Consider the following 57,419-nt stretch of genomic DNA (forward strand, 5'->3'; position numbering starts at 1 on the left):
AACATCTGTTGAGCCAGTACCCGCAGAGCGAAAAAGCAGCGGATGCCACACTCAAGCTTGGCTACAGCCAGCTGGAAATGAAGCAGACCGAAGAAGGGGTCGCCACGCTGAAGTCGGTGGTGAGCAAATATCCCAACTCCAATGCGGCCAAGCTGGCCCAGGAGCGCCTGCACCGTCTCTCTCCACAGACGGCTCGGTGAGGGTAGGGCGGTGAGCGGCAGTCCGATGAACGTGGAAACCGCCACGTCGGCCCAGCCTGCGGCCGAGCGCCTGCGCATCACCGAGATCTTTCATTCGATCCAGGGCGAAGCCGATGCGATCGGCTGGCGCACTGTCTTCGTGCGCCTCACCGGCTGCCCGCTGCGCTGCGTGTGGTGCGATACCGAGTATTCGTTCTATGGCGGCAACTGGCGTGATATGGACAGCATACTCGCCGAGGTCGCTTCGCATGGCGCCTCCCACGTATGCGTGACGGGCGGTGAGCCGCTGGCGCAGAAGCGTTGCCTGATCTTGCTGCGCAGGCTCTGCGATGCCGGTTACGAAGTCTCGTTGGAAACATCCGGCGCGCTGGATGTTGCCGCTGTCGATCCGCGCGTGCGCAAGGTGATGGATCTGAAGGCGCCGGATTCCGGTGAGGCGCAGCGCAATCTTTGGTCCAACCTCGATCATCTGCTGCCGCATGACCAGCTGAAGATCGTGATCGCCAGCCGTGCCGATTACGAATGGGCGCGCGACGTGGTGGCTAAACATAGCCTCGATGCGCGCTGCATGGTGTTGTTCTCGCCCGTGCATGGGGCCGTCGAGCCGCGCGTGCTGGCGGAATGGATCATCGAAGACAAATTGCCGGTGCGTTTTCAGCTGCAGTTGCACAAGCTGCTGTGGAATGACGCGCCGGGGCATTAGCGCCCCTGCTTACGGGGTGTGTTCACTTGCCCAGTCGTCATTCCGGCGCAGGCCGGAATCCAGTTGAATACGTTGTGCGCAGCACGCAAAGCCTTTAAATCGTGTGCTTCGCACGTCATATTTGACTGGATTCCGGCCTGCGCCGGAATGACGGTGTGAAGCTTCCTCGAGCCTGGGGAAAGATAAACCTGCGCCCCGGCCTGTGTTGCCGGCAGCGTTCCCGGCCGGTGACCGGCCGTTCTTCTGCATTGGGATTGCCCTATGTCATCCACCACCCGCAAGGCCGTCATCCTCGTTTCCGGAGGCATGGATTCGGCTGTCACCATCGCCCTCGCGCGCGAACAGGGTTATGAGGTTCACGCACTGAGCGTTGCCTATGGCCAGCGCCACAGTTCCGAGCTGGACGCGGCTGCGCGTGTCGCGCGCATGCTCGGCGCGGTCGAACACAAGACCGTGCACGTGGATCTGCGCAGCATCGGCGGCTCCGCGCTCACGGCGGACATCGAGGTGCCCGAGCAGGGCGGTGACGGCATTCCCGTTACCTATGTGCCGGCGCGCAACACCATCATGCTTTCAGTGGCGCTGGGCTGGGCCGAAGTGCTGGGTTCCACCGACATCTGGTGCGGCGTCAATGCCGTGGATTATTCCGGTTACCCGGACTGTCGCCCGGCCTTCGTCGAGGCCTTCGAGCGGCTTGCCAATGTAGCCACCAAGGCCGGCGTGGAAGGCGCTGGCATCCGCGTCCACGCGCCGCTGATGGCAATGAGCAAGGCCGACATCGCCCGCGAGGGCCAGCGCCTGGGGGTGGACTTCTCCGCCACGGTGAGCTGCTACCAGGCCGATGCCGAAGGGCGCGCTTGCGGTCGCTGCGATGCCTGCCGCTTGCGTGCGCAGGGCTTCCGTGAGGCTGGCCTGCCCGATCCCACCCGCTACATCTGAGCTGTCGCTGCCGGCATCGCTTGTGCCCGGGAGCTTCAGCCCATAAAATTACCAACTCACTTTTTTACGGGCCGTTAGCTCAGCCGGTAGAGCAGCGGACTTTTAATCCGTTGGTCGACAGTTCGAATCTGTCACGGCCCACCAACTGCAAACCCGCAAGGCGAAACGCCTTTGCGGGTTTCTTTTTGCCCTGAAAACGGGCGCTCGGCCTGCGTGGAAGGCGGTTGCGTAGGCTGGGTTGCGAAACCCAGCATCGCCATGCTGCAGCGCACGCGATGCTGGGATTGTCATCCCAGCCTACCCGTCGCCTACGCCATCGCCGTGCAAGTCATTCATGCTCAGGCAGCGCTAGCGTGTAGCCGTAAACCAAGTGCTCGAACCACTTTGAGCAAGGTGGCGAAATCAGGATTGCCTTCTCCCGATAGCGCCTTGCAACGGCTCTTGCGAGACAAACCAGCATCACGCGCAACCCTGGACATGCCTTGGGCGCGGGCAATGTCGCCTAGTGCTTTCGCAATGAAGGCCGCATCGCCATTGCTTGCAGCGATACAGACATCGAGATAGAGCGCCATTTCCTCTGGTGTCTGCAGGTGGTCCGCGAGATCGAAAGGAACGGCCCCGAGGTTCTGGTTGCTCATGGCGTTACCCGTAGTCGTCAGGGAATGGCAGTCTGGCGGCGTATCCGGCGCACGGGCATCAGGCGGAGGATCGCCGCGCTGTAGTGAGAACTTGCAAAAGACGGGAGACGGAGGCTTACAACAACCCGCCTCAGGAGCGGTTCCCCGCGTCATCCGTATGTGACGCCGACGGATGCCAGCGCGACTTGAGCCGCTCCATGGCCAGCGGCACCAGCGAAAGCAGTGCCAACACACAAAGTGGCGCAATCACGCTAGGATCGAAGATCAGGCCAAGACCCAGCTTCTGTCCGTGGGCCAGCGCACGCCCGAGGCCGGCACCCACCGAGGTCTCGAAGACCAGCATGACGGTGCCGCCGAACCAGGTGGCGCCCAGGAACAACCACAGCGGGCAACGCAGCCAGGCAAGCGCCATGGTGATCAGGCCGAACGGTGCCACCGGCACGAGACGCAGGAACAGCGTGTAGACCTTAGGGTGGCGTTCGAAGCCGTGATGCAGCTTCTCCACTATGGCAGGCGGATGCTTGCTGCCGGTACCAAACGCGTAGCGGCTGGCGAGGAACAGGATGAGCGAGCCCAAGGTGAGCCCGATCGAAGAATAAGTAGTGCCTTCAAGGATGCCGAACGCGAATCCGCCGGCCAGGATCAGCACGATGGTCACCGGTACACCCGTGCACGTCGCCAGCACCAGCAAGCCGACATAAACGAGCCGGCTCATCCAGGGATGCTCGGCAATGCTCGCGCGCATTTCGTGCTGGTGCGCGACCAACTGCTCGGGATGGACGCGATCGAACACCCCTGAAGTGAGCAACACCATCCCCGCCGCTATCAGCAGCAATAGTGGCAGGGTCGCGCGCAGCCGGTTCAATAGCTCTCTCCCCTGGCACCGTATTCAGCCAGTACCGCGCGCGCCTGGTCGCGCAGGATGTCGCGCCGAACCGTGATGCCACGACGTTCCAGTTCACCTGCCCAGTCGGCCGGCAGCGGGCCCTCGTCGAAGCTGGTGAGTGCTTCCACATCCTCTCCGCGTGCGCCGATCAGCAGGGTGTCGACGCCGGCCCAGAAGGTGGCACCGTAGCACTGGCAGCAGGGCTGCGCGCTGGTGGCGAGCGTGTAGTGGCCGCCCTGTTCGTTCAGGCGGTAGCTGGCCAGGCGCTGCTGGGCGGCCATGTAGGCCAGCATTTCGGCGTGGGCTACCGAGCAGCTCTGTGGAATGACGCGGTTGACCGCTGCCGCGATCAGGCGCCCATGCTCATCGAACACGGCGGCGCCAAATGGGCCGCCCTGGCCGTGTTCGATATTGCGACGCGACAGCTCGATCGCCAGCCTCACGCGCTCCTCGTCTGTCAGATAGCGCCGGCTGGTGTCGGCGGCTTCTTCGATCCAGGGCGGCAGGGTGAGGTGGATCTGCAGCGGCAACATCATGCGCTTTGCTTGGCCCAGGTGTCGCGCAGGGTCACCGCGCGGTTGAACACCGGCACCTCCGCGCGATGATCCAGGCGATCCGCCACGAAGTAGCCCAGGCGCTCGAACTGATAGCGCTGCTCGGGCGCCGCCGCGGCCGCGGCAGGCTCCAGCCAGCCGCGCACGATGCGCTTGGCGTCCGGGTTGATGTGCTCGATCCAGCTCTTGCCGTCGCTTTCGTCGTCTGGCGTCGGTACGTTGAACTGGCGATCGTACAGGCGGATCTCGGCCGCAACGCCATGCCTGGCGCTGACCCAGTGGATGGTGCCCTTGACCTTGCGGTCCGCGCCGGGCATGCCGGAGCGCGATTCGGGATCAAGCGTGCAACGCACTTCGCTCACGCTGCCGTCGGCGGCTTTGATGACCTCAACGCACTTCACGATGCCCACCCCGCGTAGGCGAACCTCGCCTTCGGGTTTCAGGCGATGGAAGCCTTTCGGCGGCACCTCGGCGAAATCCTCGCGCTCGATCCACAGCTCGCGTGAAAACGGTACCTGGCGCGAGCCGAAGCTCTCATCCTTGGGGTGGTTGGAGAAGCTCAGCGATTCCTCGTGAGCGTCCGGCAGGTTGGTGATCACCAGCCTGAGCGGATCGATCACGGCCATCCGGCGTGGCGCGCTGGCGTCCAGGTCTTCACGCACGCAGTTCTCAAGGATGGCGTAATCGATCACGCTGTTCTGCTTGCTTACGCCCAGGCGCTCGATCAGGAGGCGAATGCCACCCGGCGTGAAACCACGGCGGCGCAGGCCGCGCAGGGTGTTCATGCGCGGGTCGTCCCAGCCGTCGACCAGGCCCTCGTTCACCAACTGGGCCAGCTTGCGCTTGCTGGTGATGCAGTAGCTGAGGTTGAGGCGCGAGAACTCGATTTGGCGTGGCTTGGCCGGTTCGGTGTGGAAGCCGGCCTGGCGCATGTGTTCCCACAGTTCCGGGTGGCTAGGCAGGTCGACTTTGTCCACGAACCAGTCGTAGAGCGGGCGGTGATCCTCGAACTCCAGCGTGCACAGCGAGTGGGTAATGCCTTCCAGAACGTCGGAGAGGCAGTGCGCGTAGTCGTACATCGGATAGATCGGCCACTCGTCGCCGGTGTTCTGATGAGTGACGGTGCGGATGCGGTAGATCGCCGGATCGCGCATGTTCATGTTGCCGGAAGCCATGTCGATCCTGGCGCGCAGCGTCTTGCTGCCGTCCGGGAATTCACCCGCTCGCATGCGCCGGAACAGGCTCAGGCTTTCTTCCACGCTGCGGTCGCGGTACGGCGAATTGCGGCCCGGCTCGGTCAGAGTGCCACGGTACTCACGCATTTCCTCCGGGCTGAGGTCGTCCACGTACGCCTGGCCGTCCTGGATGAGCTTGAGGGCGGCGCGGTAGAACACCTCGAAGTAGTCGGAGGCATGGCGCAGGTCGTGCCACTCGTAGCCCAGCCAGCGCACGTCGTCCTTGATGCCCTCGACGAATTCCGGGTCTTCCTTGCCGGGGTTGGTGTCGTCCAGGCGCAGATTGCACCAGCCGGCAAATTCGCGGGCGATGCCGAAATCCAGGCAGATCGCCTTGGCGTGGCCGACGTGCAGGTAGCCGTTGGGTTCCGGCGGGAAGCGCGTGCGGATGGCCGTGTGCTTGCCGCTGGACAGGTCCTCGCGAATGATCTGGCGGATGAAATCGCGTGGCGCGTCGTTTTCGGGTGTGGCGGCAGGCTTGGCGACAGCGGTCGGAGTGGACATCGGGTCAGACTTCGCAGAAGTAGCGGAAACACCCAAGTTTAACCGCTGGAAGAATTTACGGAACTGCAGGCGTTCAGCGCCTAGGCTGGGATGACAATCCCAGCTTTCCATGCGGCATCCCGATGCCGGGATGCCCATCCCAGCCTACACAGCCACAAGGCGCGGCCTCTCAGCAGCGGGCGGCTGCCATCGCCAGGTAACGCTGATGCAGGGCGGCCACCTGGGACTCCAGGGCGGATTCGGGGCCACTGTTGTCGATCACGTCGTCCGCCAGCCCCAGGCGAGCGGTGCGGGAGGCTTGGGTGGCGAGGATGCGCAGGCCCAAGTCTTCGTCCATGCCATCGCGCAGCACCAGGCGTTGCAGTTGGACAGTCTCCGGCACGTCCACCACCACGATACGGTCTACCCAGCGATAGTGCCCGATGTTTTCGGCCAGCAGCGGAATGGCCAGCATCACGTACGGCCCTTCGTCCACCTGCACTTGTTCCAGCATCCATTGGCGTACTCGCGGATGCACGATGGCTTCGAGCGTCTTGCGCGCTTCAGGATCGGAAAACACGCGCGCGCGCATCCGCGGCCGGTCGAGCCGTCCATGCGAATCAAGCACCTCGCGGCCGAATGCATCCACGATCGCCTGCAGACCATCGCTGCCCGGCTGCACCACCACCCGTGACGCTTGGTCGGCGTCATACACATGCACGCCATGTGCCTTGAAGCGTTGCTCCACCGCACTCTTGCCAGCGGCGATACCGCCGGTGAGCGCTACCGCAAACGGCACGCCCTTGCTCATCGCATTCCGGTGAAGCCCATATAGGCGTGCCAGAGTTGCTCGCCGGCGACGAACCAGACCCAGCCCGCAATGGCGATGAACGGCCCGAAGGGCATCGGTACCTCGCGCCCATGCTTGCGCAGCGCGATCAACGCACCGCCTATCAGCGCCCCGACGAGCGAAGAAAGCAGGATCACCGGCAACAGTGACATCGGCCCCATCCAGGCCCCCAGTGCCGCGAGCAATTTGAAATCGCCAAAGCCCATGCCCTCCTTGCCGGTGAGTAGCTTGAACAGCCAATAGACGCTCCAGAGGCTGAGATAGCCGATGGCGGCGCCAAGGATGGAGGCTGGCGGCTCGATAAAAAGATGGACCAGGCTCAGCAGCAAACCGGCCCACAACAGGGGCAGGGTGATCTGGTCTGGCAGCAACTGCGTGCGGAAGTCGATGCCCGATAGCGAAATCAACGCCCAGGTGAGAAACAGCCCGGCGAGCCCGGCCCAGTTAGGGCCGAATTTCCAGATGACGACCGCGCTGAGGACCCCCGTCAGTAGCTCGATCAGCGGGTATTGGATGGAAATGGGGGCATGGCAATAACGGCAGCGGCCGCGTAGCAGAAGCCAGCCGAACAAGGGGATGTTGTCGCGCGCAGCCAGCGGGTGCTTGCAATGAGGACAATGCGAACCTTCGCGCACGATGCCGGGCGGCAGCGTTTGCGCTGGAGCTTCCAGGCCCAGGACGTCATGGGCTTCCTGCCGCCAGTAGGCATCCAGCCGGGCCGGCAGCCGCAGAATCACGACGTTGAGAAAGCTGCCGACGATCAGGCCCAGTATGCCTGCGATAACGATCCAGACTGTCAGCGGAAAATCGGGCATGCGTGAACCGTGGTCATGAAAACGCGCCACATTATCGCCGACAGGCGGCAACCATGTGGCGCGTGATTGGTTTTGGTTAGACGGTGGCGGCGAGCTTGAAGATCGGCAGGTACAACGCAATGACCATGCCACCTACCAGGATGCCCAGAATCACCATCATCAGCGGTTCGAGCAGGGAGGCCAGCGTGTCGACCGCGTTGTTGACTTCTTCTTCGTAGAACTCGGCGCATTTGAACAGCATATGGTCCAGGGCGCCGGATTCTTCGCCGATGGCGACCATCTGCACGACCATGTTGGGAAACAGGCCGGTCTGCCGCATGGCCAATTGCAATTGATGGCCTACCGCGACGTCTTCGCGCATCTGGCGCACGGCTTGCCCATAGACCACGCTGCCCGTAGCTCCCGCCACGGCATCCATTGCCTCGACCAGCGGAACGCCGGCCTTGAAGGTAACGCCCAGCGTGCGCGAGAAACGTGCGATGGCAGATTGACGGAGGATGTTTCCCATCACCGGAAGCCGGAGCGTGACCCGCTCAAGGAAGTGAGCAAATTTCACCGAGCGCTTCTTGGCCATCACGATGGCGAAAATGCCTCCGGCTATGCCGAACACTACGACCCACCAGTAGCTCTGCATGAACTGCGATGCCGAGACGATGACCTGGGTCGGCGCGGGCAATTGGGCGCCGGCGTCCTGGAAGGTTTTGGCAAAGACCGGCACCACGAACAGCAGCATGATCATGCACACGACGAAGGCAACCACCAGTACCATGATCGGATAGAACAGTGCCTTCTTGATCTTGGCCTTGATCGCCTCGGTCTTTTCCTTGTAGGTAGCGACGGTGTCAAGGATGGTATCGAGCACACCGGCTGCTTCGCCGGCACGTACCAAGTTCCGGTACAGCTCGTCGAACTGCACTGGGTATTGACCCAGCGCCTCGTTCAGGGATGCACCGCCTTCGATGTTCTGCTTGACGTCGGTGAGCATCGTCTTGAAGCGCGCGTTCTTCTGGCCGTCCGCGATGATCTCGAAGGACTGCACCATCGGTACGCCGGAGGCCATCATGGTGGCGATCTGGCGGCTGAAGATCGCGACGTCACGCGGCGTCACCGAGCCGCCGGAGCCGCCAAACAGGGGTTTACTACGCTCCTTGACGGTCTGCGGATTCATGCCCTGGCGCCGCAGCTCCGCCTTGACCAGGGTGCCATTCTTGGCAGCCATCGAGCCCGTCATGCGTTTGCCGCGCTTGTCCAGCGCCACCCATTCGAAGGTAGGCATCTGGGTGATCTGCGCGCGCTGGGCAGCCTGTTGTCGGGTGTTCTTGGTGGCAGCGGTAGCCGTGGCCATGGTGTCTAATCCCCCAATGATCGGACCCGGCGCCACGATGTCGAGGCGGCAGGCGAGACAATCCCCAGCTTACGGTACTTGGTGGGCCAATTTCGTGGCCTCCCGCGCAAGTCTGGTATGAAAACGGTCGCGATCTTCCTCAATCCTTGGTCACGCGATCGATTTCCGCAAGGCTGGTCACCCCGGCCTTCACTTTCAGCAAGGCCGACTGGCGCAGATCGTTGACGCCTATCCTCTGCGCCACTTCGGCAATCTGCAAGGCATTGCCGCCCTCCAGCACGATTTTCTGGATCTCCTCCACCATCGGCATGACCTGGTAGATACCCACACGTCCCTTGTAGCCCTCGTTGCAGTCGGGACAGCCTACGGCATCGTAAAGCTCCATGCCCGCATCGATGTCCTGCTGGGTAAAGCCTGCAGACAACAGAACCTGCGGCGGCCATTCGATCCGCTTCTTGCAGCTATGCAGGCGTCGTGCCAGGCGCTGGGCGATCACCAGGCTGACGGACGAGGTGATGCTATAAGGCGGGATGCCCATGTTCATCAGGCGGGAGATGGTCTGCGGCGCATCGTTGGTATGTAGGGTAGACAGCACCATGTGGCCGGTCTGGGCGGCCTTGATGGCGATTTCCGCCGTCTCCAGGTCGCGGATTTCGCCCACCATGATCACGTCCGGGTCCTGACGCAGGAACGAGCGCAGGGCCGCCGCAAAGGTCATGCCGCGCTTGACGTTCTGCTGGACCTGGTTGATGCCCTCCACGCGGATTTCCACCGGGTCTTCCACGGTGGAAATGTTGCGTTCCGCCGTGTTGAGAATATTCAGCGCGGTATACAGCGAAACCGTCTTGCCCGAACCGGTAGGGCCGGTCACCAGCACCATGCCGTAGGGTTTGTGAATGGCCTCCAGATAGAGCTTCTTTTGCCAGTCTTCGTAACCCAGCTTGTCGATGCCCAGCTTGGCTGAGGAACTATCCAGGATACGCAGCACGATCTTCTCGCCAAACAGGGTCGGCAGCGTGCTCATACGGAAGTCCATGGCATGGCTCTTGGACAGGTTGAGCTTGATACGGCCGTCCTGCGGTACGCGGCGCTCGGCGATATCCAGGCCCGCCATCACTTTCAAGCGCGAGGAGATGCGGTTGGCCAGCTTTGTCGGCGGACTCGCGACGGCGCGCAGCATGCCATCCATACGCAGGCGGACGCGATACTGGTTTTCATAGGGCTCGAAGTGGATGTCCGAAGCGCCACGGCGAATGGCGTCCACCAGGATCTTGTTGACGAATTTCACCACCGGGGCATCGTCGCCGGCGGTGGCGTCGTAACCACCCACACTCGACTCGCCGTCTTCGTCCACCGTTTCCAGCGCTAGATCGTCGAGGTCGCCACCACCCAAATCCGGCGTTACGTTGTTGAGCGTGCTAATGGTGGTTTCGATGGCACGACTGAGCTGCGCCCGCTCAACCAGGACCGGTTCCACCATGCAATTGGAGTGGAATTTGATCTCGTCCAGGGCGTGAAGCTGCATGGGGTCGGCAATGCCCACGAACAGGCGCTTGCCGCGCTTCATCATGGGCAGGGCCTGGTGCTTGGTCATCAGCTCCTGGCTGATCAGATTGGTCGGCATGCTGGACGGGGCCAGGGCCGAAACGTCGAAAATCGGCATGCCGAATTCCGCCGAGGCGATCTGGGTCAGTCGGTTGTTGTCGACCAGGCCCTGGTCCAATAGCCATCCCGTCAGCGTTTTCTTCTGCTGACCTGACTCGACGACGGCCTTGCGGACATCGGCTTCTGGCAACAGGCCCTCGGACACGAGCCGGCGGGCCAGTCCGGACAGGCCAAGTGCGGTGGGCTGCGGCTGCGATGACATGACAAAACCTACCTAAGTCCCCTGATCGGTCTCGAATTTAGCGCACATCGGAACCACAGGCTATCGACTTGGGCCGGTTTTTCAACCCTTGCGGTTCGTCAATTAAGGTCAGGCACATCGCTCGGCCGGCCCTGGCCGGGGGCCAGACAAGGCCGCCCTGAACGCTGGAGCTGGCTTTTTGGGTGAGCGGCGGCTGGCAAGCAGGTTTTCCGCGTGCTTCCTCGGGGAATGTCCCCTCCGGAGACTCTTTCATCAACTCGTAGAGTGAACTGGTTCATCCAAGGATGGGCCTTGGCACAGCAGCATGCATCGATGAGTTACAGCGGCAGGTTATGATCAGCCGCCTCCAAGGGAAGCTCACGATTTGAATAGCCTAAGCATCATTCTGCCGGCAAAGAACGAAGCGGCCGCGCTGACCGGTCTGTTGCCACGCCTGCGTACTGCGCAACCGGCCGCCGAAATCGTCGTGGTCGACGATGGCTCCACCGACGACACCAGGCGAATTTGCGCCGAAGCAGGGGTGGTGTGCCTGTCCTCGCCCTATTCGATGGGTAACGGCGCCGCCATAAAGCGAGGTGCTCGTGCGGCCCAGGGCGAAGTACTCGTCTTCATGGACGGTGACGGGCAGCATGACCCGGCCGATGTGGCACGGCTGTTGGCCAGTCTGGGGGAGGGCTATGACATGGCTGTAGGCGCCCGGGATTGGGGCAGTCAGGCCGGAGTTGGACGTGGTATCGCAAACACCTTGTACAACTGGTTGGCTAGTCGCATGACCGGTCATCAAGTCGATGATCTGACCTCTGGCTTCCGCGCTGTCCGGGCGAACAAATTTCGCGAATTCCTGCACTTGCTGCCCAACGGCTTCAGCTATCCCACGACCACTACCATGGCGTTTTTCCGTAGCGCCTATCCGATTGCTTATGTGCCCATCAAGGCTGCGCGACGGGTGGGCAAAAGCCATATCAGGCCGTTGCGAGACGGTGTGCGCTTTCTGCTGATCATCTTCAAGATTGCCACGCTGTACTCGCCGTTGAAGCTCTTTGTACCAACCAGTGCACTGTTTTTTTTGCTCGGCTGCATCAACTACGCCTGGACTTTTTGGCACGAAGGTCGCCTGACCAACGGCAGTGCGCTGATGTGGAGCGCGGCGGTGATCGTGTTTTTGATCGGTTTGGTGTCAGAACAGATTACGGCACTCCTTTATACGCGTCTTGAGCGCTGATGGCATCGATTGAAAAGAGCTGGGCAAATGTCTTTGCCCGCACTCCGCTCCATCCACAATGGCTGTTGGGCCGAAGGCGGGTGCCTTCGGGCATTGCCCATGCATCCGGGCGAATACTGGACATAGGCGCTGCGGATCGCTGGATTGAACCTCATCTGCCACGCGGCATAGAGTACGTGGCCCTGGACTATCCCTCCACAGGCCGTGACATGTATGGAGCCATGCCGCACGTTTTTGCCGATGGGGCTCGGTTGCCCTTTCCTGATGGGTGCTTTGACGGCGTCGTATGCTTGGAAGTACTTGAGCACGTGCCTGATCCAGCTATCGTCGTGACGCAGATTGGGCGTGTGCTCAAGCGAGGAGGGCGGGCGTGGCTATCCATGCCATTTCTTTACCCGTTGCACGACGCGCCCTTTGACTTCCAGCGCTACACGGAATATGGCTTGGCCCGTGATATCGCCCGTGCCGGATTGCATGTTGTCTCCTTGCAAAAGAGTAACCATGCGGTGCACGCGGCAGGTTTGCTTGCTTGTCTAGCCATTGCAGGCGGGGCATATGCCAAGCCGGGTGCTAGACGAATATGCCTGCTGCCCGTGGCTGCAGTTGCCATTCTTCTTATAAATCTGATCGCATGGCTGCTTGGCAAGGCGTGGCCCGACTGGGGCCATATGGCGACGGGTCACGTGCTGGAGGTGCGTAAACCGTGAATGACACCGCAAATCATGCTTTGCGGCCGACGCTCGTGGTCCTTGCCTCGACTTACCCACGCTGGAGCGGAGATCCGGAGCCGGCCTTCGTCCATGAATTGTCACGACGGCTTGTCCAGCGCTTTCACGTGATTGCTATCGTCCCGGATGCCCTTGGCGCGGATCAAAGCGGGCTGCACGACGGTGTCGAGGTCATCCGTTACCGCTATGCGCCACGCCTTCTTCAAACGCTGGTAAACGATGGCGGCATCGTTTCCAATCTGCGTCGTAGTCGCTGGAAGCTATTGTTACTTCCCTCGTTTGTCCTGGCTCAGGCGTGGTGCCTATGGAGACTACTGCACAAAACCAGGGTTGATGCGATTCATGCCCATTGGCTGCTTCCGCAAGGACTAATCGCGGTTCTCTTGCGCAAATTGTCAAATCGTCGTCCCGCGCTGCTGGTGACGTCACATGGGGCGGACCTATACGCGCTACGCGGATATTGGATGAATGTGCTCAAGCGCTTTGTCATTCGCAACGCCGATGCAGTCTCGGTGGTCAGTGCCGCCATGTGCTCCGAACTAAAGCGAATCGGCGCATTCGTAGAAAGCAAGGTAGCCGTGAGACCCATGGGGGTCGACCTGCTAGAGGCTTTCAAGCCCGATCCACGGGTGTCCCGCTCAGACTTCGAGCTTTTGTTTGTCGGGCGACTGGTTGAAAAAAAAGGATTGCGCTATCTGATTGACGTGATGCCGAACGTGCTCGAATCAGTTCCCGACGCACGGCTTACCATCGTCGGCTTTGGCCCTGAGCTCCCTTGCCTGAAAAAACGGGTGGACGACCATGGGTTAGGGCACAAGATTCAATTCGTCGGGGCCGAGCCGCAATCGCGGCTGCCGGCCTACTATCAGCGTGCGACAGTATTCGTCGCACCGTTTGTCGAGGCTGAATCCGGCGATCAAGAAGGGTTGGGACTGGTCGCCATTGAGGCGGCTGGATGCGGTTGCCCTGTCGTCCTGGGAGACGTGCCAGGCGCGCACGGACTATTGGATGCCTCATGCGCAAAATTCGTACGACCAAAGGATGCGAGTGAGCTCGCGGCCGCCATTGTTGAGCTATTGACGGACAGGGCAGGGCGTGAATGCTTGGCGGCCCGGGCGCGCGAGCGAGTCGCCAAGGCTGTCGATTGGGGTGTGGTGTCTGGAGAATATGCCGACCTCATTGATGGCGTGGTGAATGCCAGGTCTTGATGCTGCCCAGGCAAAATGCCGAGGCCAGAAAGCAGCGCGTGAGAACAACGCGCGCGCGTAGAGGCAGTGCTTTGCATTGAACGAGGCGTTCACCGATCCCTGCTGCCGGCAACAGGAGAAGGCCTACGGCCGCCCCAAGACAGGTCAGTACCGGATGTATAGCGATGTCCATGTGAGACTGGCCCAGTCGCCCGTAGGCTTGCGGGTGTCGCGTACGGAATCGGGGAGCGGTGCGCCACGCCGCTTCCTTGTTCTTGGCCATTAGCAGGGAAAGATGAGTGGGGTCTGAATGAATGACGCTTGCGTCGCTCACCAAATGGGTTGAGATGCCAGCAGCATGCAAGCGAAGCAGCAGATCTCGATCTTCGAATCCGTAGTACCTGTAGCCTTCGTCGTAGCCGCCAAGTTGAAGTAGCGTGTCGCGTTCCAGCAGCATATTGGCGGTGCTAAGCGCTCCTGGTTCGCCAGCTTTATGCTCGCGGAGGCGGCGGCTTGCTCCCAATCGCTGATAGATTGGCCAAAAACCGTTGCCCTTGTAGCGCACTTCACCAATATGCACGCGATTGCGAGCTATGTCGCGTAGGAGCTTTTTCAAATAGTCCGTGGAGCCGGGTGTGCAATCGCAGTCAAGTACTAGCAATATGCGGCCGCTGGCCTCTCGCGCACCGGTATTGCGCGCCGCAGATCGTCCGGCATTGCGTGCGTGGCGAATGAGCTTGATGCGGGTCCCGAATTCGGATCCAAGGCGCTCAGCGGCTCCGTCCGTAGAGCCATCATCGACTACAATGATTTCAAGTGCGAAGCCAGCGGGAAGTACCTGGTTGAGAAGGGCATGGACGGTGCGGGCCGTCTGGGCAGACGCATTGCGGGATGGAATGACGACGGACACGGTGTCGTTCGGGAGGCTATTCATTTGGATTGTCGATCGCCGACTGCTGTCTGGGGCTGCATGATGGCAACTCTATGCAAGAGAAATGCGCTGGCGGATGATATGGATACCAATCGAGTAAAGACTAAAGTCCATTGAGGCCTGTATGGGAAGTGTTCCGGCCGTATCGGTTATTACCGTCGTTTACAACGCCGCATCGTGCATAGAGAAATGCCTGCGTAGTGTAGCGGAGCAGCAGGGAGTGGCCTACGAGCACATCGTAATCGACGGTGGTTCGACCGATGGCACGGTGGATATCCTCAGGCGGCATGCGGAAAAGCTAGCGTTTTGGTGTTCGGAACCCGATGCCGGCATCGCGGACGCCATGAACAAGGGGGTAGCGAGGGCAACGGGAAAGTGGATCATTTTCATCCATGCGGATGATGGCCTTGCCGGTCCGGATGTCCTGGCAAAGGCCACGGCAAGTATCCCGGAATCCGCGGACATCGTCGCATTCCCGGTTCTCTTTGGGACGCCAGGGAGCCAGCGCGTGATCCGCCCCAAGCCGGTCAAGTCTCGAATGCGCCTGAAGCTTGGAATGTGCCACCAGGGGATGTTGGCCCGCCGGCGGCTGTTCGACAAGATAGGGGGGTTCAATGTTGATCTGAGGATATGCATGGATTACGAGCACGTACTGCGCGCGATTTCCGCAGGTTGTGCTGTGTCCGTGTTTGAGGAGCCGGTCATCTCCTGGATGAGCGATGCCGGTTTGAGTAGCCGAAACGACTGGCGCTCCGTGCGTACTAGGCTGCTGGAAGAAAAGCGAGTCAATGAAAAGTATGCTCAGTCGCGCCTGCTGCGCCGCATCTTGCGCGTGTATTGGCAGTTGTATCTACCTTATCGTCGATTGCGTGCGTGGATTCACGATACCGGGTCGACTTGAATAGCGGCATTCAGTGATGGATTGCCCCTGATCTGCCAAGCTCCGCTTCCATCATCCTCTGGACAACCTCGGGCATGGTATTTTTGGCGCGCCAGCCAAGCAACTGGTGAGCCCTGGCAGGGTTGGCTCTGCTTTCATTCAGGTCGGTCGGTCGGAACAAACTTTCATCCGTGACGACGTGGTCGCGCCAGCTAAGCCCCACTGACGCAAAAGCGGCACTGACAAACTCCTCCAGGGTGCAAGTACGGCCCGTTGCAATCACCAGATCCTGCGCGTTGTCCAGTTGCATCATCATCCACATCGCCTCGACGTATTCGGGCGCCCAGCCCCAGTCGCGTGATATCGCCAGATTGCCCAAGTGCAACTTTTCTCCACTGCCGGATGCAATCCTCGCCGCCGTCGCAATGATTTTTCGAGTGACGAACCGTTCGGGGCGCAGCGGTGATTCGTGGTTGAACAGGATTCCGGTGCAGGCATTGAGTCCATAGGCCTCGCGATAATTGGCTACCGACCAGAATGCAGCAGCCTTGGCGACGGCATAGGGGCTTCGCGGGCGAAATGGGGTGTTCTCATCGCAAGGCTGGGCGGCCGCGGCTCCGAAGCACTCGCCGGAACCGGCGTTGTAGAACTTCGTGCTGGCGCCAGTGAAGCGTATGGCTTCGAGAATGTTCAAGGTGGATATGCCGACGCTCTCCATGGTCTGCAGCGGCTGTTCAAACGACATGGCCACGGAACTCTGTCCGGCCAGGTTATAGATCTCGTCCGGAGCCACTTGGGATAGGGCTTGCAGGACACTTCTGAAGTCCGTGGTGGCTATCGACAGGAGATTTACCTCGCCCTTGATGCCCAGCGTCTGCAGATTGTTGAAACTCTCCATCTGCGCGTCGCGCGAGCTACCGAAGACTTCATAGCCCTTTGAAATCAGTAGTCTTGCCAAGTAGCTTCCGTCTTGGCCACTTACCCCGCATATGAGTGCGCGCTTCATGGAAGTTCAGGCTCCGACGAGTCGTTGGTATTGATCAAGAGTTTCGATGGCGCATTTTTTCCAGGAAAAGCGCTTGATTTGTTCATGTCCTCGTGCGATCAGCGTGGAAGATCGTTGTTCTGACGAGACCACTCGCTCGATCGCAGCGCAAATATCATTCGGATCATGCGGATCAAAAAGTTCGGCTGCCTCGCCGACAACCTCGGGAAGCGAGCTAGTACCGGAGCATAGTACAGGACAGCCGTGAGCCATGGCTTCGAGGGGGGGGATGCCGAATCCTTCGTACAAAGATGGATATATGAATGCGGCGGCGCCGGAGTACAGGCTTGCAAGCACCTCATCGCCGCCCTCGACATGGATGGCGTCTTCCATCGACATGCCATGCGAGCGCATGGCCTGCCGTTCGTCATCGGTAAATCCGCCGCCGCCAAAGAAGATCATCGCAAACGAATTGCGCAATGCTCTGGATTGGCCGTATGCGGCAATCAGGTTCATGAAATTTTTGTATCCGCCGCGGTTGCCCACGTAGAGTAGATAGGGTTTATGGCACGGCGGTTGGTATCCGCTACCTGCGGTAGCCTTGCCAATTAGCGAATGACCAAGGTACACGACGGAGGTCATGCGCTCGGGCACATCCAGAATTTCGATCAAGTCACGACGCGTGTTTTCGGAGATGCAAATGATGTGGTCGGCGTTGCGCACGGCGGCCTGCTTCATCGCAGCAGTCTTTCCATTATCCTTGAGTGATTCCGGAAAGCGTTCGTGGATCATATCGAAGACGGTCAGGACGCGCTTCGAACGCGCGGGTGCATAGCTCGTGGGGGCATAGTAGGTCCGATGGACAATGTCGATGTCCCTGCGATTCTTGACCGAGAAGCTTCCGGCGATGCCGTTGAAAAGATCCAGGGCAACGGTTGATCCACGGAATTTCGACAGGCGGACTCCGCGGCTGGTCGATTGAGCGCCATCGCCCAGGTAGGCGTTGATGTGTAATGGCGCGAAAATATCGGCATGATTGCCTTGCATGGATGGGATTCGGCTTGCCAGTTCAAAAAAATAGCGCGAAATACCGCCATATTTCTGTCGGATAAAAATCTGGTGGTCGTAGATGATCTTCATGCTAATGCCGGTCGACTCATGCTGTGCTCTCAAGCATGCCGCCATAGCGTCTTGACGCTGCGCTGGATTCGCAGGAGCTTGAGTTTTGCCTCGTGCCGGATTTGCGTTCTTGCTGCACGAAGATTCAGTCGGCAAAGTCGCCGCACGAGCAAGAATTTCTGTCTGTTGTTGGCGGTCTGTAGCGAATTCATTGCGATTCGTGACAGATCCAGGAACGGGACTATCCATTGCAGGGTGCCGGATCGGTAACGGGAGAAGATATTCAACTGGTTGCTGGCGCCGTGTCGACCGAGCTCCACATGGCCGGAGTCCAGGCGCCGGAATTTACCGACCTTGAGCAACTGCACGATCAATGCCCAGTCGGCACCGAGATAGTGCTTGGACTGATGCAGCCAGAAACCAAGCTCTTTTCGACGAAATAACGAATAGAACCTGCCGTTGGCGTGCCAGTCCTCAAAGAATTTGATGATGTTTTCGTTTGCGTCTTCATCGCAAAGCGTACGGTCGCCCATGCGTATCGGGTCTGGTTCCATGCCCTCGAATCGAGTCGGACATGTTGCCCCGACGTAGTCGGATTTCTTATCAAGAAGATCGACGCACAACGCCAGAAAATCTCGCGAACGCATGTCATCTGCCGCGGCCCACATGAAATATTCGCAGTCGGCTTCCTGCAGCACGTAGTCGAAGTTCGCTTCTGCGCCGAGATTGATTGCCTGCCGGATGTACCGAATGCGGGAGTCCTGCCTGGCGAAAACTGAGCAAATCTCCGAGGTGGCATCCGTGGAGGCATTGTCGGAAATGATCAATTGGAAGTCGGCGAAAGTTTGTTGCAGGAGCGACTCAATGACAGCGGCCACGGTTTTTTCGCCGTTGAATACCGGCATGCCGATTGTTACACGGGTTTTTCGACGTTCAGACATGCGGCACCGTTTTCACTCGTCTTTCAGCCACAGGCTCGAAACCTGCTTCCAGCCTGTGTTCCAGATGCAGGCCGCAAATGATGCGGCGAACGCAGCCACGGCGAGGAAGATCTGTTCGATGGGGGCATTGAGCACGATAGAACACGCGAACAGTGGCAATACCACTGTGATCGCCAAGGCCATCGGCGTCAGTACGCACTTCAGATACCAGGGCTTCCTTGCCGAATCCAGCAGCTTTCGGTAAGCCAGCGGTGCCGAAAACAGCATGTAGCCTATGTTCAATAGCAGCCACGGCCACGCCGCGCCCTGCAAGCCGTACTGCCTTACCAGGGTTATGGTCAGGATTGGGAACAGTGCGGCAGCAACAAGATTCTGGACCAGCGAAAGGCGGGTCTTCTTGTGTGCGAGTTGCAATGCATACGGCAGGTGCATGAAGGCATTGCACATGGTACCGATTGAAATCAGCGTTAAAGGCAGGCTAGCTGAATTGGCGGCGACCTGACTTCCAGTCCATGCAAACAGCAGGGTATGCCCGAAAAACGCCAGTACGAGCGTTGCCGGTACTACCGCGACCGACAACAGGCCGGCCGCTTGCAGATACGTGTCCTGGAGATCGGAGTTGCTGCCATGCCCATCCGCGAGCTGGGCGATTCGTGGGTAGTAGGTATTGAATACGGGTCCGGTTGCTCGCAGCGTCAAGGTGCCCGCCGACCAAGCGATCATGTAATAACCGAAAGATTCCAGGGATAACAGACGGGACAGGATGACCTTGTCGAGCTGAGTGAGAAGCAGACCCAGCACGTTGATGAGTCCGACTCCTGCGGTGAATCGGCCGGTCCTGTGGATCGACCCTAGCTGGAACCGTGCCTTGGGCGAGCCCAGGGATTTCCATACCAGGACGTGAAAACAGGACAGAGTGAGCGCACTCGCCACGCACTGCCATGCGAAGAAGACTGTGACCGTAGGCGAATACAGCCAGAGCAACAGGACGGCGCCGCCGCCTCTGCACGTCGTCGAAATGGCATTCACTACGTTCAAGCTTACTTGCCGCTGCAAGCCTATCCAGCAGCCGGTGTAGAAAGCCAAGGGAAATTGCAGTGCAATGGCGATGCCGGCCAGGGTCAATCCACGGCTGACATCGGGATATTTTTCCGGAGGCACATGGAGCCAGGAATCGGCAAGTACTGGAGACAGCGCAACCAAGCCGATGCCGATCACGAGTGCGATAAGCAGGAACAGCACTTCGACGGTGCGAAGCATGTCCGCTAAGTTCCGACGATCAGCGCCGGTGCTGAGGGGATAGGCGACCGCCTCACGGGTAACGGTCGCCCCCAGGCCGCCATCCATGATCACCAGCAGCGCGCTCAGAGTCATAAAGAACCCGATGAGACCGAACCCTGATGCGCCAATGAAATGGAGATAGAACGGCACGAAGACTAGTGCCATCAAGGCAGACCAGCCCTGTCCGAACAGGTTGGCGAGCAGGTTGCTACGGATATGCCGTGTGTGCACGAGTTTAACTTTGCACGTGTGTCTGGCCGTCACTCGGGGCGGCGCAAATAGCCATCGGGGGCCACCGTAATCAACAGCTTGCTTTCCAGGGCCGAGTCAAGCTCGAAGTCCAGCCTCTTGCCATCCGCGGCATAACGCCCCTCTTGCTTCAGGCTCCGCAGATACTCCCACACCGCCGTCTTGGGATTGTTGCCCTTCCCCCAGGGGCGGTCGGGGTACATCGTCTCGGGAAGATCCTCCACGACGGTATCGAACACGACGCAGTAACTGCCCGGGCTGACAAGGGGCGCATAAGCCTCGAGTTCAGCCAGGACATGCCCATGGGTGTGGTTTGAGTCCAAGATCACCAACACGCGCTGGTGATCAGCCGCTGCAGCATGGACTTTTGCAATGATTTCCGGAGCGATTGAGGAGCCTTGGATCATGTCAATGCGATGCGCCATCGGATGCGCCTCGATCGCCGCGCGATTGTGAGCGCGGATATCGATGTCGATGCCGAGCACGCGGCGTCGTGTGGCGTTTGGATCAAGCATCTGGCCAGCTTCGATGGCGTCGCAATAATCCAGCAGCGAAAGCATCGACGCGCTGAGGATCAACGAGCCACCATGTGCGATGCCGGTTTCGATGATGAGGTCAGGCTTGACTTGCCAAATCAATTCCTGGATCGCCACCATGTCTTGCGGCACTTGGATGATGGGGCGGCCAAGCCATTGAAAGTTGTAGGCATAACGAAGTGCGGTGATATCGTTTAGCCACTCGGCAGATTTGCGTTTTATATCTCCGTTCTGACTTAACCGGAGGATGTTGTTAGCCACTTCGGACTTGAACTCTTCAGTGGGATCCATTGGCGAACTCCTTCCAGGAAACGGTTCCCGAGCAGATGTGTTTTGCTCCATTGCGTCCGCAGTTGGCGATCAAATCCAATCCAGAGACGAATGGGGTGAATTCATTGCCGGACTGCGGATATGGAATTTTCTGATAATTCATGTATCGCACCTCGACGCCGTTTGACTCGAACAGTTCGTGATCAAGATAGTTCCGTGCACCATGTCCGGTAATGTAGACTGTGGCTTCAAGTTTGCGACAGATGGCAAGCAATCGCTCGCTGCTACGGCCATGCACATCAAGCGACGCGGAGGGTATGAAGCGGCAGCGATTGTTTAAGCCGAAATATCTAACCATGGCCATGATTGATTCACGTGACACATCCGCTAGGCTGGTCGCGTGTATGGAGTGCGCATCATCGAACACGCCAATCATGTCTTCGAAATACGGTGAGTGGCGATAGTATTGGGTAAGCGTGTTTCGATGTTGCTCGCGCCAGTCGAAAGAATCGTCCACCAAAACGTGATCTATGAGGGTCTCACGTGGGTGTTTCTTGGTTGGCACGGTTAGCCAGCGAGTGCTGCTTTCGGACCTGATCTGCACGCGATTGTAGAAGCCCCGGGTGAACTGCACATCGTCATAATGTACAAAGGCGTCCGCGAGCTTGACCTGTTCAAGCAGGCCAACCCATGGGAAATACATTGATTGCGAAATTACAAGTTGCATGTCAGACACCGATCTCGGTGATATGGTCGCAACCAAAATTTTTCATGAAATGGGCAAACGCTTCGCGTACAGCGTTGGAAAGAGGAGCTTGCATGGGAGAGTCAACGCCAGCGATCACCATTTCGTGCCAGCGCAAGGTTAGCCATGTTTTTTGCACAAAACTGATGCGCTCGCCGTACTCAATCGAGCAGTCAGGATCAACGGTCGTTGCAGCCTGTAATAGGATCTCTCCCGTGTCCAACCCGGCATCCACGCGGTGCAGTGTGGCACCGATATGATCGACTCTCGCACGTAGTGCCTTTCGTACAGCGCCCAGTCCTGGGAATGATGGCAGGAGCGATGGATGGATGTTGCAAACATTCATATGATCTATCAATGGCTTGTCGATTCTGCGGGTGTAAAACAGTAAAACGTCCTGCAAATCTTGGTGCCGGAAAAACGAATACGCATCTTCCGAAAACGTCCTTGCGTCTGAATAGTTGATTTCCTTCAATGCGATAGCATTGGTTTTTGCCCACCTAGACAGGCCGCAGTCTCGGTCCGTGATCACGCACCAGGACTGTTTCTTTCCGGCACTTGCCAGGCATTCGGCCGCAGCGGCCAGTGCCGACCCGCCGCTCGAGCCGATTATGCCAAGGGGGGGCGAGACAGGTGCGCGTGTCAAGGCTGGCTCAAGCTTGAGCATACGATGCTTGACACCCGGTCAATTTCCGCAGTTGTCATGTCGTTATAACTCGGTAAATTCAGCGCCCTCCTGGACAACGACTGGCCGATTTTATGCGAAGGGTACGTGCCGAACAGGCCTAGCGACGAGAGCGGCCAGAAGAAAACACGCCCATCAATGTTGTCTGCGCGAAAGGCGGCCAGCAGGTCGTCGCGGTCGAACGGAACGTCCTTGTCGACGACGATCGTTGGCATCCAATAACCGTTAACGGTGCCGATGGGTTCGGGGTTCATCGCCAGTGGCAGCTCCGCGAGCGCGCTGCGGTAGTGCTCGAAGATACGGCGCTTAGTGGCAACCAGTTCCTCGACGCGTTCCAGCTGCGCGCAACCAATCGCGGCCTGCAAATTGGACATCTTGTACTTGAAGCCAGTCGTTGCAGGCCAGAACTGGCGTGTCTCGCCGCGGGCGCGGCCGTGATTGGACAAGGTCAGCACACGTTCGTACAGCGCATCATCGTTGGTGACGAAGACTCCGCCTTCGCCGGTGGTGATGGTCTTGGTGCCGTGGAAAGAGAACGCGCCAAAGGCTCCCATGGAGCCGGCACGGCGACCATGCCAGATCGATCCGATGGCTTCGGCGGCATCTTCTATGAGGTGCAGTCCGTGTTTGCGGGCGACATCGGCCAGCGCGTTCATGTCGCAAAGATTGCCATACAGATGCACGGCCAGGATGGCCTTGGTGCGCGGAGTGATTGCCGCTTCCACGGCAGCGGGATCGAGACACCAAGTATCCGATAGCACATCCACGAGCACCGGTTTTGCACCGAGGTGTACGATGGGAGCTGCTGAAGCGATCCAGTTGATATCGCCGAGGATCACTTCATCGCCGGGTCCGATGCCGAGGCCGGCCATGCCCATGTGCAGTGCGCCGGTGCCGCTGGACGTTGCGATGGCATGGGGGACCCCGAGATGTTGCCTGAACTGCTGTTCGAAGCGTTCGATGTATTCGTAGCACCTCTCGCCCCAGCCATGCGTGGCCGCATCCGTGGCATAGCGAATCTCTAGCTCCGTTATGGATGGCTTGGTGTAGTAGATGCGGCTGCTTTTACTTTCGGCGTTCATGACATGACCAATCGTGGAATCGCGGTGACGAATTTCCCGCCCCATTCGCGGATATAGGCAAGTTGCTGTGTGATTTCCTCGCGCAGATTCCACGGCAAAATCACCACGAAGTTGGGGTGACTCTCACGGATGCATGCTTCTTCGACGACCGGAATACGTGAGCCGGGCAGATAGCGGCCCTGCTTGTGCGGCGAGGCGTCCACCACATAGCCGAGCAGATCGGGGCGTATACCGGCGTAGTTGAGCAAGGTGTTGCCCTTGGCAGCGGCGCCATAGCCCACGACCTGCTTGTCATTGCGCTTGCAGTCGAGCAGGAAGGCGAGAAAGGTGTTCTTGATGTCGTCGGCCAGCGGCTGGAAGCCGTGGTAGTAGTCCATCTCCAGCATGCCGGCAGAGCGTTCCTTGGCCAGCAGAGCAGCGACGGCGGGTGTTTCGCGGTGTAAAGCCTCGTCGTGACAGGCCCACAGGCGTAGCGAGCCGCCGTGCGTAGGCAGTTCCTCAACATCCCAGATGCGCAATCCGTGGCTGGCGAAAATCCGCTGCACGGTATGGAACGAAAAATACGAAAAGTGTTCGTGATAAACGGTATCGAACTGACGTTGCGCAACCAGTTGCAGCAGATGTGGAAATTCGACGGTGATCACACCCCGCACCGCGAGCACGACATTCAGCCCGGCCACGAAGTCGTTGAGGTCTGGTACGTGCGCCAGCACGTTGTTGGCGATCACAAGATCGGCCTGGCCTCGCGCTGCCGTGTAGTTCTGTGCGAAGCGTTTGCCGAAGAAGCGATCGAGCGTCTCGATGCCGCGCTCGCGGGCCGCCGCCGCCGTGCTGGCCGTTGGCTCGATGCCGACGCAGGGGATGCCGTGCGCCTTGACATACTGCAGGAGATAGCCGTCGTTCGATGCGATCTCCATGACCAGGCTTTGCGAATCCAGACCCAGGCGCTCCACGGCCCGATCGACGTAGTTCTTGGCGTGCGCGAGCCAGGTACGGGAGTACGACGAGAAGTAGACGTAGTCGCTGGAGAACAATGCATCATGCTTCTGTACTTCTTCCACCTGTACCAGGTGGCAGTCGGTGCAGGTGTAAAGGCGCAGGGGGAAGTGCAACTCCGGCGAGTTCAGTTCAGCAGCATTGAGGAAGGCATTGGACGGCGGCGCGCTGCCGAGATCCAGGAACACGTCGTGCAGCGGAGTCTGGCAATAGCGGCATTTCATTGGTGCACCCCGATGAACGCATCGTCGAGCAATGGGTAGCTGACATCTCGTTCGGAGATGGCGGACACCTCAAGCGGCCATTCGATGGCGAGGCGCGGGTCGTCATGACGCAGTCCGGCTTCGCAGGCGGGGGTCCAAGGCATGGTGTGCATGTAAAGCAGTTGTGCCTCGTCGGTCAGCGCCTGGAATCCGTGGGCAAAGCCTTCAGGGATGAACACGGCGCGATCATTGTCGTCAGCGAGCTCGAATGCATGCCAATGAAGGAAGGTGGGCGAGCCCTTGCGCAGGTCCACCGCTACATCGAATACGCTTCCATGTACGCAGCGGATCAGCTTCGCCTCTGCGGCGGGTGGTGTCTGATAGTGCAGGCCGCGCAAGGTGCCGCGTGCGCGGGTTTCGGAGATATTGATCTGCGTGAAATGCAGTCCGGGACGTATCGGCGCGAGTTCCTGCTCGCAGAATAGGCGCGTGAAACGACCGCGGGCGTCCCCGACCGGCGTGGTGCGAATTTCGTACAAGCCATCGAGTGGGGTGGGGTAGATCTTCACACTGTCCACTCCAGGCCGGCGTAGCGGGCGTCGTCGACATAAGCGACAAGATCGCGCTCGCTGTCGATTCGCTGCGCTTCGTAGTAGCCGCGATACCATGAGGCTGTCCTGCCCAACGCTGTGCTGAGGTTCCAGACGGGCCGCCACGCGAGCTGCTGTCGCGCCCTGTCGCAGTTCAGGCGTAGAAGTTTTGCTTCATGCGGATGCCATGCTCGATCGTGCTCGGTGCGTAATGCGGGCCAATGAGTGCTAAGTTGCGAAACGAGCGAGCCGACGCTGATTTCATCAGCAGCGTCAGGGCCGAAGTTCCACGCGCCGGCGAAACCGGCGTCGTTCCAGAGCAATTGTCCGAGGCGCAAATAGCCCGAAAGTGGCTCTAGCACATGTTGCCAAGGACGCACCGCTGCAGGATTGCGGATCATGAGTGCACCGCCCGTTGCGGCAGCGCGAACCAGGTCCGGGACTAGCCGATCTTCGGCCCAGTCGCCACCGCCGATCACATTGCCAGCTCGCGCAGTGGCGACGCGGACGGGGGATTCTCCGGCACCTTCGGCCGCGAAAAAGCTCTTACGATAGCTGTCCGAAACCAGTTCGGCGCAAGCCTTGGAGCTGCTGTATGGATCGTGGCCACCAAGCGGATCGGTTTCCCGGTACCCGTCGGGGTTCGCATGCTCAGCGTAGACCTTGTCGGTAGTGGCATTGATCAGCACGCGCACGGATGCGCAACTGCGGGCGGCCTCGAACAGGTTGACGAGCCCCATCACGTTGGTATCGAACGTGCCCACCGGATCACGGTAGCTGCGGCGGACCAAGGGCTGGGCCGCAAGATGGAAAATGATTTCGGGGCGATGGGTATCGAACACCCTTGCCAGGCCCTCGGCATCGCGCAGGTCCACGCGATGATCGGCGACATCACTCAAGCCTAGAATGTGCCAATGCGATGGATGGGTGTCCGGATCCAGTGCAAGCCCGGCAATCTCGGCATTCAGTGCACGCAGCCACAGGGCCAGCCAGGAGCCCTTGAATCCGGTGTGGCCGGTGACCAGCACCCGCCGCCCGGCATAGGTGCCGCCGAACAGGTTCAAGGCCACACCTTCCAGGGTGCCTTGCCGGTTTGCCAGAGCTCTTCCAGCTTGATCCTGTCGCGCAGCGTGTCCATGGGTTGCCAGAACCCGTCGTGGGTGTAGGCGGACAGTTGATGGTTGCGAGCGAGCGATTCCAATGGCTCTCTTTCCCAGGTGGTGTCATCGCCTGCGATGTAGCTCAGGACGGCCGGCTCAAGCACGAAGAAACCGCCATTGATCCATGAGCCGTCGCCCAGGGGCTTTTCGCTGAAACGGGTGATGCGGTTGCCTACAAGATCCAGAGCACCGAATCGTCCGGGCGGCTGCACAGCGCATACCGTGGCCAGGGTGCCCTGGGCGCGATGGAAAGCGAGTTCAGCTTGGATGTCGATGTCCGAAAGACCATCGCCGTAGGTGAAGCAAAATGTCTCGTTTTCGAGAAATTCACTCACGCGTTTCAATCGCCCACCGGTCTGGGTCTGCTCACCAGTATCGACGAGCGTGATGCGCCATGGTTCTGCGTGGCGATGATGCACGTGCATCTGGTTTTTCGACAGGTCGAAAGTGATGTCGGATGTGTGCAGGAAATAGTTGGAGAAATATTCTTTGATCATGTACCCCTTGTAGCCAAGGCAGACGATGAAGTCATTGACGCCGTGGTGGGAGTACGTCTTCAAAATGTGCCACAGCACCGGCTTGCCGCCAACTTCGATCATGGGCTTGGGGCGGACGATCGATTCCTCGCTGATCCTGGTCCCCAGGCCGCCTGCGAGAATGACTGCCTTCATTTTTTGGCGTCCTGCGCGAGGCCTGGGTACATATCGATCTGCGCCTTCGGGGCGTTGTCCCGGTAGTCGGCGTAAGTTTGCATGAGGCCGTCTTCGAGGTTGGTCATGAGGGTGGGCCCGAGCAGCGCCTGCATGCGTCCGCAATCCAGCAGCTTGCGCGGCGTTCCATCCGGCTTGCTGTGGTCGAATCCGATCTTTCCCGCATATCCGACCACATGGGAGATGGCATTGGCCAATGCCGCGATGCTGACCTCGAGTCCGGATCCGACGTTGACGATTTCTTCGCCGCTGTAATGCTCCATCAGCAGTACCAGCGCTCTGGCGAGGTCGTCGACATACAGGAATTCGCGCAGCGGCTTGCCGCTTCCCCAGATCATGATCTCGGGGGCATTGGAAAGCTTCGATTCATGAAAGCGCCGGATCAAGGCTGGGACTACATGGGCGTTTTCAGGGTGATAGTTGTCGCCGGGCCCATACAAATTGGTCGGCATGGTCACAATGGCGTCGAAACCATGCTCGCGACGATACGCCTGGCACATCCGCAAGCCGGCGATCTTCGCTATCGCATAGGGCTCGTTGCTTGGCTCCAGTGGCCCGGTCAGGAGGTACTCTTCCTTGATGGGTTGAGGACAGTCTCGTGGGTAAATACACGACGAACCGAGGAAGAGGAGTTTCCTGGTGCCGTGCTTCCAAGCCGAGTGGATGACATGGGTCTGGATGGCCAGGTTGTCTCGGATGAATTCCGCCGGGTAGGTGCTGTTGGCGAGGATGCCACCGACCTTGGCGGCGGCCAGGAATACATAGTCCGGCCGCTCGGTGGCGAAAAAATCATCAACGGCGGCCTGGCAGGAAAGATCCAGTTCCTGGTGCGAGCGCAGGATCAGATTGCGCGCGCCGCGGGATGTGAGGTGACGGACGATCGCACCTCCCACCAGGCCACGATGGCCGGCCACGTAGATTCGCCCTCGCTGCAAGTCCATGAGCTTCAGTCCTGCGCAGACACAGTATGGAAGCCGGCCGTGCGCATAAGTGCGTCGCGACGGGACAATGCCAGGTCGGAGTGCATCATCTCCGCGACCATCTCGCGAAAGCCGGTGCGCGGCGACCAACCGAGGCACTTGCGCGCCTTGCTGGCGTCGCCGAGCAGCGTTTCGACTTCGGCCGGGCGATAGTAGCGCGGGTCGACGGCCACGATGCGCTGGCCAGGGCGAACCGCCGATTCAGTCGGCGTGTCGACAGCGATGGCTTCTTCTGCGGCACCCGTACCCTGCCAGTTGAGCGTGATGCCTACTTCACGGGCTGCGTATTCCACGAATTCACGGACCGTGTGCTGCACCCCCGTTGCAATGACGAAATCATCAGCCTTCGGTTGCTGCAACATGAGCCACTGTGCTTCTACATAGTCGCGCGCATGGCCCCAGTCGCGCCTGGCATCCAGGTTGCCCAGATACAGGCACTGCTGGAGCCCCTGGTGAAGACGGGCGAGGCCGCGGGTAATCTTGCGGCTCACGAATGTTTCACCGCGCGAGGGAGATTCGTGGTTGAAGAGAATGCCATTACAGGCGTACATCCCATAGGACTCGCGATAGTTGACGGTGATCCAATAGGCGTAGAGCTTGGCCACGCCATAGGGCGAGCGTGGGTGAAAAGGAGTGCTTTCCCGTTGCGGGGTCTCTTGCACGAGGCCGTACAGCTCCGAGGTCGAGGCCTGATAGAAGCGAGTCTTGTGCTCGAGTCCAAGGATGCGGATGGCTTCCAACAGGCGCAGGGACCCCAGCGCGTCGGCGTTGGCGGTGTATTCGGGTGTCTCGAACGACACCTGCACATGGCTCTGGGCGCCTAGGTTGTAGATCTCATCCGGCTGTATCTGCTGGACGATGCGGATCAGGTTGGTGGCATCGGTGAGGTCGCCGTAGTGCAGGAAGAATCGACGCCCCGGATCGTGAGGATCCTGGTAGAGATGGTCTATGCGATCGGTATTGAAGGATGACGCACGGCGCTTGATGCCGTGCACTTCGTAGCCTTTTGCCAAGAGGAACTCGGCCAGATAGGCCCCGTCCTGACCGGTGATGCCTGAGATCAGTGCGCGCTTCATCGAGGATTTCTTATGCCTTAGTGCGAGCCTAGGTGGCTGCTGAGCTCGTCCAATTGGTCGTCCAGCCTGCCGCCAGTATTGAGCAAGCGTAGCCGATCCAGCGCCTTGATCGCGACTTGCCGCTGCCCTTGCGCCACAAGCATGCGGATCCTTGTGACCTGGTAGGCGGGTTCGTGGGGCGCGCCTTGCACGGCGCCCTCGATCATCCGTAGGCCCAGTGCATGGTCGTCAAGTACGTTCCAGGCATAGTCGCTGTAAATGGCCTGCAGGCGGGGGGTGGGGTGAGCAAGTGCGGTCTCGAAGGCCTGGACCATGCGGTCGGTGGGCAGGGGGCAGGCGCTAGCCCGGGCGCATTGGACGAGCGCAGCGAGCGAGCTCTCGTCCTGCACTCCTGGCGGCCTGGCGCTGAGCTTGGCGACCATGCTGTCCCACCATTGTGCCTTGAGCGGCCGGCCCATGCGCGAGTTCATGAATATCAGCGCCTGCTGCGGCAGGATCGAGGATTGGGGAAGGGCGGCGGCCCGCTCCAGGGGTGCATACGCCAGTTCCGTATAGGGCGAGGCTGGATCGTAGTGCGAGTAGATGATGTAGGTGCGACCCAGCTCATACTGGGCTCGAGGTGAGTCGGGGCCGCGCGATGCGAGTTCCCGGGCGAGGCGTAACGGATCGCCCCAGGCATACGCGGTGGTTGCCGTCGATGCGGTCCACCATAGCAACAGGCAAGCCAGCAATGCCTGGGGTAACCAAGCCGGCCATGGACCTCCTGGCTTGGGATTTGGTAAGCCCATTGCGGCAGGCGTCGCGGCGAGCAAGGGCACCAGGGCCAGCAGCACGCCGAAACTGGCGAAATAGTTGCGGTGCTCGTAGACCAGTTCCAGCGGAAGGATGGTGCCGGTCAACAGGTGGCAACCCAAATACAACGCGATGCTCAATGACAGCAGCGGCTGCTTGCGGCGTAGCGTGAAAATCAACGCGACCAGGGCGGCGAGGCAAAGCATGCCTGCCAGGGTGGTCCATGGCGATAGCAAACCGGTCGAGACGTTGAAATCGTCGTGATAGAACGACAGGTCATGCGGCAACGGGAGCAGCGTCCACACAAGATAGTCGCAGAGGATGCGTGCCTCGCTCAGCAGTCGGGTGCCCAGCGTGAAGTCGCGCGTGGCCCAAGCCGAAGGGCTGAGTACGGCAGGCAGCAGCCATATCAGGCCGAGGATGAGCGGCAGCAGGAGCATGAGGGCGAACATGGTGGCGATGCGCCAATCCCTCCTTCTGCCATGCTTGGGGGGGGCTCTCAGGCGGAAAACGATCCATTCGATCAGGAACGCATACAGCGGCAACATCACCGCTGTTTCCTTGACCGCGAGGCCGATTACCGTGAACAGGATCAGGCTTGCGATGCACAGCCACAGGCCGACTGGTACTGATCGTCCTCGGCTGGCAAGAGGACGCACGGCTGCGGTGGCCGCTATTTCGTGCTCATTGCTCTGTGTGTGATCGGGGAAATGATTTGCCGCGCCGTCCGTGCGCAGCATGCTCAGTCGACCCGTCACGTAGCCGAGCAGGCCCAGCAGGACGAACAGGTTCGCCATGCTCTCCTCTCTCTGCACCACGTAAAGCACGGCCGTCAGGTTGATCGGCAGTAGCATCCAGCCGGCTGCAATCAGTATGGCAATCCAATCCGCACCCTGGTGCTGCCGGCGTTCCCCTGCCTGCGCAGCGTGTGCCGGACTTGAAGGGTGGGCACGATCAGGGAAGAGGGTGGCTTTCAGCAGCTCCCGTGCCAGCAGGAACACAAGCACCCCGTTCACAAGGTGCACGACGAGGTTGAACAGCTTCCAGCTCCAAGGATCGAGGCCACCGATCAGGTAATTCACTGCAAAGCTCAACGAAGCGAGCGGGCGCTTGAATTCGCTGGCGGGCGAGGAAAGCGCTGCGCCCCATATGGCCGGCACGCTGATCTCGTGCGGCTGCACGCTCGGATTGTCGACGATATTGGGATAGTCGTCGAACAACCAGCCGCCGGAGAGGCCAGGCCAATAGGCCGCCGCGGTGATCAGCAGCGCGATCGGTAAAAGCCAGCGCATCGTGTACATGTTCCGGAAAGTGATCATGTCATCCAGGCGGAAAGGAACAGCCGCTATTCTGCCGCACCACGCCGCGCGCTGCGTTTATTGAGACTTGCTGGCCGCGGGTGCCCCGGGATTGCGCATTTTTTCGATTTCGACGATGGCGGCCGCATCGATCGCGCGGTCGTCCACCAGCAAGCGGCGAAGGAGCGGCAGGCGGCTGTAGTCCGCGCTGCGCAGTGTGCTTATGGCCTGGCCGTACAAGCTTGCGCTTGCCAAGTACTTGGCTCGCAGGCGGGGAATTTCGGCATCGGGGTCGTTGCGATAGGTCTCGTCCAGTTCCTGGATGGTCATGTCCAACCGGCCATGCGCCACCGCCCAGAAATGCTTCTGGTAATGCAGGAATCCAGCGGCCAGGCCATCATTTCGATAGGCCGGGTTGCCGAGCAGGATATCGGCGCTGTGCAGCCAAGCCTGATCGTCGAACGCCGGACAGCGCCCGTTGGCGGCCAGTTCGCGTAGTGTCGACATATTTTCAAAGCCGCTGCGGTCGAATGGCGCAATGCGCAGAATGTCATCCATCCGCTGGACATCCGCTGCCGTCAGCCTACCTTGCATGCACAGCAGGTAAAGGCGATTTTCCGCGAGACCCGCGTTGGCGGGATGGCGAACATCAATGGCATCGATCACCTGCAGGGATTGGTCCACCATGCCGTGCTGCAGTAATTGCTGGGCCAGGAAGCTCTGGGCACGGATCGAGTCCGGTTGGTTGTGGGCCCAAGTGGCAGCCAGGCGCTCCGCGGAGGAATAAACACGGGCACTGAGTGCTGTGGTGAGGCAGCAGGCCATTAGCCACAGACCACAAACCAGCAGGTAAAGACGCCTCCTTTGCGGGGTCTCGCGTGCGATCCCGATGGCGAGCGCTGCCATGACACCCATCAGCGGCAGGTAATTGCGATGCTCGAAATACAGCTCCAACATGACCGTCGAGCTTTCCAGCAACTGGCCGCCGAGGTACCAGAGTATGCCCAGCGAAAGCAGTGGCCAGCGGCGTGTACCAACCACGGCCACGACCAGTGCGGCCAAAAGAGCCAGCAGGCACGGGCCGGTGGTCCAAGGATTGAACCATCCTTGCGATACGACAAAACTATCGTGGTACAGGCCGTAGAGTCCGAAGCGAGGCACAAAGCTTTTGTCGAGATAGCTGGCCAGTGCCCGCGGCTCAGTCAGCAGACGCTCGCCGAGGGTGAAATCGCGGAACCCGTGAACTCCCCACTGCACTGGTATCTGCCACAGCAAGTAGCCCAGCACGAACAACACTACTGGCCAGATCAGCAAACGGCGCAGCCAGGACAGCCGGCTGGGCAGTCGACGCACAGCTTGGCGCAACACGGTGGCATCGAGCGCCAAGGCATACAGCGGCAACAGGATTCCATTTTCCTTGCTGAGGAAGGCCAGCCCCGTGCATGCGCCAAGGCCCAGCATCATCCATATGCCCCGCCGCCAATCCTGTGCGTTCGTCTCCAGCAGCGCGCGCAGATAGGCCTGCAGGCCTAGCAGCACGAAGAACGCCATCAGCAGCGTCATGCGCTGTACCACGAGCAGCACGCCTGAGATCTGGATCGGATCGAGTAGCCAGGCTGCTGTAGCGAGATTGGCGGCCAGCCAGGCACGTCGCTCGTCGGCTTGGTCAGCCAGGTAGGTACGTGCCAGACGCAGCACAAGCAGGAACACCAGCACACCATTCAGCAGATGCAGGCCGATGTTTACCAAACGGAATGGAAAGGGGTGGTCTGGCCATGCCGACTTCTGCAACAGGAAGCTCAGCATGGCCAAGGGTCTGCCCGGGAAGCTGCGGGGTTGGGACAGGTAGATGCCTAAGTCGCGCCAGCTCGAAACATGATCGATGCTGGTCAATGCCGCGAGATTGGGAAAGTCGTCGAACAGGAACGGGCCGTGCAGAGCGGGCCAATACAGTGCGGTACAAACAGCCAGTACTAGAACCAAGAAAAGCAAAGCACGTTGTTGCAGCGGCATGGTGGGCCTTGGTGGCGTGGACTGGACCTGGACAGCCGACGCCGCGGCTACGGCGAGAATCAAAGGCTGCTTCAGCGTTTATTGGCAGGTCGCTGGCAGATAGGTCGCATCCGCGTTGCTGGTGCATTGCCAGTCGGCTGTACCGCTGCTTGCGCTTAGGGTGAACGTCACTGTTTTACCCTGCAATCGAGGCGAGATGCTTGCATTGCGCATGGTAGCTGTCACTGTGCAGCCGCCGGCAACGATTGGCGAAACGTCTACTTGCGCTACGAATTTGCCGCTGTAGCTTGCGGCCGCGCTGAGACCATTGCTGCCGGTGGCGGGGCAGTTGCCAGTCTGATTGTAGTACTCCGCTATCGGGGTCTTCATGCCGTCGACGATAGTGAAGGCTTCACTCAGTTGTGCCTTGCCAGTGGAATTTTGGTAGACAGTGATGGCGATGGAGGCAAGGATAGCGACAATGGCCACCACAATCATCAGTTCGATTAACGTGAAACCTTTTTGGGTCTTCATGGTTTGCGTGATCCCCCTTCACGGATACCAAAAAATCGAGAGCAACCAGCGTGCCATGAATCCGTTCAAAACGGACCTGCGTCGCAAAAGAAAGGGCTCCAAGAATTAGGAGCCCCTTCGGATTGAAACCGTTGCACTAAGGCAGTTACGAGATACTACCTAATTAGTTGCAAACAGCGGGCTTGTACTGAGTTGCAAGTCCGTTGGTCGTGCAGACCCACGAGAAGGTGCCGCCGTTGTTGGTGCCAGTGATGGTTACCGTCTTACCCACCAGCGGTGAGGACACCGAACCAGCAGCCTTGAACGCCATTTGGATCGTGCACGGGCCAGCACCGCCGGCGGTGTCTGCCTTAGCAACGTACTTGCCGACGTAGCTCGTGTCCAACGCGATGCCGCCCGTGCCATTGGCTGGGCATTGGCCGGTCTGGTTGAAGTACTCCACGATCGGGGTCTTCAGGCCATCGGCGATCGTTTGCGTCTCAGAGAACTGCGACTTGGTGATGTAGTTCTGGTACTGCGGAATGGCGATAGCGGCCAGGATCGCGATGATCGCAACCACGATCATCAGTTCGATCAGGGTAAAGCCTTTTTGCATGGTCTTCATGGATGGTTCCTTTGCTTTGGTTAGCTAACCGTTGATGCCCCCTGAGCCCCAGTCCCGAAACCCCCTAGGCAGGATCGGCCCCACTCATCATGGTCAGGAACGACCAGGAAGCTGACTCAGTCGATGCACTATACATGCCACGGCGTGGCCGGCAAAAAGCCCTTGGGAAGGCGGCTGCTCGTACTGTGGTAAGCGTCACGAAAGACAATTTGCCCCGGAGCAAGGTAAGCCACTTCCAGCGCCCTGTGCTGCCTCCGGCCGAGCGGCGAGAGAATCTTTTGCGTCCATCTGTGACATTTTTTGTCAGTTTTGCGGCAGGTTAAGGCACGCAGCATCGTCATTCCCTTGTGCATGTGATCGGCGAAGCCCCCTTGCCGCAAAAAGCAGCGTTGGGGACTATTACGCACTTGTCCTTGGCCTAGCCGTGCGGATGCTGATCGGAGTCTGCTGCGGCCGAGAGCGCTCGCTTGGCGCAAGGCTAAGTCACTGAATTGAGGAGATGGTATGAAGCTCATGCTCGCTGCGCTGCTGTTGGCCCTACCTGTCGTATCGACAGCGACGGAATCGCCCCACGGCACGCCTGTGGAAGATCATTCGCCGCATCCTTTCGCTATCAGCGATCTAGTGATGATGGACCGGGTCAGCGACCCGCAGCTCTCAGCGGATGCCCGTTACGCCGCCTTCAATGTTCGCAGCACCGACTATGCGGCGAACAAGGGTGTCAACGCGATTTACGTGCAGGACCTGGCTGAGTCCAGTAGCAAGCCGGTCAAAGTGGTCTCCAAGGCATCCTACCCGCGCTGGTCACCGGACGGAGATAGTCTCTACTACATCGCTCCTGCTGACGGCGTCGCCCAACTGTGGCGATTGGACTTTCAAGCCGGCAAGCATGGCCTCGATCTGCCGGCGACTTCCGAGCCGGTGCAGGTAAGCCACGGCCCCTTGGACATCGACGCTTATAGGCTTTCGCCGGATGGCAAGAGCGTGCTGCTTTCTTATGCCGTGTTTACCGATTGCAACGACCTGGCCTGCACCAAGGAGCGCCTCGATGGCCGCGCCAAGGACAAGTCCACCGGCACGGTCTACCAGAAGCTGTTCGTGCGTCACTGGGACACTTGGGCAGACGGGCGCCGCAATCAGTTGTACATCGCGCACTTTGCTGCGGACGGAAGCCTGCCAGCGGAGCCGACGTGGCTGAGTCGTGGTATGGATGGCGACATCCCCAGCAAGCCGTTCGGCGACGATAGCGAGTTCGCCTTCTCGCCCGATGGCCGTACCGTGTACTTCGATGTGCGCATCGCGGGCAACAGCGAGCCGTGGTCCACCAACTTCGACATCTATAAGGTGTCGGCAGACGGCGCGTCCGCACCGCAGAACCTCACCGAAGCCAATAGAGCCTGGGATACCGCCCCGGTTCCGTCGCCCGATGGCAAGACGCTTTACTACCTCGCCATGAAGACGCCCGGCTTCGAGGCCGATCGTTTTGGCATCATGGCTTTGGATCTGGCAACGGGCACCTCGCGTGAAATCGATCCCGCTTGGGATCGTTCTGCCGGCGGCATGCAAGTGAGTGCCGATGGCAAGACCTTGCTCGTCACTGCGGATGACCAAGGGCAGCACCCGCTGTTTGCGGTGGACGTTGCTACCGGCAAGGTTGAGAAGCTGGTAGGCAATGGCGCCGTAAGCAGCTATTCGCTGGTTGGCAAGCGCGTCCTGCTGGCACGGGACGATCTGAAGCGTCCATCCGATCTCTACACCGCCAGCATCGAAGGCAAGGGCTTGAAGCAGATCACGCATTTCAACGCGGAGCGCCTGAAGAACGCCAGGGTGGGTGATGCGGAGTTCTTCACCTTCAAGGGCTGGAACAATGAAACGGTGCAGGGCTACGTCGTAAAGCCGGTGGACTACAAGGCGGGCCACCACTACCCGGTTGCCTTCATCATCCATGGCGGTCCGCAGGGTGCCATGAACAATGACTGGAGCTATCGCTGGAATCCCCAGACGTATGCGGGCCAGGGCTTTGCCGTGGTGACCATCAATTTTCACGGTTCCACGGGTTACGGCCAGGCGTTTACGGACTCCATTTCGGGTGACTGGGGCGGCAAACCGCTGGAAGACCTCAAGCTTGGCTGGCAGGCGGCACTCGATAAATATCACTTCCTGGATGGCGATCGTGCTTGCGCGCTCGGCGCGAGCTATGGCGGTTACATGACGTACTGGATTGCCGGCGTATGGAACAAGCCGTGGAAATGCCTGGTAGACCACGACGGCGTGTTCGATGCCCGCATGATGTACTACGCCACCGAAGAACTATGGTTTGAAGAGCGCGAAAACGGCGGGGCGCAGTTCGACGTGCCGGCGAACTACGAGAAATTCAATCCAGTCAACCATGTCAAGGATTGGCGCGTGCCGATGCTGGTGGTCCACTCGGGCAACGACTTCCGCATTCCGATCACGCAGGGCCTGGGAGCGTTCACTGCGTTGCAGAGACAGGGCATTCCCAGTGAATTGCTCACCTTCCCGGACGAGAATCACTGGGTGCTCAAGCCGCAGAACAGCGTGCAGTGGCACGAAACGGTCAATGCCTGGTTGAAAAAGTGGACGGCGGAAACCGATAAGTGATGTGAACCTGCGAAGCCCTTCCCATTTTTTTGGGAAGGGCTCTCAAAGCCACTTTGCACGCTTCAGCCACAAATAAATTGCGCCAACCACGCAAGCCACCAGGCCCGTGATTGCCGGATAGGCCCATGGCTGACTTAGCTCCGGCATGTGGGTGAAATTCATGCCATACCAACTGGTGATCAACGTGGGCGCGGCAAGCATCGCGGCCCAGCCAGCCAGTTTCTTCATCACCTCGTTCTGGCCGAAGGTGACCAGGGCCAGGTTGACGTTGATGGCGGCAGCGAGCATTTCACGCATGGCGCTGATGGATTCGTTGACGCGGAAGACGTGGTCGTAGACATCGCGGAAGTAGACGCGCAGTTCATCCGGGATGAGTTCGGGGTGGAGGCGGACGAGTTGATTGATGACGTCCTGCATGGGTGCGACGGCTAGCCGCAGGCTCATCAGGTCGCGCTGCATGTCGTAGAGGCGGCGGACGGTATCGCGATTGAGGGTGTTGGAGAAAATGTCTGCTTCCAGCATCTGCAGTTCTTCGCGGAATTCGCGCACGATGGGTAGCAGGTTGTCGACGACGAAGTCGAGTACGCCATAGAGGCCATAGCTCGGACCTAGTGCCAGCAAGTCGGGTGTTTTTTCACAGGTCAGGCGTGCCGGTTTGTACGAGAGCGACGCGCCGTGGCGGATGGTGATGAGGTAGCGCTGGCCCAGGAAGATATGGGTTTCGCCGAAAGCAATATGGCCGCCGATCAATTGCGCGGTCTGCACGACGATAAACAGGGAATCACCGTAAGTTTCCACCTTGGTGCGCTGGTGGGCGCAGCGGGCGTCTTCCACGGCTAGGTCGTGCAGGTCGAATTCTTCCTGCAACTTCAGCAACAGCGGACTGTCCGGTTCGTGCAAACCTACCCAGACGAAGGTGTCCGGCTCCTTGAGTACTTCACTGATGTCCTCGATGCTGATGTCGCGTAGGCGCGTACCGTCTTTTTGATATGCGACGCAGTTGACAACCATTGTAGATGCGGCTGGTGTCATTATGGGTGCAGGAGAGGCGCTCATTGCCAAATCATGATGCCAATGGGGATACTGCGCAAATCAAGGGGTGGCTTCCGCCAGGTCTCGGTGTTCTGGAGCGTGCTGGATAGCGATGAAAGGTGCCCGCGGTTACGTAAGGAAGGCAGGGGAGTGTTCGAGTTGTGACTATCCGAAAAGATGAATTTCGACTTGGCTATCGAGCAGACATCGAGGGACTACGCGCCATTGCCGTTTTATTGGTGATAGGTGCACATGCCGCCGTTCCAGGGCTCAGCGGCGGATTTGTCGGGGTCGATATCTTCTTTGTGCTGTCAGGCTTCTTGATCACGGGCTTGCTGATTCAGGAGGTAACACGCGCTGGTAGCCTGCAGTTCGGTGATTTCTATCTGCGCCGCCTGCGGCGCCTCTTCCCTGCATTACTGGTCATGCTGCTGGGCAGCAGTGTTTTGGCCGCTTGGATTCTTTCGCCAACGGCGCAAATCACGCAGGCTACAACCGGTATCAGTGCTTTGGGCTGGCTCAGCAATGTGCATTTTGCACTCGACAAGCTCAACTACTTTGCTGCGGGTAACGAGACCAACCTCTTTCTGCATACCTGGTCTTTAGGGGTGGAAGAACAGTTCTATCTGGTTTGGCCCGCATTGATTTACCTGGTATTGCGCAAAGCGGGAGGGCGAGGTATCGGCCGGTTACGCCTCGGGATGCTGCTGATCGCGCTTTGCAGCTTCGCCGCTTGTGTTTTGACCACCTACAGGCAGCCGCAGCTCGCGTTTTACATGATGCCACTTCGAGCTTGGCAGTTTGCACTGGGGGCGCTGATCTGGCTGGAATTTCGGACAGATGCCGGTTGGCTTTCCAAGCGGTGCTCCAGTGGTGCAGGCCTGAGCGCTATGGGTGGTGTGGGCCTGGTGATGTTATTGGCTGCTGGATGTTTGCTCGATGCCAACAGGCCTTACCCGGGGTTGTATGCCCTCGTGCCTACGGTTGGGGCTGCGATGGTTGTGGCCTCTGGCAGCACCCAGCATCGGACCTTTCTCCAGCGCGTACTGTCATTTTCGATGCTGCAGGCGATCGGACGGATTTCCTATTCCTGGTATTTGTGGCACTGGCCGATACTCTTGCTGGGACAAGCCTTGACTGGTTCGAATGCTCCCGTGCATCGAGTGGGGTATGTGCTTGTTTCATTGTTGCTCGCGATAGCTTCGTATCGTTTTGTGGAATCACCCGTTCGGCATCAACGCTGGTGGTTTGTTCATAAACGGGTAGCGTTATACGGGTGCCTGGCCGTCATGGCGTTGTCCATGGCCGGTTTAATGAAATGGATCGGGTACGCCGATGACCTGGCTAATAGCCCTGAACTAAGGCGCATAACGCAATCTCATTGGGATGCCCCAGTTATCTATTTGATGGGATGCGATGGCTGGTACCGTAGTGATCGAGTCAGTCCTTGCCGGTTTGGAGACCCGCACGCGACGCATACGGCTTTGCTGCTGGGCGATAGCATCGCCGGTCAATGGTTTCCGGCCTTGTCCAAGATCTTTGTTCGGCCCGGATGGCGGTTAGTGGCGCTGACCAAGTCGTCCTGCCCGATGGTTGATCAGCCCATTTTTTATGCGCGCATAGGGCGCGTCTATACTGAATGCGCGAACTGGCGAACTTCTGTGCTCAGCGGAATGGGGGCGCTAAAGCCGGATATTGTCGTTATGAGTTCGTCTGACGGGTCGCTTTTTTCAGAGGAGCAATGGACGAGCGGTTCGAAGAGTGTCATGCAGCAGCTGAGCAGGTCGGTGGGTCAGGTGTATGTGCTGCGCTCCACTCCCCATTTGCCATTCGATGGGCCCGAGTGTCTGGCTGAGCATGCGCTTCGTCCGAAATGGTTGCGCGGTGATCGCGACTGCAGCGTGGTGTTCAAGGATGAGCGCTCCAGCCGGATATACGCCTCGCTGCAAAAGGCGGCAACCCCGTTTGACAATGTCCACGTCTTGGACATGAATGATGCAATCTGCGCGAGTGGCATATGTCAAGCAATACGGGATGACAAGATCGTTTTCCGCGACTCCCAGCATATGACGGCGAGCTTCGCCGGTTCTCTTGCGCAAATATTGGGTCGCAAGCTGCAGCCTGATGCGCAGGCGGCCCTAGGTAACGCTAGATCAGGTATGTAACGAAGTATGCGGCTTGCGCAGCGACCACGCCAGCGCCAGCCAGCATGGCAACGCAAACAAGATCCACGGCTGGTTCTGCTGTATGACATCGGGCAGCAGATGCATGAGCGGAGCTAGCAGCATTGCGATCAATTGCAGTAACAGCACGCTGTTGGCGAAACGCGAAGGAACCATGTTCCGGTGGGCGCGCCATGTCGAGCGCATCAGCAGGAAGGCCAAAGGATTGAACAACAGGAGGTTGGCGTTGGACCATGCTGAATGGTGGGCAGTAAGCGTCCAGAGGATCAGCATGACCAATCCGGTGAGGCCTGCGAGCAGCAGGAACAGGCTGCCAAGCAGCGCATGGGCGAGTTGAGCGTATCGCCAGGTAACGATGATCAGCACGGCGACGATCAAGCCGGCTAAACCCAGTGGTATCCGCAAGTCCGGTGGTGTTGCGGATGGCGCGTCCAGCCGGTTGGGGGAGAGCAGGGTTTCGTTTTGTACCAGCGGCTGCGTGCCGCCGCGGCCATCCGAAACAGCAATGTTGCGTACATTCTTTTGCAGTTCTTCCGGCAGAAAGCTTTCCTGCCAAGCGTTGAGCGGCTGATCGGCATAGGGCCCTAGACCTAAGTCGAGGATCAGCATCAGCCATGGCTGTGCGCTCATCAGGCGCACGGTTTGCTGGCGGTAGGTCATGCCGCCAGGCAATTGGGTAAGCCGTGCCTTGATGACGCCGCCTAACGCGTGATCGAGTGCGTCGCGCACGCGGGTGGTGCAATTGTCGACGTAGTAGTCGTAGTTGTAGACGGCGTTTTCAGGACGCAGGTTCCAAAGCAGGAAATCGCGCAGTGCGGCGGTTTGCTGCGGGGTGAGCGCAAGCTTCTGTTTGGTGACCGAACGGCCGGCTTGGACGTAGAAGTTTTCTTCGTCGGTAGTGGGCTCGGCGTCGATCAGGTAGTGCATCCGGCCGCGCGCGAAGTTGAAGAAGAAATTCTTCTCGTCGAAGTTGAATACGCCGTAGTTGAAGTCCACTTCCTCGCCGCTGGCGCTTTCGCGCAGTTCGATCGCATCGTGGCCGAAGCGTTCCCAGTAGATGTCACCAGGGCCGTAGGTGATGAGGGAGACTTCCAGGTTGGCACCGGGGCCGTCGGCGACACCGGCATGGGCGGGAAGGATCGCGCAGCACAGCAGGGTGAGCGCGATGAGCAGGAAGCGGCCGGCCTTGGTCATGGGAGGGGCGGTTTTATCGGGACGCGTCAGGATAGCGGATGTGTGTGACTGACGTAGTTGGTCCAGACGCCAGTAGGCTGGGTTGCGAAACCCAGCATTGCCATGTACGCAGCCTAGGCAATGCTGGGTTTTGCAACCCAGCCTACATCGCGGCAAAGAGCGGCGCGCCGGCGATTAGCGCCGCAAGACCCGAAACTGCTGCACGCGCCGATCGTCCGCCTGCGTCACGTGAAACGCGAAGTTGTCGATGTCGATCTGCTCGCCGACTTCGGGCAGGTGGCCGAATTCGGCGGTGACCATGCCGCCGACGGTGTCGAATTCCTCGTCGGAGAACCCCGTGCCCACTTCTTCATTGAAATCCGCGATCGGGGTGAGGGCGTCGACGATCCATTCGCCTTCCGCCTGCGCGCGCACGAGGTTGGGCTCTTCCTCGTCATCGTGCTCGTCGTCGATTTCGCCGACGATTTCCTCCAGCACGTCTTCGATGGTGACCAGACCGGCGACGCCGCCGTATTCGTCCACCACCAGGGCCATGTGGTTGCGGCTGCGGCGAAATTCCGCCAGCAGCACGTTCAGGCGCATCGACTCGGGAATCAGCACAGCCGGGCGCAAGATCGAGCGCAGCTCGAAGTCGTGGCCGTTGCCGAAGGTCTTGAGCAGGTCCTTGGCAAGCAGGATGCCGAGGATGTCGTCCTTGTCTTCGCCGTGTACTGGGAAGCGTGAGTGGCCGGATTCGACCACGGCGGCAAGGATGTCTGGAAGCGGCGAGTCCACGTCGATCATCACGATCTGCACGCGCGGCACCATCACGTCGTCGACGTTGAGCTCAGTGACTCGCAGCGCCCCTTCCAGCATGGGCAAGGTGTCGGCGCTCAGCAGGCCGTTGGCCTGGGCGGTTCGCAACTCGTCGATCAGTTCTTCGCGGTTGCGCGGTTCGCCGGAAAACAGATGGCCCAGTCGATCCCACCATTTTCGGTGGACCGGGCCGCTGGTACTGCCAGGGTCCTCGTTCATTACTCTTGAAAAGACAGCCCAAGTGGGGCGGGAAAGTCAGTTTAGCGGAAAAGCCTTTGCTGTTCAGAGACAAAGGGTGGGCTGATGAACATGGGGACGGGCGGGCCTTAGGCAAGGGCTTGCAGCGCTCTGGTGGTCCCCTGGTGAGCACCAGATTCGCGCGATATCTCAGCTGGCGGCTATCTGCTCCCTGCCCTACGTGTAGTAGGGGAGGGTTGGGGTGGGGTAAAGCAACCTTGCAGTGAGCTAAGACAGCGCGGCAAGCTCGTGCAACCCCACCTCAGCCCTCCCCTGCAAGCAAGGGAGGGAGTCCCCGCAACCGGGTGGGTCAGTAGGGATCAGGAACACCCAAGCCTTTGAGGATGCGCGTTTCCATCGCCTCCATCCGTGTCGCTTCGGCTTCTTCGATATGGTCGTAACCCAGCAGGTGCAGCACCCCGTGCACGGTGAGGTGCGCCCAGTGATGAGCCACGAGCTTGCCCTGTTCGGCGGCTTCGCGGCGCACGACCGGGGCGCAGATGGCGATGTCGCCAAGCAAGGGCAGGCGCACGCCCGGCGGCAGCTCCACCGGGAAGGACAGCACGTTGGTGGCGTAGTCCTTGTCGCGATAGGTGCGGTTGAGCATGCGGCCTTCCCGTGTGCCGACGATGCGGACAGAAAGCTCGGCCGGCCGGCGGCGGCGGGCGCCGGCGAGGGCCGCCTCCACCCAGCGGCGGAAGCTGACCGGCGAGGGTACGCCGGCACGCGGGGTGCCATAGCTCAAGTGCAGGGTGGCAAGGGACTCGCCGGCCATGGCCTCAGCTCCCGCGTCCAGGCTTGTTGTCCGTGTTGCCCGTTCCCGGCCCCTCATTGGTCACCTCTTCGAATGCCTCATAGGCACGCACGATCTTGGCCACCAGCGGGTGGCGCACCACGTCGCGGGAGGTAAAGAACGTAAAGCTGATGCCATCCACGCCGCGCAGTACTTCGACCGCATGGCGCAAGCCGGAACGCACGTGGCGGGGCAGGTCGATCTGGCTGACATCGCCGGTGATCACCGCCACCGAACCGAAGCCGATGCGAGTGAGGAACATCTTCATCTGCTCGACGGTGGTGTTTTGCGCTTCGTCCAGAATGACATAGGAGTCGTTGAGCGTACGGCCGCGCATATAGGCGAGCGGAGCGATCTCGATCACGTTGCGCTCGATCAGCTTGGCGACTTTTTCGAAGCCGAGCATTTCGTAAAGCGCGTCGTACAGCGGGCGCAGGTAGGGGTCGACCTTTTGCGACAGATCGCCGGGCAGGAAGCCGAGCTTCTCACCGGCTTCTACGGCCGGCCGTACCAGCAGGATGCGCTGTACGCGATTGGCTTCCAGCGCCTCGACGGCGCAGGCTACGGCGAGATACGTCTTGCCGGTGCCGGCGGGGCCAACGCCAAAACTGATGTCGTGGGTGCTGATCGCGTGCAGGTAGCGCGCCTGGTTCGGGCCACGGCCTTTGATCACGCCGCGCTTCACCTTGATGACCACTTCCTGGGCGCTTTCGGCGGCCTCCTCCACCATCGAGTCGATGCCCGATTCGGCCAGGTGCAGGTTGATCTTCGCGCCGGTGAGCGCCTCGCTTTCGGTGGCGGCATAGAGCGCGCGCAGTACTTTCTCGCCGGTGCGCGCGGCGGCTTCCTCGCCGATCACCTGGAACAGATTGCCGCGGTGGTCGATCTCCACGCCCAGGCGCAGTTCCACTTGACGCAAGTGCTCGTCGAACGGACCGCACAGGTTGGCGAGCCGGGCGTTGTCTTCCGGGTCGAGGGCGAAATCGCGTTGGTTCAAACCGTTGTTCATAGCTATCGAATTCTTTCGTGGGTCGTAGCGCCGGCGAAAGCCGGACCGGTGCCTGATTGCAGGCAAGGTCGCCAGGCCTCGGCTTACGGCGGTGATGCAGCGTCTGACTGCTTCAGATCGAGCCAATAGAAGCGCGTATCAACCGGCATGAACGGAAAGCTCGCCGGCAACTGCGTTTTTTCGATCAGAGCGAAGCCGTGCTTTTCGTAAAAACGATGCGCGGCACGGAATTTGTCCGTGGTGCCCAGGAACACGTTTTGCACAGCGTGCTGCTTGGCCCAATCCAGTGCACCTTGCAACAGCTTGGCGGCAACGCCCCATTCCGCGCCGCGATACTCGGCGGCCACGAACATCTTGCGCAACGCCGCGGTGTGATCGCCGATATCCTTCAACGCAATCGTGCCGACAACTTTTTCCCGGTCCAGGGCCATCCAGAAATTGCCCGCACCCTGCTGGTAGTAAGCAGGGATCGCAGCAAGATCCGGTTGGCGCTCCAGGTCGATATCGAAGCCGAATTCCTCGCGCTGGATCGACACGATCAACTGGCCTGCCGCGGCGGCATGCTGCGACTGGAACGGGATCAAGCGGATGTGTACGGCGTTGGCGCCCATGCCGGTGAGTCAGGCGGCTTCGCTATCCACGCTGGCGATACGCCCACGCAGCGAGTTGGTCATCGCCTCGGTGATCACCACGTCCACGAACTGGCCGATCAGCCGGGCAGGCCCCGGGAAGTTCACATAGCGCATGTTCTCGGTGCGGCCGGTTAGTTCGTTCGGGTTTTTCCTGCTTGGCTTTTCCACCAGTACGCGTTGCACGCTGCCGATCATGGCCTCGTTGATCTTGCGTGCGTTCTCATTGAGCACAGCTTGCAGTCGCGCCAAGCGCTCGCTTTTCACCGCGGCCGGCATGTCGTCGGCAAGATTCGCCGCCGGCGTGCCTGGGCGTGCGGAAAAAATGAAGGAGAAGCTCTGGTCGAAGCCGACGTCGTCGATCAGCTTCATGGTCTTGTCGAAATCGGCATCGGTTTCGCCCGGGAAGCCGACGATGAAATCGGACGAGACGCAGATGTCCGGGCGCACCGCGCGCAGCTTGCGCAGCTTCTGTTTGAATTCCAGCGCCGTATAACCGCGCTTCATCGCCGCCAGCACGCGATCCGAGCCGGATTGCACAGGCAGGTGCAGGAAATTGGCCAGCTTCGGCACGTTCGCATAGGCTTCGACCAGCGAGTCGGAGAATTCCAGCGGATGGGAGGTAGTGAAGCGGATGCGGCCGATGCTCTCGATTTGCGCAATGGCATGGATCAGCAGCGCCAGGTCGGCCGTGCCACCGTCGTGCGTGGGGCCGCGGTAGGCGTTCACGTTCTGGCCCAGCAGGATCACTTCGCGCACGCCCTGTTCGGCCAGCTGCGCCACTTCCACGATCACGTCGTCGAACGGACGGCTGATTTCCTCGCCGCGGGTGTAGGGCACCACGCAATAGCTGCAATATTTGGAGCACCCTTCCATGATCGAGACGAAGGCGGTGGGGCCTTCGGCGCGTGGTTCGGGCAGGCGATCGAACTTCTCGATCTCCGGAAAGCTCACGTCCACCTGCGGCTTGCCGGTGGCGCGCTTGGCTTCGATCAGCTCGGGCAGGCGGTGCAGGGTTTGCGGGCCGAATACCAGGTCCACGAATGGCGCGCGCTTGAGGATTGCGTCGCCTTCCTGCGAGGCAACGCAGCCGCCCACGCCGATCAGCACGGGCTTGCCGCCTTGCTTGTATTCGCGCCAGCGGCCGAGCTGGCTGAACACCTTTTCCTGCGCCTTCTCGCGGATTGAGCAGGTGTTGACCAGGATCACGTCCGCTTCCGACTCATCCTCGGTCAATTCCAGGCCATGCGACGCGCGCAGCACGTCGGCCATCTTGGCCGAGTCGTACTCGTTCATCTGGCAGCCGTGGGTCTTGATGAAAAGCTTGCCGCTCATGGCGTCGGGTACCGTGGATTCGGAAGGCGGTGCGGAATGCATCGAACCGCGTATTGTACTCGCGCGGTTGGTGGGCTGCTACTGATGGATCAAGCACTTGCGGTGAGACGGCTGCATGGATGGCTGCGCTTGGCTTGGCAATCCAGCCTACGATTGCCATCTCAACCTACATGGCTGTGGCGGCTGGCGGGGCGTGTATATGCATGTTCTGGCACACGATTTCGGCGATTCGTGCTTGGCTCGTGGCGGTTGAGGGCGCAAACTTCGCGCCATGTTTGCCGCCGCATGCCAAAGGGGGGGGCGCGGTTCCAGGGCAAGCCGCCTCCCTGCGCTGTTTCTGACCACCATCCTGGTGCTGCTGGGCTGTGCCTTGTTGCTGCTGTCTGCGCGGCCGGCCCGGGCTGGCGCACTTTATCGCTGCGCGGGATCGCAGGGGGAAGTGGTGTTCACCAGCAGCAAGGCGGGTTACCGGGAGTGCCAGCAAGTGGCTTCCTTCTCGACCCCGGCGGCGCATGCGGGGCCGCGACGCATGATTTCGAGCCAAGCCAGTTCGCTGGCCTGGGTGACCGGGTGGGTGGAAACCACGGCCAGGCCGGTCGCGCCTATCGTTACTTCCTTGGATCGGGTGGCGGGGGGCGTGGAGTCCACGGCTCGAGTGCTGCCCGCCCCGCTTGCCGGCAAGCCCGGGCAGTGGACCTACAGCGAGTCGCACAACGGCTTGTCATCCGCGCTGGCCGACAGCGGCGCGCAGGATTCTCCGGACACCCGCGTGCTGCGCGGCGCTGTATACCGGGTTACCCATCGCGACGGCAGTGTGGAATACACCAATGTCCCGCAGGGCGGGGCACAGGCCAGCAACGTCACGAAGCTGTTCAGCTATATCGCCACCTGCATGGCGTGCAATCTGCACTCGACCATCAACTGGGGGGCGGTGGCACTCAACCTGGACGCCTACAAGGACGCGATCCGCGAGGCGAGTCTGGAGTCGGGCGTCGACGAAGCGCTGATCCGCGCCATCATTCACGCCGAAAGCGCCTTCAATCCGCGAGCGATGTCGCTCAAGGGGGCGCAGGGGCTGATGCAATTGATGCCGGGCACCGCCAACAACATGGGGGTGCTCGATGCCTTTGATCCGGCGCAGAACATCCGCGGAGGTGCGCGCTACCTCGGCCTGTTGATGAGGAACTTCAACGGCGACGTGCGGCTGGCGGCTGCTGCCTACAACGCCGGCCCCTCTGCCGTGCAGCATTACAACGGTGTGCCGCCGTTTGCGGAAACGCAGGTCTACGTACAGCGCGTGGGGGAGCTGCTGCAGCGCTATAGCAAGGCATTGCACCCGCCACTGGCTAGTCTGTAGGCCGCATCCGAACCTACCCCGCCGAAATCGTCGCAGGCATCCGCGGCGGACGCTGGATCACGTTCACCATCACGTGGAACGGCACGCCGTTGCGCAGGCCGGAGACTTCCACCTTGCTGCCGGGCTTGAGCAGCTCTTCGTGGCGGCCGAGGTCAGCAGGATCGCGGATGTCGTCTTCGCCCAGCCGCAGCAAGATGTCGTGCGGTTGGATGCCGGCCGCGGCGGCGGGGCCGCCGGCATAGACATCGGTAACCTGGGCGCCACGTGCCGCCGCCGCCGGCAGGCCGCTGTCGGCGGCCACCGGCACGAAACCGTAGTTCGCGCCGAGCCAGCCGCGGACTACGTGGCCGGTTGCGATTAATTGTCGCAGTACGTTGGTAGCCGTATCGACCGGAATGGCAAAACCGATACCCTCCGCATTGGCTGCCTTGCCGATAAGGAGGGTGTTGATACCGACCAGGTCACCGTTGCTGTTGACCAGCGCACCGCCGGAGTTGCCGAGGTTGATCGCGGCATCGGTCTGGATGAAATCTTCCGGACTGCTGTTGCTCAACTGTCGACCGATCGCGCTGATGATGCCCATGGTCACGGTCTGATTGAGGTTGAGCGGGTTGCCGATGGCCAGCACCACGTCGCCCACGCGCAACTTTTTCGGATCGGCCATCTGGATCACCGGCAGGTTGCCGGCTTCAATTTTCAGTACGGCCAGATCGGTTTCCTCGTCCGCGCCGACCAGCTTGGCTTTCGCAACGCGCCCGTCGTAGAGCAGCACCTGGATGTCGTCGGCATTGGCGATCACGTGATTGTTGGTGAGCACGTAGCCGTCCGCACTGACGATCACGCCGGAGCCGAGGTTCTGTTCGCGCCGTGACACTGGAGGTCCTGCCGGCGCGCCGCCGAACAGCTGCTGCATCAGAGGATCAGTGAACATGCGTACAGCCTGCTCGGTCACGATCTTGTTGGCGTAGATGTTCACGACGGAAGGTGCGGCTTTGGCAACGGCATCGGCGTAAGAGAACGGAGCAGGTTGTGCTACCGACGAAATCGCGGCGGAATTGGCCGTGTGCGGCAACCCGAAGCGTGCGCGCAGACCATCGCCGACGCCCGGCCAAATCAGGCTGATCACGAACGCGATCGCCAGCCCGAGTATCACGAATCGGGCAACAAAGGCGACGATGCCGGCGGCATGCTTCATGTCGTAATCAGTCTTGAGGAGAGGTGAGCGTATGAGTGTGGCAGAGCGACGTGACCGCCCGTGCGGTTTTATTGTAGGGTTCTAGACCTGAGGCTAGACTAACGCGATTTTTGTAGGCAACGCTTGTTTTGCAGGGGCACGATCCTGGGGCGGTCGGCGAAGCGCAATCTTTAGCTCGTCCGCAGCGGCAGAATCTGGTTTCTGCAGTGTCAATGGCATGCAAGTACCGGAGAGCCTGATGGCGAACGAAGTCGTCGATCATGGCCGCCGCCGCTTTCTCACCACAACCACCGCTGTGGTGGGAGGAGTGGGCGTAGTGGCGGCAGCTGTGCCTTTCATCAAGTCGTGGGAACCCAGTGCAAGAGCCAAGGCCGCCGGCGCCCCCGTTACGCAGTCACTCAAGAAGATCGAGCCGGGCCAGCAACTGATCGTGGCCTGGCGCAGCCTTCCGGTATTCATCGTCCATCGCACGCCGATACAGCTCGCGGCGCTGCCCAAGCAGGATGCCCGGTTGGTCGACCCGAGTTCCACCGGCGTCTCCGCCGATCAGCAGCCCAAATACGCGCAGAACCCCACCCGTTCAATCAAGCCCGAATGGCTGGTGATGATCGGCATCTGCACTCACCTGGGCTGCGTGCCCGACTACGTGGGCCAGATGAAGGCCGAGCCTTTCGATCCAAACTGGCAGGGCGGCTACTACTGCCCCTGTCATCACTCGCGCTATGACATGGCCGGCCGCGTCTACCAGGGTGTGCCTGCGCCGAAGAACATGGCGATTCCGCCTTATCACTTTGTCGACGACGCCACCGTGCAGATCGGCGTGGACGCGGAGGGGAATGCGTAATGGCCAACGTCTTCTCGAACGCTTTTTCTTCCCTGGGCGAATGGGTCAATGAACGCGCGCCCGGCTTGATGCCGGTGTACCGCAAGCACATGACCGAGTACTACGCGCCGAAGAATTTCAACATCTGGTACTACTTCGGTTCGCTGGCCCTGCTGGTGCTGGTCAACCAGATCCTCACCGGCATCTTCCTCACCATGAACTACGACCCGAGCGCGAGCGGCGCGTTCGATTCGGTGCAGTACATCATGCGTGACGTGGAGTGGGGTTGGCTGATCCGTTACATGCACTCCACCGGCGCGTCGCTGTTCTTCGTGGTGATTTACCTGCACATGTTCCGCGGGCTCATGTACGGCTCGTACCAGAAGCCGCGCGAGCTGGTGTGGCTGCTAGGCATGCTGATCTTCCTGGTGCTGATGGCCGAAGCCTTCATGGGCTACGTGTTGCCATGGGGCAACATGTCGTTCTGGGGCGCGAAGGTGATCGTCTCCCTGTTCGGCACCATCCCGGTGATCGGCAAGGACCTGGTCGAGTGGATCATGGGCGACTACCTGCCCGCGGACGCCACGCTCAATCGCTTCTTCGCCCTGCACGTCATCGCGCTACCGCTGGTGCTGTTGCTGCTGGTGGTCCTGCATCTGGCCGCGTTGCATGAAGTGGGTTCGAACAACCCCGATGGCGTGGACGTGAAGCATGGTCCGAAGGGCAACCGCTGGGACCCGACCAAGCCGGCCGATGGCATTCCGTTCCATCCGTACTACACGGTGAAGGATCTGGTCGGCGTGGGCCTGTTCCTTGCCATCGCCGCCTTCATCATCTTTTTCCAGCCGACGTTCGGCGGCTGGTTCCTCGAACACGACAACTCGGTGCCGGCGAACAATCTCGTCACGCCGGCGCAGATCAAGCCGGTGTGGTACTTCACCGCGTTCTACGCGATCGTGCGCATGGTTCCGTCCGCTTTCGGTACAGCGGTATGGGGCGTGCTAGGCATGTTTGGTGCGATCCTGCTGCTGTTCCTGCTGCCCTGGATCGATGCGGGCAAGGTGAAGTCCATTCGTTACCGCGGCACCGGCTACAAGGTGGCGCTGGGCTTGTTCGTGCTGGCGTTCTTCGGGCTGGTGTTGATCGGTACCGATTCCACCGCCGACCTGATTCCGATGCTGTTCGGCGCGGGTGTGGACGTCACCTCGCTGGAGAACCTGTTCGGCCGCGTGATGGTGCTGGTCTACTTCGGGTTCTTCGTATTCCTGTGGCTGTACACGCATCTTGGCTGGGAAAAGACCAAGCCGGTTCCGGAACGGGTGACGACGCATGATTAAGCGCTACATTTCCTTTTTCGCGCTGGTGTTCGGCCTGCTGCTCGGCACCCCGGCGGCGATGGCGGAAGGTCCAGAGCTACCTGACGCCGGCACCAATCTGCGTGATACGGCATCGCTGCAACGCGGTGCGCATATCTTTTTCAACTACTGCGTGGGCTGCCATTCACTCAAGTACCTGCGCTACGAGCGCATTGCGGACGACCTCGGCTTGACCGAGGAAGACGTGATGAAAAACCTCGACTTCACCGGCGGCAAGTTCGGCGATCCGGTGGTTTCGCACATGCCGCCCGACGACGCGCAGAAGTTCTTCGGCAAGGCGCCACCGGATCTCTCGCTGGAAGTTTCGGCCAAGGGCGAGGATTGGGTGTTCGCCTATCTCAACTCCTTCTACCTCGACCCCAAGAGTCCGATCGGCTGGAACAACACCGTCCTGCCGAATGCGGCGATGCCGTTCCCGCTGTGGGAATTGCAGGGCATGCAGGTGCCGGAGCTGAAGCCGGCGACGCCGGGTGACGATGCTCAGGTAGAAAAGCTCACGCTGCTCCATCCCGGCAAGCTCACGCCGGCTGAGTATCAGCAGGCGGCCCGCGACGTCACCAATTTCCTGGCCTACGCTGCCGAACCGGCTGCTCTGCAGCGCCGCCACTACGGCATCTGGGTGGTGCTGTTCCTGTTGGGCTTCACCTTCCTGGCATACTTGCTGAAGAAAGAATATTGGAAGGACGTCCACTGACGTCCTTTTAGAAAAAGAAGGGACTTGTGGCCGCAGGGTGGCACACGCCATCCTTGCGGCCAAACTGGAGGGGAGAAAGGTGCATGGTCCAGAACGCTCGTTCCCGGACGGTACTCGCCCTGTACACCGCTGCTGATGACATCCAGTGTCATCGAGTAAGGCTGGTGCTGGCCGCGAAAGGAGTCACCTATGACCTGGTCGTGATCGACCCGGCCAAGCCCTCCCAGGACCTGCTCGATCTGAATCCCTATCACAGCCTTCCTACCCTGGTGGATCGGGAGCTTACTCTGTACGACACCTCGGTCGTATGCGAGTACCTCGACGAACGCTACCCGCATCCCCCCCTGATGCCGATCGATCCGCTCTCCCGCGCCAGGCTGCGGCTGGCGGCGGTGCGTATCGAGCGCGATTGGCTGCCGGAAATCGAACACATCAAGGCCGGTGGCCGCCCGGCCGACGCAGCGCGCAAGCGCCTGCGCGAGCAACTGTTGACGGCCTTGCCGTTGTTCAAGGCGTCCAAGTTCTTCCTCAACCCGGAAATGAGCCTGGCCGATTGCCTGGTGACGCCGGTGGTGTGGCGGCTGCCGTCACTGGGCGTCGATCTGGGGCGTGAAGGCAAGCCGATCATGGACTACGGCGAGCGCCTGTTCCATAGTCAAGGGTATGCCCGCAGTCTGACGGCAGAAGAAAAGGCGCTGAGGGTGCTCTAGCCGGTTTTGCCTGGAGCGGCCTTCTGGACATTTCCCCTTCTTTTCTCATTCAATACGCGGGGGCCGGCTCTGTCTGTCCGCATTCCTTCGGTCCATCGTATCGCCAGGCGGCCAGTCTGCCTTCGCCGATGGTCCTGCGGTTTGCGAACAGACCATGCCGGCGACGTCCACGCAAAACCGGCTAGAGCGCCCTTCTGGTGACGAACCAGCAACATTCCAACATGAGTTCCAACCGTCCGTACCTGTTGCGGGCGATCTACGACTGGATCAGTGACAACAACCTCACTCCCTACATGCTGGTCGACGCCACCCGCAGTGGCGTGAGGGTGCCGCCGCACGTAATCAAGAATGGGCAGGTGGTACTCAACCTGGCCATGCGCGCGGTCGCCAACCTGGACCTGGGCAACGAGTGGATCAGTTTCCAGGCCCGCTTCTCCGGCGTCAGCCACAGCATCCAGATTCCAGTGCCGGCCGTGCTGGCCTTGTACGCGCAGGAAAACGGACAGGGCATGATGTTTCCGGCCGAAGACGAGGAACACGGCGGCGAAGCGCCGGGCGATACGCCGCCGTCACCACCCGAGCCGGAGCCGCCGACGGGAGATGGGGACAAACCCAAGCGAGGGGGTGGCTCGCATTTGCGGGTAGTGAAGTAGGTTGGCGTGCAAACACCAACATAGCCGTCTCCATGCAGCGCGGAATTGGGGTTATTCCTACAAATAGCCCTGCGTACCTGCGATAGCCGCTCACGGGCATTTCCTCTAAGGTAGCGGCTTTCTCTTACAAGCCGCTCCGCATGTCCGCTGCCCACGAGCAACCCGATCACCTCCGTCGTAGCCTGTCCAATCGCCATCTGCAACTGATCGCCATCGGTGGTGCGATCGGCACCGGCCTGTTCATGGGCTCGGGCAAGACGATCAGCCTGGCCGGGCCTTCGGTACTGCTGGTGTACCTGATCATCGGCGTGATGCTGTTCTTCGTGATGCGCGCGATGGGCGAGCTGTTGTTGTCGAACCTGGAATACAAGTCGTTCATCGATTTCACGACCGACTTGCTCGGTCCCTGGGCGGGCTTTTTCTGCGGCTGGACCTATTGGTTCTGCTGGATCGTAACCGCCATCGCGGACGTGGTCGCCATCGCTTCCTATGCACAGTTCTGGTTCCCGGGTTTGGCGCCGTGGGGGCCGGCACTGCTATGGGTGTTGACGCTGCTGGTGCTCAACCTGACCGCTGTGCGTCTGTTTGGCGAATTGGAGTTCTGGTTCGCGTTGATCAAGATCCTGGCGATCGGCGCGCTGATTGCGATCGGCTTCGGTATGGTGGCATTTGGATTCACTTCGCCGTTGGGTCATCGCGCTACGCTGGCCAATCTGTGGAGTGATGGCGGCTTGTTCCCCACCGGCGTGGACGGTTTTTTCGCCGGCTTCCAGTTGGCGGTGTTCGCTTTTGTCGGTGTCGAGTTGGTGGGCACGGCGGCGGCGGAAACAGCCGATCCCATGCGCAACCTGCCCAAGGCGATCAACTCCATCCCGGTGCGCATCATCTTGTTCTACGTGCTGGCGCTGGTGGTGATCATGGCCGTAACGCCGTGGCGGCTGGTCCATCCGGGCAGGAGTCCGTTCGTGGAGCTGTTCCTGCTGGCTGGCATCCCCGCCGCGGCGAGCCTGGTCAATTTCGTGGTGCTCACCTCGGCTACCTCGTCGGCCAATAGCGGGATCTTTTCCACCGGACGGATGCTTTACGGCCTGGCCGAGGAAAACCATGCGCCGCGTCTGTTCGCGCGATTGTCGCAAGCAGCGGTGCCCTCGAAGGCCCTGGTGTTTTCCTGCCTGTGCCTGCTGGCCGGCGCCACGCTGGTGTATGTGGTGCCCAATGTGGTGACTGCTTTCACCCTGGTCACCACGCTGTCGGCGGTACTGTTCATATTCGTGTGGTCGCTGATCCTGGTGGCCTATATCGTCTACCGGCGCAAACGGCCGCAATTGCATGCCGTTTCCACATACAAGATGCCGGGCGGTGTGCTGATGTGCTGGGTGTGCCTGGCGTTCTTTGCATTCGTGCTGTGGCTGCTGACCTTGCAGGCAGATACGCGCCAGGCCTTGCTGGCCAGCCCGGTTTGGTTCGCGTTACTGGCGATTGCGTATGCGCGGAAGGTACGGCGCGGCGCAAAGACCCCCTCTCCCGTGGGAGAGGAGGGCTAGGCTGCCGTAGGCTGGATTGACGATCTCGGCTTTGCGCAGATGCACGCACGGCAATGCTGGGTTTTGCAACCCAGCCTACGATCGGCATCCCTGTCTGCAACGCTTAAGACTCGGCGCCAGGCGAGCGCTAATGCCGGATATCCCGATCGCGGTAATGCCGGCGAAACGGCAACACGTTGCTACCTTTGGCCGTCGGCGCCTCACCTGCCGCAGGATGCTCCGGCGTATACAACTCGACGGTGGGAAGTATCAGCGCTGTCAGCATCGGACCGATCATCCATAAATGCCCGGCCTCGCGGTCATCGCCGTCGATGCTCACTTCAAAACTGTAGCGGCGTTCCAGTACCCGCCTGCCGCGAAAGCGGCGCAGGCGCAATCCGCTCAAGCCCACGGTCTCATCCAGCAACTGCAGGCCGTGCTGCTGGCAGCGCTGGCGGGCCTCCTGGATGGCGCGGTCACGCGTACGGCTCAATCTCAGCCAGCTGCCGGCGACGGCCAGCAGCACGAGCAGCAGCAGTAAGGTAGCAAGGTCGCCCATACCCGCAGTGTGTGGGCGACCGGTACGACTCGCAAGTCAGCTGATCTTCAAACGGAGCGAAAGGTCGACCGCTCGCACATGCTTGGTCAGCGCGCCCACCGAGATGTAGTCCACGCCGGTGCGCGCATAGTCGCCGATGGTCTTGAGGTCGACGTTACCGGAAATCTCCAGCGGTACACGGCCGTCGGTTTGCGCAACAGCCTGTTGCATCAGCGGCAAGCTGAAGTTGTCAAGCATGACACGGTCCACCCCCGCGTCGAGCGCCTGCTGCAATTCGTCGAGGTTTTCGACTTCCACTTCCAACAGCAGGGTAGGGTGCAGCTGGCGCGCCGCTTGCACCGCCGCAGCGATGCTGCCGGCGGCGATGATGTGGTTTTCCTTCACCAGAACGGCGTCGTAGAGACCGATACGATGGTTGTGGCCACCCCCGCAGCGTACGGCGTATTTTTGAGCCAGGCGCAAACCCGGTACAGTCTTGCGCGTATCGAGCACCCGCGTGCTGGTGCCTGCTACGGCCGCGACATAGGCAGCTGTGGTGGTGGCGGTGCCGGACAGCAGCTGCAGGAAATTCAGAGCCGAGCGTTCGGCCGTAACGACGGCCCGCGCGTTGCCGTGCATTTCGCAAACGATGGTGCCGGGTGTCACCTGATCGCCGTCGTTGACGCGCCAATGGATGCGTGCCTGCGGGTCGAGTTTGTGCACGCAGGTATTGAACCAGGGAATGCCGGCGATGACCGCTTCCTCACGGCAGGTGAGTGCGGCGAAGGCCTGTGCGTCGGCGGGTAGCAGGCTGGCGGTCGCATCACCGTGGCCAATGTCTTCGGCAAAAGCGCGTTCCACGTCGGCGTCGATCAGACGCTGGTCGGGTGGGACGAAACGAAATGTTTGACTCATGCGGAAACCCGCTGCGCGTGGTGGGGAGTGCCGCGCATGCTACCCGGAAGCAGGCAGGTTGGGGTGATAACCGCAACCTGCTTATGATCAGGGCGATTCGCCCGGACGGGCCTCTTCGTGACTCAGGCGGTCCACGATCGCATCCATGGCGCGATCGAACAGCGCATTGGATGCCAGGATCCGTGCGCGGCCCTCCGCCATCACCAATGCCAGCTCATACGGCGAGAAATCCCCTACCTTCAGGCCACGGCGATTGACGAACAGGTACCGTCCGCTCATCGGACTGACCCATGACAGCTTGGCGCGCTCGAAGTGCTCGTCCTGGCCAATGAATTCCAGCCAGGTACCTGGCTTGAGTGCCTTTACCTGCTCGAGCTGTTCCCGCACATCCGGCGCAATGGTGTCTTCGGCCGGATCGTTGGTCGAATCTTCCTCCAGGTCCGCCGCGCTCTCGGCGATCGGCTGGATGCTTTCCGGAATCGGCAGCGGCGCGGGTGCGGTTGCCGCGGCTTGCGGTTGTGCCGGTGCAGGTGCCGCTTCGCCGAGCTGCTGGCGATAATAGCCATGCAACTGGGCGAGCAGCTTCTCGATGTCCGCTTCCTGGAAGGCGACATTCGCCAGGCCTTTGCGCAATGCGCGCTCGATGCCCGGCAGTAGTTGCCGCAGGTCGCGCTTGGCTTCCGGCGTGCGCACCGGCTTGCTGCTGGCGATGAAGGCGTCGATGAAACGCAGCGCTTCGCGGAATTCGTTCGATTCCTCGCCCTTGCGCAGAATGGTGAGCACCAGATAGTTCGCCCACGCGCGCGACAGTACGCCGTGAATCAGCGGCGGCAATACGTTGTCGCCGATGCGGTTGAGGATTTCGCGCGCGGCACGGCGGCGCGCCTGCTCCAGTTTCTCGCGGCCGCGGGTGGACTCGGCCACGCGCTGCTCGGCGAGCTCGGAACGGCGGCGGTTCGATTCCTGGAACTGCTGCAATTCGGCCGACAGACGATCGAAGATCGTCATGTCATCGTCGAATTCCTGCATCAGGCGTTCGACGATGGCCTTCACGGTGTCGTGCAGGCGGCCATCGCGGTCCGATTCCTCCGACCAGCTCTTGGCCGCTTCGGCCAGGCCGTCCAGCAAGCGGCGCGCCGGGTGCTGGCGATGCGCGAACAGCTTGCGGTCGAGGATCGCGGCCTTGAGATAAGGAATCTGCAGGCGCGCCAGCAGCACCTGCATTTGCGCCGGCAGGTTGCGGTCTTCGAGAATGAACTCGAACAGCATGCCGACCAGATCGATGGTGTCTTCATCGATGGTGGCGATCTGTCCCGGACGCTGGCCGCGCAGCGAGCCGAGCTGCGACATCAGCTGTTCCTTCAGCTGCAGCACCTGCTCGGCGATGTCCGGCGTGTTCGTGGTCGCAGCTGGCTGCGGCATCGGCAGCATGGCCGCCTGGCTTTGCAGCACGCTGAGCGCGCCGATCAACTCGTTGGCGGTGGGCAGCGGGCCTACAGTCATCGCCGACAGCGG

The 57,419-nt window shown here is 60.4% G+C and carries 54 protein-coding genes and 1 tRNA gene (2 of these 55 running past the window's edge); 17 read left to right on the forward strand and 38 right to left on the reverse strand.

Annotation, left to right across the window (positions count from 1 at the left end; translation table 11 throughout):
* The 4 genes from ybgF to EKH80_RS08450 all read left to right on the forward strand — a co-directional run.
* A protein-coding gene (gene ybgF, locus EKH80_RS08435; protein ID WP_329955475.1) for a tol-pal system protein YbgF crosses the window boundary here: on the forward strand, positions 1-200 show its 3' end. Its footprint begins 535 nt before the window's first position; the window shows 200 of its 735 coding nt (coding positions 536-735); the start codon falls outside the window, past its left edge; its stop codon occupies positions 198-200.
* 25 nt (positions 201-225) lie between these two features.
* Complete coding sequence (queE, locus tag EKH80_RS08440) at positions 226-903, forward strand: 7-carboxy-7-deazaguanine synthase QueE (protein ID WP_126684453.1); 678 nt, start codon at positions 226-228, stop codon at positions 901-903.
* A gap of 261 nt (positions 904-1,164) precedes the next feature.
* Positions 1,165-1,842 (forward strand): 7-cyano-7-deazaguanine synthase QueC, encoded by a 678-nt coding sequence (gene queC, locus EKH80_RS08445; protein ID WP_126684293.1) that lies wholly within the window; start codon positions 1,165-1,167, stop codon positions 1,840-1,842.
* Positions 1,843-1,910: 68 nt separating this feature from the next.
* Positions 1,911-1,986: transfer RNA gene (locus EKH80_RS08450), tRNA-Lys, on the forward strand.
* A 194-nt stretch (positions 1,987-2,180) separates the two neighbouring features.
* On the opposite strand, the gene EKH80_RS08455 is transcribed toward EKH80_RS08450, so the two are convergent.
* From EKH80_RS08455 to pilB, 8 genes are all read right to left on the reverse strand, one after another.
* Complete coding sequence (locus tag EKH80_RS08455) at positions 2,181-2,480, reverse strand: addiction module antidote protein (protein WP_126684294.1); 300 nt, start codon at positions 2,478-2,480, stop codon at positions 2,181-2,183.
* A gap of 130 nt (positions 2,481-2,610) precedes the next feature.
* The gene (locus tag EKH80_RS08460; RefSeq protein WP_126684295.1) at positions 2,611-3,345 is read right to left on the reverse strand and encodes a TVP38/TMEM64 family protein; all 735 of its coding nucleotides are present in this window, start codon (positions 3,343-3,345) and stop codon (positions 2,611-2,613) included.
* Complete coding sequence (locus EKH80_RS08465) at positions 3,342-3,899, reverse strand: nucleoside deaminase (protein ID WP_126684454.1); 558 nt, start codon at positions 3,897-3,899, stop codon at positions 3,342-3,344. Before EKH80_RS08465 ends, EKH80_RS08460 begins: the two co-directional genes overlap by 4 nt.
* Entirely contained in the window at positions 3,899-5,659 is a 1,761-nt protein-coding gene (locus tag EKH80_RS08470; protein ID WP_126684296.1) for a glutamine--tRNA ligase/YqeY domain fusion protein, read from the reverse strand. The genes EKH80_RS08465 and EKH80_RS08470 overlap by 1 nt, the downstream gene beginning before the upstream one ends.
* 169 nt (positions 5,660-5,828) lie before the next feature.
* A complete protein-coding gene (gene coaE, locus EKH80_RS08475; protein ID WP_126684297.1) occupies positions 5,829-6,449 on the reverse strand; it encodes a dephospho-CoA kinase in 621 nt (206 codons plus the stop codon).
* Positions 6,446-7,303: a prepilin peptidase gene (locus EKH80_RS08480; RefSeq protein ID WP_126684298.1), complete on the reverse strand. Its 858-nt coding sequence runs from the start codon at positions 7,301-7,303 to the stop codon at positions 6,446-6,448. Before EKH80_RS08480 ends, coaE begins: the two co-directional genes overlap by 4 nt.
* A 76-nt stretch (positions 7,304-7,379) precedes the next feature.
* Positions 7,380-8,648, reverse strand: coding sequence for a type II secretion system F family protein (locus tag EKH80_RS08485; RefSeq protein ID WP_126684299.1), 1,269 nt, complete (start codon positions 8,646-8,648; stop codon positions 7,380-7,382).
* Between the two features lie 139 nt (positions 8,649-8,787).
* Positions 8,788-10,515 (reverse strand): type IV-A pilus assembly ATPase PilB, encoded by a 1,728-nt coding sequence (gene pilB, locus EKH80_RS08490; RefSeq protein ID WP_126684300.1) that lies wholly within the window; start codon positions 10,513-10,515, stop codon positions 8,788-8,790.
* A 364-nt stretch (positions 10,516-10,879) separates the two neighbouring features.
* Between pilB and EKH80_RS08495 the strand changes: the two genes are divergently transcribed.
* The 3 genes from EKH80_RS08495 to EKH80_RS08505 are packed head-to-tail and all read left to right on the forward strand — an operon-like array spanning position 10,880 to position 13,673.
* Positions 10,880-11,737: a glycosyltransferase family 2 protein gene (locus tag EKH80_RS08495; protein ID WP_126684301.1), complete on the forward strand. Its 858-nt coding sequence runs from the start codon at positions 10,880-10,882 to the stop codon at positions 11,735-11,737.
* Complete coding sequence (locus EKH80_RS08500) at positions 11,737-12,444, forward strand: class I SAM-dependent methyltransferase (protein WP_126684302.1); 708 nt, start codon at positions 11,737-11,739, stop codon at positions 12,442-12,444. The genes EKH80_RS08495 and EKH80_RS08500 overlap by 1 nt, the downstream gene beginning before the upstream one ends.
* Complete coding sequence (locus tag EKH80_RS08505; protein ID WP_126684303.1) at positions 12,441-13,673, forward strand: glycosyltransferase; 1,233 nt, start codon at positions 12,441-12,443, stop codon at positions 13,671-13,673. Before EKH80_RS08500 ends, EKH80_RS08505 begins: the two co-directional genes overlap by 4 nt.
* Here EKH80_RS08505 and EKH80_RS08510 read toward each other — a convergent pair.
* Positions 13,642-14,562 (reverse strand): glycosyltransferase family 2 protein, encoded by a 921-nt coding sequence (locus tag EKH80_RS08510; RefSeq protein WP_158628795.1) that lies wholly within the window; start codon positions 14,560-14,562, stop codon positions 13,642-13,644. The genes EKH80_RS08505 and EKH80_RS08510 overlap by 32 nt on opposite strands.
* Positions 14,563-14,707: 145 nt before the next feature.
* On the opposite strand from EKH80_RS08510, the gene EKH80_RS08515 reads away from it, so the two are divergent.
* Entirely contained in the window at positions 14,708-15,484 is a 777-nt protein-coding gene (locus tag EKH80_RS08515; protein WP_126684305.1) for a glycosyltransferase family 2 protein, read from the forward strand.
* Positions 15,485-15,494: 10 nt separating this feature from the next.
* Here the strand turns inward: EKH80_RS08515 and EKH80_RS08520 are convergent, their stop codons facing one another.
* From EKH80_RS08520 to EKH80_RS08605, 18 genes are all read right to left on the reverse strand, one after another.
* Positions 15,495-16,469 carry a GDP-mannose 4,6-dehydratase gene (locus EKH80_RS08520; RefSeq protein ID WP_126684306.1) on the reverse strand — a complete coding sequence of 325 codons (975 nt, stop codon included), beginning with the start codon at positions 16,467-16,469 and terminating at the stop codon, positions 15,495-15,497.
* A gap of 6 nt (positions 16,470-16,475) precedes the next feature.
* Positions 16,476-17,588, reverse strand: a complete 1,113-nt coding sequence (locus EKH80_RS08525; RefSeq protein WP_126684307.1) for a glycosyltransferase family 4 protein — start codon at positions 17,586-17,588, stop codon at positions 16,476-16,478.
* A 29-nt stretch (positions 17,589-17,617) separates the two neighbouring features.
* A complete protein-coding gene (locus EKH80_RS08530; protein WP_126684308.1) occupies positions 17,618-18,508 on the reverse strand; it encodes a glycosyltransferase family 2 protein in 891 nt (296 codons plus the stop codon).
* Positions 18,509-18,520: 12 nt separating this feature from the next.
* Positions 18,521-20,053, reverse strand: a complete 1,533-nt coding sequence (locus tag EKH80_RS08535) for a lipopolysaccharide biosynthesis protein (protein WP_126684309.1) — start codon at positions 20,051-20,053, stop codon at positions 18,521-18,523.
* The gene (locus EKH80_RS08540; RefSeq protein WP_126684310.1) at positions 20,050-20,865 is read right to left on the reverse strand and encodes a cephalosporin hydroxylase family protein; all 816 of its coding nucleotides are present in this window, start codon (positions 20,863-20,865) and stop codon (positions 20,050-20,052) included. Before EKH80_RS08540 ends, EKH80_RS08535 begins: the two co-directional genes overlap by 4 nt.
* Positions 20,852-21,571, reverse strand: coding sequence for a WbqC family protein (locus tag EKH80_RS08545; protein WP_126684311.1), 720 nt, complete (start codon positions 21,569-21,571; stop codon positions 20,852-20,854). Before EKH80_RS08545 ends, EKH80_RS08540 begins: the two co-directional genes overlap by 14 nt.
* A gap of 1 nt (position 21,572) precedes the next feature.
* Positions 21,573-22,256, reverse strand: coding sequence for a formyltransferase family protein (locus EKH80_RS08550; protein WP_126684312.1), 684 nt, complete (start codon positions 22,254-22,256; stop codon positions 21,573-21,575).
* Positions 22,232-23,356, reverse strand: coding sequence for a DegT/DnrJ/EryC1/StrS family aminotransferase (locus EKH80_RS08555; protein WP_126684455.1), 1,125 nt, complete (start codon positions 23,354-23,356; stop codon positions 22,232-22,234). The genes EKH80_RS08550 and EKH80_RS08555 overlap by 25 nt, the downstream gene beginning before the upstream one ends.
* A complete protein-coding gene (locus EKH80_RS08560; RefSeq protein WP_126684313.1) occupies positions 23,353-24,576 on the reverse strand; it encodes a class I SAM-dependent methyltransferase in 1,224 nt (407 codons plus the stop codon). Before EKH80_RS08560 ends, EKH80_RS08555 begins: the two co-directional genes overlap by 4 nt.
* Positions 24,573-25,124 carry a dTDP-4-dehydrorhamnose 3,5-epimerase gene (rfbC, locus tag EKH80_RS08565; RefSeq protein ID WP_230473513.1) on the reverse strand — a complete coding sequence of 184 codons (552 nt, stop codon included), beginning with the start codon at positions 25,122-25,124 and terminating at the stop codon, positions 24,573-24,575. Before rfbC ends, EKH80_RS08560 begins: the two co-directional genes overlap by 4 nt.
* Positions 25,121-26,215 (reverse strand): CDP-glucose 4,6-dehydratase, encoded by a 1,095-nt coding sequence (gene rfbG, locus EKH80_RS08570; RefSeq protein WP_230473516.1) that lies wholly within the window; start codon positions 26,213-26,215, stop codon positions 25,121-25,123. Before rfbG ends, rfbC begins: the two co-directional genes overlap by 4 nt.
* Positions 26,206-26,976: a glucose-1-phosphate cytidylyltransferase gene (rfbF, locus tag EKH80_RS08575; RefSeq protein WP_126684316.1), complete on the reverse strand. Its 771-nt coding sequence runs from the start codon at positions 26,974-26,976 to the stop codon at positions 26,206-26,208. Before rfbF ends, rfbG begins: the two co-directional genes overlap by 10 nt.
* Positions 26,973-27,929, reverse strand: coding sequence for an NAD-dependent epimerase/dehydratase family protein (locus EKH80_RS08580; RefSeq protein WP_425481138.1), 957 nt, complete (start codon positions 27,927-27,929; stop codon positions 26,973-26,975). Before EKH80_RS08580 ends, rfbF begins: the two co-directional genes overlap by 4 nt.
* Before the next feature lie 32 nt (positions 27,930-27,961).
* Positions 27,962-29,071, reverse strand: coding sequence for a GDP-mannose 4,6-dehydratase (gene gmd, locus EKH80_RS08585; RefSeq protein WP_126684318.1), 1,110 nt, complete (start codon positions 29,069-29,071; stop codon positions 27,962-27,964).
* Between the two features lie 17 nt (positions 29,072-29,088).
* The gene (locus EKH80_RS08590) at positions 29,089-31,155 is read right to left on the reverse strand and encodes a hypothetical protein (protein WP_126684319.1); all 2,067 of its coding nucleotides are present in this window, start codon (positions 31,153-31,155) and stop codon (positions 29,089-29,091) included.
* Positions 31,156-31,239: 84 nt separating this feature from the next.
* Positions 31,240-33,144, reverse strand: a complete 1,905-nt coding sequence (locus EKH80_RS08595) for a hypothetical protein (RefSeq protein ID WP_126684320.1) — start codon at positions 33,142-33,144, stop codon at positions 31,240-31,242.
* A 108-nt stretch (positions 33,145-33,252) separates the two neighbouring features.
* Positions 33,253-33,687 carry a pilin gene (locus EKH80_RS08600; protein WP_126684321.1) on the reverse strand — a complete coding sequence of 145 codons (435 nt, stop codon included), beginning with the start codon at positions 33,685-33,687 and terminating at the stop codon, positions 33,253-33,255.
* 163 nt (positions 33,688-33,850) lie between these two features.
* Entirely contained in the window at positions 33,851-34,291 is a 441-nt protein-coding gene (locus EKH80_RS08605) for a pilin (RefSeq protein WP_126684322.1), read from the reverse strand.
* 504 nt (positions 34,292-34,795) lie between these two features.
* Here EKH80_RS08605 and EKH80_RS08610 point away from each other — a divergent pair.
* Positions 34,796-36,913, forward strand: a complete 2,118-nt coding sequence (locus EKH80_RS08610) for an alpha/beta hydrolase family protein (protein WP_126684323.1) — start codon at positions 34,796-34,798, stop codon at positions 36,911-36,913.
* Between the two features lie 42 nt (positions 36,914-36,955).
* Here EKH80_RS08610 and EKH80_RS08615 read toward each other — a convergent pair whose 3' ends face one another.
* Positions 36,956-37,924, reverse strand: coding sequence for a magnesium and cobalt transport protein CorA (locus EKH80_RS08615; RefSeq protein WP_126684324.1), 969 nt, complete (start codon positions 37,922-37,924; stop codon positions 36,956-36,958).
* A 182-nt stretch (positions 37,925-38,106) separates the two neighbouring features.
* Between EKH80_RS08615 and EKH80_RS08620 the strand changes: the two genes are divergently transcribed.
* A complete protein-coding gene (locus tag EKH80_RS08620; protein ID WP_230473518.1) occupies positions 38,107-40,110 on the forward strand; it encodes an acyltransferase family protein in 2,004 nt (667 codons plus the stop codon).
* Here EKH80_RS08620 and EKH80_RS08625 read toward each other — a convergent pair.
* The 6 genes from EKH80_RS08625 to miaB all read right to left on the reverse strand — a co-directional run bounded on the left by EKH80_RS08625 (position 40,099) and on the right by miaB (position 46,162).
* Positions 40,099-41,322 carry a lipoprotein N-acyltransferase Lnb domain-containing protein gene (locus EKH80_RS08625; RefSeq protein WP_126684325.1) on the reverse strand — a complete coding sequence of 408 codons (1,224 nt, stop codon included), beginning with the start codon at positions 41,320-41,322 and terminating at the stop codon, positions 40,099-40,101. The genes EKH80_RS08620 and EKH80_RS08625 overlap by 12 nt on opposite strands.
* Positions 41,323-41,496: 174 nt before the next feature.
* Entirely contained in the window at positions 41,497-42,336 is an 840-nt protein-coding gene (locus EKH80_RS08630; RefSeq protein ID WP_126684326.1) for a CorC family transporter, read from the reverse strand.
* 328 nt (positions 42,337-42,664) lie between these two features.
* Positions 42,665-43,129, reverse strand: coding sequence for an rRNA maturation RNase YbeY (gene ybeY, locus EKH80_RS08635; RefSeq protein WP_126684327.1), 465 nt, complete (start codon positions 43,127-43,129; stop codon positions 42,665-42,667).
* Positions 43,130-43,133: 4 nt separating this feature from the next.
* On the reverse strand, positions 43,134-44,156 hold the full coding sequence (locus EKH80_RS08640) for a PhoH family protein (protein WP_126684328.1): 1,023 nt from the start codon (positions 44,154-44,156) through the stop codon (positions 43,134-43,136).
* 83 nt (positions 44,157-44,239) lie between these two features.
* The gene (locus EKH80_RS08645) at positions 44,240-44,767 is read right to left on the reverse strand and encodes a GNAT family N-acetyltransferase (protein WP_126684329.1); all 528 of its coding nucleotides are present in this window, start codon (positions 44,765-44,767) and stop codon (positions 44,240-44,242) included.
* Positions 44,768-44,776: 9 nt separating this feature from the next.
* Positions 44,777-46,162 carry a tRNA (N6-isopentenyl adenosine(37)-C2)-methylthiotransferase MiaB gene (miaB, locus tag EKH80_RS08650; protein WP_230473524.1) on the reverse strand — a complete coding sequence of 462 codons (1,386 nt, stop codon included), beginning with the start codon at positions 46,160-46,162 and terminating at the stop codon, positions 44,777-44,779.
* A gap of 229 nt (positions 46,163-46,391) precedes the next feature.
* On the opposite strand from miaB, the gene EKH80_RS08655 reads away from it, so the two are divergent.
* Positions 46,392-47,477, forward strand: coding sequence for a lytic transglycosylase domain-containing protein (locus EKH80_RS08655; RefSeq protein WP_126684331.1), 1,086 nt, complete (start codon positions 46,392-46,394; stop codon positions 47,475-47,477).
* Positions 47,478-47,490: 13 nt separating this feature from the next.
* Here the strand turns inward: EKH80_RS08655 and EKH80_RS08660 are convergent, their stop codons facing one another.
* A complete protein-coding gene (locus tag EKH80_RS08660) occupies positions 47,491-48,672 on the reverse strand; it encodes a S1C family serine protease (RefSeq protein ID WP_126684332.1) in 1,182 nt (393 codons plus the stop codon).
* Positions 48,673-48,910: 238 nt separating this feature from the next.
* Between EKH80_RS08660 and petA the strand changes: the two genes are divergently transcribed.
* The 6 genes from petA to cycA all read left to right on the forward strand — a co-directional run bounded on the left by petA (position 48,911) and on the right by cycA (position 54,472).
* Complete coding sequence (petA, locus tag EKH80_RS08665; RefSeq protein WP_126684333.1) at positions 48,911-49,516, forward strand: ubiquinol-cytochrome c reductase iron-sulfur subunit; 606 nt, start codon at positions 48,911-48,913, stop codon at positions 49,514-49,516.
* Complete coding sequence (locus tag EKH80_RS08670; protein WP_126684334.1) at positions 49,516-50,832, forward strand: cytochrome b; 1,317 nt, start codon at positions 49,516-49,518, stop codon at positions 50,830-50,832. Before petA ends, EKH80_RS08670 begins: the two co-directional genes overlap by 1 nt.
* Positions 50,825-51,565 (forward strand): cytochrome c1, encoded by a 741-nt coding sequence (locus EKH80_RS08675; protein WP_196240358.1) that lies wholly within the window; start codon positions 50,825-50,827, stop codon positions 51,563-51,565. Before EKH80_RS08670 ends, EKH80_RS08675 begins: the two co-directional genes overlap by 8 nt.
* An 83-nt stretch (positions 51,566-51,648) precedes the next feature.
* A complete protein-coding gene (locus EKH80_RS08680) occupies positions 51,649-52,275 on the forward strand; it encodes a glutathione S-transferase N-terminal domain-containing protein (RefSeq protein ID WP_126684335.1) in 627 nt (208 codons plus the stop codon).
* Between the two features lie 221 nt (positions 52,276-52,496).
* Positions 52,497-52,928 carry a ClpXP protease specificity-enhancing factor gene (locus EKH80_RS08685; protein WP_126684336.1) on the forward strand — a complete coding sequence of 144 codons (432 nt, stop codon included), beginning with the start codon at positions 52,497-52,499 and terminating at the stop codon, positions 52,926-52,928.
* A 140-nt stretch (positions 52,929-53,068) separates the two neighbouring features.
* Positions 53,069-54,472, forward strand: coding sequence for a D-serine/D-alanine/glycine transporter (cycA, locus tag EKH80_RS08690; RefSeq protein WP_126684337.1), 1,404 nt, complete (start codon positions 53,069-53,071; stop codon positions 54,470-54,472).
* Between the two features lie 127 nt (positions 54,473-54,599).
* Here cycA and EKH80_RS08695 read toward each other — a convergent pair whose 3' ends face one another.
* The 3 genes from EKH80_RS08695 to EKH80_RS08705 all read right to left on the reverse strand — a co-directional run.
* Positions 54,600-55,010 (reverse strand): DUF3301 domain-containing protein, encoded by a 411-nt coding sequence (locus tag EKH80_RS08695; protein WP_126684338.1) that lies wholly within the window; start codon positions 55,008-55,010, stop codon positions 54,600-54,602.
* A gap of 36 nt (positions 55,011-55,046) precedes the next feature.
* On the reverse strand, positions 55,047-55,904 hold the full coding sequence (nadC, locus tag EKH80_RS08700) for a carboxylating nicotinate-nucleotide diphosphorylase (protein WP_126684339.1): 858 nt from the start codon (positions 55,902-55,904) through the stop codon (positions 55,047-55,049).
* An 87-nt stretch (positions 55,905-55,991) separates the two neighbouring features.
* Positions 55,992-57,419 carry the 3' portion of a DUF1631 domain-containing protein gene (locus EKH80_RS08705; protein ID WP_126684340.1) on the reverse strand. 855 nt of this gene lie beyond the right edge of the window, so the window shows 1,428 of its 2,283 coding nt (coding positions 856-2,283); its start codon lies off the right edge, out of view — the gene reads right to left on this strand; the stop codon is at positions 55,992-55,994.

This window comes from Dyella choica (genome assembly GCF_003977665.1).
GTDB lineage: Bacteria > Pseudomonadota > Gammaproteobacteria > Xanthomonadales > Rhodanobacteraceae > Dyella_B > Dyella_B choica.

Bases quoted from the DNA above. Each gene is read 5' to 3' on its own strand.
- queE (WP_126684453.1), top strand. From the start codon at position 226: ATGAACGTGGAAACCGCCACGTCGGCCCAGCCTGCGGCCGAGCGCCTG.
- queC (WP_126684293.1), top strand. From the start codon at position 1,165: ATGTCATCCACCACCCGCAAGGCCGTCATCCTCGTTTCCGGAGGCATG.
- EKH80_RS08455 (WP_126684294.1), bottom strand. From the start codon at position 2,480: ATGAGCAACCAGAACCTCGGGGCCGTTCCTTTCGATCTCGCGGACCAC.
- EKH80_RS08465 (WP_126684454.1), bottom strand. From the start codon at position 3,899: ATGTTGCCGCTGCAGATCCACCTCACCCTGCCGCCCTGGATCGAAGAA.
- EKH80_RS08470 (WP_126684296.1), bottom strand. From the start codon at position 5,659: ATGTCCACTCCGACCGCTGTCGCCAAGCCTGCCGCCACACCCGAAAAC.
- coaE (WP_126684297.1), bottom strand. From the start codon at position 6,449: ATGAGCAAGGGCGTGCCGTTTGCGGTAGCGCTCACCGGCGGTATCGCC.
- EKH80_RS08480 (WP_126684298.1), bottom strand. From the start codon at position 7,303: ATGCCCGATTTTCCGCTGACAGTCTGGATCGTTATCGCAGGCATACTG.
- EKH80_RS08485 (WP_126684299.1), bottom strand. From the start codon at position 8,648: ATGGCCACGGCTACCGCTGCCACCAAGAACACCCGACAACAGGCTGCC.
- pilB (WP_126684300.1), bottom strand. From the start codon at position 10,515: ATGTCATCGCAGCCGCAGCCCACCGCACTTGGCCTGTCCGGACTGGCC.
- EKH80_RS08500 (WP_126684302.1), top strand. From the start codon at position 11,737: ATGGCATCGATTGAAAAGAGCTGGGCAAATGTCTTTGCCCGCACTCCG.
- EKH80_RS08515 (WP_126684305.1), top strand. From the start codon at position 14,708: ATGGGAAGTGTTCCGGCCGTATCGGTTATTACCGTCGTTTACAACGCC.
- EKH80_RS08520 (WP_126684306.1), bottom strand. From the start codon at position 16,469: ATGAAGCGCGCACTCATATGCGGGGTAAGTGGCCAAGACGGAAGCTAC.
- EKH80_RS08525 (WP_126684307.1), bottom strand. From the start codon at position 17,588: ATGAAGATCATCTACGACCACCAGATTTTTATCCGACAGAAATATGGC.
- EKH80_RS08530 (WP_126684308.1), bottom strand. From the start codon at position 18,508: ATGTCTGAACGTCGAAAAACCCGTGTAACAATCGGCATGCCGGTATTC.
- EKH80_RS08540 (WP_126684310.1), bottom strand. From the start codon at position 20,865: ATGGATCCCACTGAAGAGTTCAAGTCCGAAGTGGCTAACAACATCCTC.
- EKH80_RS08545 (WP_126684311.1), bottom strand. From the start codon at position 21,571: ATGCAACTTGTAATTTCGCAATCAATGTATTTCCCATGGGTTGGCCTG.
- EKH80_RS08550 (WP_126684312.1), bottom strand. From the start codon at position 22,256: ATGCTCAAGCTTGAGCCAGCCTTGACACGCGCACCTGTCTCGCCCCCC.
- EKH80_RS08555 (WP_126684455.1), bottom strand. From the start codon at position 23,356: ATGAACGCCGAAAGTAAAAGCAGCCGCATCTACTACACCAAGCCATCC.
- EKH80_RS08560 (WP_126684313.1), bottom strand. From the start codon at position 24,576: ATGAAATGCCGCTATTGCCAGACTCCGCTGCACGACGTGTTCCTGGAT.
- rfbF (WP_126684316.1), bottom strand. From the start codon at position 26,976: ATGAAGGCAGTCATTCTCGCAGGCGGCCTGGGGACCAGGATCAGCGAG.
- gmd (WP_126684318.1), bottom strand. From the start codon at position 29,071: ATGAAGCGCGCACTGATCTCAGGCATCACCGGTCAGGACGGGGCCTAT.
- EKH80_RS08590 (WP_126684319.1), bottom strand. From the start codon at position 31,155: ATGCGCTGGCTTTTACCGATCGCGCTGCTGATCACCGCGGCGGCCTAT.
- EKH80_RS08600 (WP_126684321.1), bottom strand. From the start codon at position 33,687: ATGAAGACCCAAAAAGGTTTCACGTTAATCGAACTGATGATTGTGGTG.
- EKH80_RS08605 (WP_126684322.1), bottom strand. From the start codon at position 34,291: ATGAAGACCATGCAAAAAGGCTTTACCCTGATCGAACTGATGATCGTG.
- EKH80_RS08610 (WP_126684323.1), top strand. From the start codon at position 34,796: ATGAAGCTCATGCTCGCTGCGCTGCTGTTGGCCCTACCTGTCGTATCG.
- EKH80_RS08615 (WP_126684324.1), bottom strand. From the start codon at position 37,924: ATGGTTGTCAACTGCGTCGCATATCAAAAAGACGGTACGCGCCTACGC.
- EKH80_RS08625 (WP_126684325.1), bottom strand. From the start codon at position 41,322: ATGACCAAGGCCGGCCGCTTCCTGCTCATCGCGCTCACCCTGCTGTGC.
- EKH80_RS08630 (WP_126684326.1), bottom strand. From the start codon at position 42,336: ATGAACGAGGACCCTGGCAGTACCAGCGGCCCGGTCCACCGAAAATGG.
- ybeY (WP_126684327.1), bottom strand. From the start codon at position 43,129: ATGGCCGGCGAGTCCCTTGCCACCCTGCACTTGAGCTATGGCACCCCG.
- EKH80_RS08640 (WP_126684328.1), bottom strand. From the start codon at position 44,156: ATGAACAACGGTTTGAACCAACGCGATTTCGCCCTCGACCCGGAAGAC.
- EKH80_RS08645 (WP_126684329.1), bottom strand. From the start codon at position 44,767: ATGGGCGCCAACGCCGTACACATCCGCTTGATCCCGTTCCAGTCGCAG.
- miaB (WP_230473524.1), bottom strand. From the start codon at position 46,162: ATGCATTCCGCACCGCCTTCCGAATCCACGGTACCCGACGCCATGAGC.
- EKH80_RS08655 (WP_126684331.1), top strand. From the start codon at position 46,392: ATGTTTGCCGCCGCATGCCAAAGGGGGGGGCGCGGTTCCAGGGCAAGC.
- EKH80_RS08660 (WP_126684332.1), bottom strand. From the start codon at position 48,672: ATGAAGCATGCCGCCGGCATCGTCGCCTTTGTTGCCCGATTCGTGATA.
- petA (WP_126684333.1), top strand. From the start codon at position 48,911: ATGGCGAACGAAGTCGTCGATCATGGCCGCCGCCGCTTTCTCACCACA.
- EKH80_RS08670 (WP_126684334.1), top strand. From the start codon at position 49,516: ATGGCCAACGTCTTCTCGAACGCTTTTTCTTCCCTGGGCGAATGGGTC.
- EKH80_RS08675 (WP_196240358.1), top strand. From the start codon at position 50,825: ATGATTAAGCGCTACATTTCCTTTTTCGCGCTGGTGTTCGGCCTGCTG.
- EKH80_RS08680 (WP_126684335.1), top strand. From the start codon at position 51,649: ATGGTCCAGAACGCTCGTTCCCGGACGGTACTCGCCCTGTACACCGCT.
- EKH80_RS08685 (WP_126684336.1), top strand. From the start codon at position 52,497: ATGAGTTCCAACCGTCCGTACCTGTTGCGGGCGATCTACGACTGGATC.
- cycA (WP_126684337.1), top strand. From the start codon at position 53,069: ATGTCCGCTGCCCACGAGCAACCCGATCACCTCCGTCGTAGCCTGTCC.
- EKH80_RS08695 (WP_126684338.1), bottom strand. From the start codon at position 55,010: ATGGGCGACCTTGCTACCTTACTGCTGCTGCTCGTGCTGCTGGCCGTC.
- nadC (WP_126684339.1), bottom strand. From the start codon at position 55,904: ATGAGTCAAACATTTCGTTTCGTCCCACCCGACCAGCGTCTGATCGAC.